The organism is Methylocystis borbori (assembly GCF_036576025.1).
Classification (GTDB): Bacteria; Pseudomonadota; Alphaproteobacteria; order Rhizobiales; family Beijerinckiaceae; genus Methylocystis; species Methylocystis borbori.
On the sequence record NZ_JAZHYN010000026.1, the window covers coordinates 1 to 49600 of the forward strand.

The window sequence follows — 49600 nt, forward strand, 5'->3', positions numbered from 1 at the left end:
CCTGCGCTCTCGATGGCGGCGGTTTCGTCGCGCGTTTCTTCGGCCGTTTCGGCCGTTTCGGCGGCGACGGGCGCAGGCTCCGGCTCGACCGTCGGCGCTTCGACGGCGGCCGCCTCCGGTTCGACCGGCGCTTCAGGGGCAGACTCGGGCGCTTCGGCCGCGGGCTCCGCGGCAGCCGCCGCTTCGTCCGCCGCTTTAGGCGTCAGCGGCTCGGTCGACGCCGCGGGAACGAGCGCGGCGGTGATCGCCGGACCCGGCCGCTGGGTCGAGGCGTAGCCGAGCGATTTCAGGATGGAGGAGAAAGCTTCGCCGGAACAGCCGGTGAGCGAGGTCATCGCCACGGTGACGACGAAACCATCCTCGTCGGCCGCGCCGGGCGGCGGCTCGCCGACGCTTGCGCCCGGACGATAGGCGATGGCCGGGCGAATTAGGTCGGCGAGGCGCTCCAAAATATCGACGCGCACCACGCGCTCGCCGCAGGCGCGAAATCCGGCCGCGCGATAGAATCCCTTGGGGATCGAGGCGTCGGCCGCGAAAGAGGTGCGGCCCGAAGCCGCAAGATGCGGGACTTCCTCAAGCCCTTTTACATTTTCGAGCCCGCCGTGATGCAGCGCCCAGAGCAGCGCGGCGAGCGAGCGCGGCGCGGGCTTGAGCAGCGCCGGCAGATAAATGTGATAGGCGCCAAAGCGCACGCCGAGCTTGCGCAACGCGCCGCGATCCTCTTGCGTAAAGCCCTTGACTTCCTTGGCGACGCGGGCGCGGTCCAGCACGCCCAATTCTTCGGCGAGCTGGTAGGCGACGCCGCGCGTCACGCCCTCCAGCCCCTCGCCCTTTTCGAGCTGTTCCAGCGGCCCCAGCAGCTTCTTGACATGCTGCGCGAGCCACAGATCGAGACGCTGCTTCACCTTGTCGAGCGCGGCGCCGGCGAGCTGCTCGTCGGCGAGGACGCGGGTCGTCGGCGCGAGCGCGCCGGCGCCGGCGGCGATCTTGCCGACCGGCTCGCCGAGCCAGCGGATGACGCCGTCATTGCCCAGCGCGAAAGCGTCGTCGACGGCGTCGAACACCCGCGTCGCGCGCGCCTCGAATTCTCCCGCAAGCGCCTTTTGCGCCGCCGCGTTCAGCGCCTTCGCCGCTTCGGCGGACGCGCGGGGGTCGGGCGTGAAGCGAAATCCCTGGAGGCTTCCGACATGCTGGCCTTCGACCAGCACGTCGCCGGCGGCGTTGATTTCAGCTTCAAGCATCGCATTCTCTCTCAGGCGGCGCATCAGCACGCTGGTGCGACGATCGACGAAACGCTGCGTCAGGCGGTCGTGCAGCGCGTCGGATATGCTGTCCTCTACCCGACGCGCGACGCTCTGCCAATGCTCGGCGTCGTCGAGCCAGCCGGCGCGGTTGGCGATGAAGCTGATCGTGCGCACTTGCGCGAGGCGGCTCGCCAGCGTCGCGATGTCGCCGTCGACGCGGTCGACCGCGGCGATATGCTGCGCCATCCAGTCGGCGGCGATCCTGCCACGGCGCGCGATGAAAGCGAAGACGTCGAGCGCAAGCTCCGCATGGGCGGCGGGCGACGTCTTGCGATAGTCGGGAATCTGGCAGGCGTCCCAGAGCCGCGCGACGTCGGCGGGCGTCTTGGCGTTGCGGCGCGCCGACTCGTCGCGGCTCGCGGCTTCGAGGGCCAATTGGTCTTCCGCGACCGGGGCGCGCATGAAATTCGCCTCTTCCGGCCCGCGCTCCAATGAGCGCATCAGATCCTCGATCGAGGAAAAATCGAGTTCGCTGTTGCGCCATTGCAGCCGCGCGACCGGATCGAAGCGATGATCTTCCAGCGCTTCGATCAGCTCTTCCTCGAAGGGCGGGCAGCGGCCGGTGGCGCTGAAGAAGCCGTCGCTCATATGGCGCCCGGCCCGCCCGGCGATCTGGCCGAATTCGGCCGGCGTCAGGCGCCGGTAGCGCCAGCCGTCGAATTTCCGGTCAGAGGCGAAGGCGACGTGATCGACGTCGAGATTGAGGCCCATGCCGATGGCGTCGGTCGCGACGATATAGTCCACGTCGCCGGCCTGATAGAGTTCGACCTGGGCGTTGCGCGTGCGCGGCGAGAGCGCGCCGAGCACCACCGCCGCGCCTCCCCGCTGGCGCTTAACCCATTCGGCGATGGCGTAAACTTCCTCGGCGGAAAAGGCGACGATGGCCGTGCGGGGCGGCAGGCGCGAAATTTTCTTGTCGCCGGCGAAGGAAAGTTTCGAAAGGCGCGGGCGCGAATGGATGGGCGCGCCGGGGAACAGCTCCGCGATCAACGGCGCCATGGTCCCCGCCCCGATGAGCAGCGTCTCCTGTCTTCCGCGCCAATGCAGCAGCCGATCGGTAAAGACATGGCCGCGGTCGAGATCGGCGGCGAGCTGGATTTCGTCTATGGCGACGAAATCCGCCTCGACGTCGCGCGGCATGGCTTCGACGGTCGCGACCCAATAGGCCGGCGCGCGGGGCTTGATCTTCTCCTCGCCGGTGATGAGCGCGACATTTTCCGCGCCGACGCGCTGGGCGACGCGGTTATAGACCTCGCGCGCGAGCAGACGCAGCGGCAAGCCGATGACGCCGGAGGAAAAGGACAGCATCCGCTCGATGGCGTGATGGGTCTTTCCTGTATTGGTAGGGCCGAGCGACGCCGCGACCCCTGCGTCCGAACGCCTCGTGCGGACGGCGGCGCGGCGCGCCGGGAGGGACGGCGCGACTGTCATTTTCTTCTTTGCGGTCCTCGAGCGCTTCCCTGATCCCATGGATCATGTGATCGACAGGAATCGCTAAAAATCAAAATGTTGGAGCTGTCTCCCGTGGAACAAGGCCTGCAACTTTTTTTGGAACTTGCCCTCGTTCCATTGGGGCGGGAACGCGCGGCGCGCTCGCTGCGCCCGGCGCCCCTCCATCGTCTCATATCGAAACTTCGCGCCGGCCGCGACTTTACCTTCCGAACAGCTTGCGAACGAATCGCGCCCGAATCGCTGACTCGCGCGGAATCACGCTCTGTTCCATCAATATATAGGTGTTTATCGGATCGCTTGGCCAGAAGTTGGGTTTTTGACGCCGCGCGACGCGCCTTCAGGCGCCGCGTCGGCGAATCAAAAACGGACTCGAAACAGGGCCGCTGTCAACGGGTCGGCAAGGCGCTTATTGTTAAGCTTTGGGACCGACCGGGAACGCAACCGGCACGAATCGCTGATGCGCCCAGGTTAGCGATGCGTTCTTCAGCTTTCCGGGGCCGCGCCGCGCCCGCGCGGCGGCCGCCCTGCGAGGAGAAGCGGCGGCGAAAGCGCGCGAGCGTTAACGCGGCTTTCGCTTCTGGCGCGGATTGAAACGGGGAGCGGCGCGCCGCGAAACGGCAGTGGGGAGGTCTGCGACGGCTCCGGGCGCGACACATACGACAAAGAGGGTTAACGCAGGGCGGGATTCCCCGCGACGTGAAGACGCAGTTTCGTGGCGACGCGCATTGGGAAAGTTCTTCTTCGACGATATTCGCGTCGGTCAACGCGACGCGCGTCGGAACGGGATCATCGCTCGAGAGGGAATTTGGCTGGAGCGGGTGAAGGGAATCGAACCCTCGTATTCAGCTTGGAAGGCTGCTGCTCTACCATTGAGCTACACCCGCGCGCTCCGATTTCTATGCCAACCCGCGCGCCGCTTTGCAATGGGCGCGAAGCCGCCGCATTTCCTATTTGACAGCGGCGCGGGACCCCACTAACCGGAGCGCCCACAGTCTTTCATTTGGCGGGCGTTCCCACGCTGCTTTTTTCGAGGACCAACCGTGGCCAAACCCGAACTCGGCGCCAAACGCCAATGCCAGTCCTGCGGGACGAAATTCTACGATTTAAACAAGGATCCGATCGCCTGCCCCAAATGCGGCGCGATTTATCAGGTCGCCGCAGTGTCGCGCGCGGCGGGGCGCGTCGTCGAAGCGGAAGACACTGAAATCGAGAAGGAGAATCCCGATACTGTGTCGCTCGAGGAGGTCGAAGAGACGGAAAGCGTCGCTGAATCGATCGACGTCGAGGACGATGTCGAGATCGAAGCGGACGACGCCGACGACACTTTCCTCGAAGAAGAGGAAGGCGACGACGACGATGTTTCGGGCCTGATCGACGGCGACATCGAAAGCGACGAGGAAACCTGAAGCGCCTCGCGGCTCCGCCCAAATGCGGCCCGATCTCATGGAAAAGCCCGCCGCTGACCGATCAGCGGCGGGCTTTCTGCTTTACGGGAAAGCGCCCCGTCCGCCTTTATTTTGCGCGACGGCGGCGCTGTTGGCCGAGCCCCATCTGCTTGGCGAGATTGGAGCGCGCCTTGGCGTAATTGGGCGCGACCATCGGATAGTCGGCCGGCAGGCCCCATTTCTCGCGATAGTCTTCCGGCGAAAGGCCGTATTGCGTGCGCAAATGACGCTTGAGGGATTTGAATTTCTTCCCGTCCTCAAGGCAGACAATGAAATCGTTCGTCACCGAGCGCTTGACCGCAATGGCGGGCTTGGGCGGTTCGGAAGGCGCCGGGGCCACCCCCGAGCCGACGCGCAGCAGCGCGTTGTAGACTTCATTGATCAGGCTAGGCAACTCGCCCGCGGGCACCGAATTATTGCTCACATAAGCGGAGACGATATCGGCCGCGAGTTCGATATTGTTGGCTGCGTTCATAGGATTTGCTCACCACTTTCCGTTGAGATCAAAAGACAACCGACGCGTCCTTGCGCGAAAGCCCCGCAAGGGGGGCGCCCCCAATTCAATGCCTGCCCGAGCATGAGAATCATCAATGTGACGTTACTTGTGGATGACGTAACAGAATATTGAGGCTACAGCAAGAAATATTATCTAGTATTGCTTGATCCGAATTTTTAATAGTTGATCGTGGCGCTTCTTGGCCTTTCCGACCAAGATCACACATGTTTTCCTTTTTTTGACTGTTGTTCCCGGCTAGAAGCGCCGATTCGCGCTGCGACGGAGAGCCGCCATGACCGATTTCAGGGCCATTCGGATCGACAAGGACGACGGCGGCGCCCGCGCCGCCTATGTCGAAATGCGCGAGGCCGAACTCATGGAAGGCGACGTCGATCTCGACGTCGCTTTCTCGGCGATCAATTATAAGGACGGCCTCGCCGTCACCGGCAAAGCGCCTGTCGTGCGCCGCTTTCCGATGATTCCAGGGATCGATCTCGCCGGGCGCGTGACGCGCTCCGCCCACGCCGATTTCGCGCCGGGCGATCTTGTCGTCGCAACCGGCTGCGGGGTCGGCGAAGCGCATTTCGGCGGCTTCGCGCAAAAGGCGCGGCTTTCCGGCGATTGGCTTGTAAAACTACCGCCGGCGCTGACGCCCGCCCGCGCGATGGCGATCGGCACGGCGGGCGTGACGGCGATGTTCTGCCTGCTCGCGCTGGAGCGCCACGGCCTCACGCCCCGGGACGGCGACGCCGTCGTGACCGGCGCTTCCGGCGGCGTCGGCTCTTTTGCCGTGGCGCTTCTCGCCAGGGCCGGCTGGCGCATCGCCGCCGTCACCGGCCATCCGGCGGAAGCGGACTATCTGAAGCGCCTCGGCGCGGCGGACATTCTCGCGCGCGATGAATTTTCGGCGCCGGGCAGGCTTTTGCAAACGCAAAGATTCGCCGCGGGGGTCGACACCGTCGGCGGCGCGACGCTCGTCAATATCCTGGCGCAGACGCGCTTCGACGGCGCCATCGCCGCCTGCGGCAATGTCGCGGGTATGGAGTTCGCGGGGAGCGTCGCGCCTTTCATTCTGCGCGGCGTGTCGCTGCTCGGCGTCGAAAGCGTGCGTCCGCGCATGGCGCTGCGCCGCGCCGCCTGGGCGCGCCTCGCGCAGGACCTCGACGGCGACGCCATCGACGCCATGAGCGAGATCGTCTCCTTCGACCAGGCGCTCGAACGCGCCCGGGCGATCGTGACGGATAAAATCCGCGGCCGCGTCGTGATCGACCTGGGGCTGCGGCTTTAGGCCGCCGGCGCGAAGCGGCGGGTCCATGCCATATGAAGGAGCGTATCCTCGAACGCGGGGGCGCCATTCTCGACAAGGGGGCGCGTCTCGGGTCTAATGCGCCGACGATAAGCGCGCTCATGCGTCGGGATTCATGAGCGTCCCGGGGGCGGCTTTTGCGCGGTCTAGGGGGCAGATCGTTTAATAACAGAAATCCGCTCGCTCCCCGATCGGGACGAACAAGGGCAAAGGCGCATGAGTTCGGCTTTCACCAAGGAACAGGACGACGACAATCCGCGCGAAGATTTGCCCGACCGGCCGATCAGCCCGCATCGCAATCTGGTGACGCCCGAGGGCCTCCAGCAGATCGAGGCGGAACTCGCGCGCCTGCATGCGGAAATCGACCGGGCGACGGCGCAGGAGGACAAGCATGCGCTGGCGCTCGCGCAGCGCGATCTGCGCTATTGGATGGCGCGCCGCGCCAGCGCCGAGGTCATTCATCCAATCGCCGACCATTCGCACGTGCGCTTTGGCCATCATGTCGTCGTCGAACTCGACGACGGCGAGCGCCGCCGCTTCAAGCTCGTCGGCGAGGACGAGGCCGATCCCGCGAAAGGGCTCATTCCCTATGTCGCGCCGCTCGCCGTGGCGCTGATGGGAAAATCGGTGGGCGATAAGGCGGAGGTCATCCATCACAGCGCGCGGATCGTCGAGATCGCCTGACGCGGGATCGCCCAAAGCGCGCGTTTCCTATTGCGGGCCCCTCTTAGGGGCCATGGCGGTTTCGGGCGAAAACGCTTAAATTGCGCTCAGCTCCATGACCGATCTGTTTCAAGCCGCAAAGCTCGAAGAGGACGCCCCGCGCCCGCTCGCGGACCGGTTGCGTCCGACCCGACTCGACGAGATCGCCGGCCAGGATCATCTCCTCGGGGCGGACGGCGCGCTGACGCGGCTCATTCGCGCCGGCGCGCTCGGCTCGCTGGTCTTCTGGGGGCCGCCGGGCACCGGCAAGACCACGGTCGCGCGGCTGCTCGCGCATGAAACCAATCTCGTCTTCGTGCAGATTTCAGCGATCTTTTCCGGCGTCGCCGATTTGAAGAAGGTGTTCGAAGCGGCGCGCGCGCGCCGCGCGGCGGGCCAAGGCACGCTGCTCTTCGTCGATGAGATTCACCGCTTCAATCGCGCCCAGCAGGATTCCTTCCTCCCCGTCATGGAGGACGGCACGGTAACGCTCATCGGCGCGACGACCGAAAATCCCTCCTTCGAGCTCAACGCCGCGCTGCTGTCGCGAGCGCGGGTGATGACCTTCAAAGCGCTCGACGAAGCGGCGCTCGAAAAGCTCCTGGCGCGCGCCGAACAGGCCGAGGGCCGGCCGCTGCCGCTCGACGCCGACGCGCGCGCCGCGCTCATCGCCATGTCCGACGGCGACGGACGCGCGGCGCTGACGCTTGCGGAAGAAATCTGGCGCGCCGCCAAGCCCGGCGAAACATTCGACCGCGCCGGACTCGTCGAGGTGACGCAGCGCCGCGCGCCGATCTACGACAAAGCGCAGGAGGGCCATTACAATCTCATCAGCGCGCTGCATAAGAGCGTGCGCGGCTCGGACCCGGATGCGGCGCTCTATTATCTCGCGCGCATGCTCGTCGCCGGCGAAGACCCATTGTTTCTCGCGCGGCGCATCGTGCGCATGGCGGTCGAGGACATCGGCCTCGCCGATCCGCAGGCGCTCGTCGTCGCCAACGCCGCCAAGGACGCCTATGATTTTCTGGGCAGCCCGGAGGGCGAACTCGCGCTGGCGCAAGCCCTGATCTATGTCGCCACCGCGCCCAAATCCAACGCCGCCTATGTCGCCTTCCAGAGGGCGCGGCGGCTCGCCGTGGACAAGGGCTCGCTCATGCCGCCCAAGATCATCCTCAACGCGCCGACGAAAATGATGCGCGAGGAAGGCTATGGCGAGGGCTATGAATATGACCACGACGCGCCCGAAGCTTTCTCCGGCCAAAATTACTGGCCGGATTCGTTGAAAGCGCAAAAACTCTACCGCCCCGTCGAGCGCGGTTTCGAGCGCGAAATCGCTAAGCGACTGGATTATTGGGAGCGGCTGCGCAAGGAGCGCCGGGATTCATAGAATTTCTTGCGTCGCAACATAAAATCCTGAGACTTTTTCGGCTGTTGCCGAATTGTCACGCCTGTCTATAAAAGCGCCCGCCAGCGCCTAAAACGGCGGCGTTTCGATTGACCCTCGCGATGATTAGAACGTAATCCTTCATCCTATCGGCGCGATGTCGCAGGCGCGACGATCCAGCTTTTAAAGGATCGTGGAGCGACGCAGGCCGCAGGAATTGGATTTTTAAAAAGAGGGCGTCACCCATGACCAAATTGCCTCTCGCCGCTGGCTTCGCCTTGGCGCTCGCCGGATCCGCGTTCGCCGCCGACCTTCCCAGCTATAAGGCTCCTCCGCCGCCTCCGCCTCCGCCGCCCTTCACCTGGACCGGCCTCTATGGCGGCGTGAACGTCGGCTACGGCTTCAACGCCGGCGGGTCGACGGTCGGTTCGCAGATCTTCCGCAACGGCACCGCCGTTCCCACCGCCTTTCAAATCGGCGGTCCGTCTTGGTGGCTGGACAACAATATCCATGGCGTGACCGGCGGCGGCCAGGCCGGCTACAATTATCAGTTCAACCCGTGGTTCGTCGTGGGCGCCGAGTTCGATATCCAGGCCTCCGACATCCACGGCAACGTCAGCGGCGTCAGCGGCTTCCCGGCGGCGGGCGGCTTCAACCCCTATGTCGGCACGATCAACTCCGCCCAGCACGTCGATTGGTGGGGCACGGTTCGCGGCCGCCTCGGCGTGACCCTCCCCTCCTGGTCGAATCTGATGGTCTACGGCACCGGCGGTTTCGCCTATGGCGCCGTCAACAACACTTACGGCTATGGGGCCTTCGTGCCGCCGATCGGCACGCCCGGCGCCGCAGTCGCCAATGGCGTCTACGACAACACCAAGACGGGTTGGACCGCGGGCGGCGGCGTCGAGTGGACGCCTCTCTCCTTCCCGTCCTGGTCGCTCAAGGCCGAATATCTCTATGTCGACCTTGGCTCCAGCACGGTTGCGGCGCTCGGCGTCGGCGTGCCGACTGGCTTTGTCGCGGCCGCCGCCAATCGCACGCAGACCCGCTTCCAGGTGGTCCGCGCCGGCGTCAACTGGCACTTCAATCCTTTCGCGACGGCGCCGGTTCTGGCGAAATACTGAAACCCGACGCCCGAAGACGCGACGCGAAAGCCCGGCTCCCGCAGCCGGGCTTTTTCTTTGGCCGCGGCGGCTTTCCGCGTCGCCGCGCCGTTCAGGCGCATGACCGCGCGGCGATGACATCGGCGCAAGTTCTTAAAAAAGTCGACGGACTTTTTCGATCAGAACTTGCGCCAGCTTATTAATTTGGCGCGATTTCTTATCGATCGGACGATTCCGTCCGATCGGAAAGCGCGCTAGAAAGGGAATCAATGGCGGGCGCGCCTTTGTCCCCATCTTCGGCGCGCCCGCCATTGGCTCGAGCGGCGCGCGGGTGATAGGCCTTCCTGACCGCTCGTCACGGAGCCGATTCACGCCGATCATGATCCGCAAAAGGTTCGCCCTCATCCTCGTCATCGTCGCGAGCCTTGCGGTCGGGGCGACTCTCCCCGCCGTCTTCGAGTCGATGCGCGGCCGTTTTGCGCCTACGGAGAAGGAAGGCGACGGGGCGCCCGCCTCGGACGCGCTCGTCAAGCTGACGCAAGAGCAGATCGACGCCGAGAAGATCGAGACCGCGACGGTCGGACCCGGCGTCATCGCCCGCCGCATCACGGCGCCCGCCGCCGTCAAGCCCGACCCCGACCGGATCGGCCGCGTCGCGGCGAAAGTCGCCGGCGTCGTCGCGGAGTTGCGCAAACGGCTTGGAGACAAGGTCGCGCGCGACGAAGTCGTCGCCGTGATCGACTCCCGCGAAGTCGCCGACGCCAAGAGCGAATATCTCGCGGCGATGGTGAACTACGATCTCCAGAGCGCCCTCTTTCAACGGGAAAAGGGGCTGTTCGAGAAAAAGATCACCGCCGAGCAGCTTTTCCTGAAGGCGAAGACGACCTTCGCCGAAGCGAAATTGAAGCTCGATCTCGCGCGCCAGAAGCTCGCCGCGCTCGATATGAGCGAAGAGGAGATCGCCGCCCTGCCGTCGCAGCCGATCGCCGCGCTGCGCCGCAAGGAGATTCATTCGCCCCTCGCCGGCCGCGTCATCGAGCGTCTCGTCAGCGTCGGCCAGCCCGTGGGCGGAGAAGGCCAGGCGAAGGAGCTCTATGTGATCTCCGACCTGTCCGTCGTCGAACTGGAGATCGCCGTCCCCGCCGCCGATCTCGGCCTGTTGCGCGACGGACAGGCGGTGAAGGTTCAAAACGCCGAAGGGCAAGTATTCGAAGGCAAGATTTCTTACGTCAACGCCATGATCACCCGCGAGACGCGTTCAGGGAATGTGCTGGCGACTTTCGCCAATCCCGATTTTACGCTGCGCCCGGGAAGCCTCGTCGAGGCCGAAATCAGCCTGAAGGAAACGCCGGCGCGCATCAGGATTCCCCGCGCCGCGACGATGATCATCGAGGGAAAGCCCGTCGTCTTCGTTCGCACGCCGGACGGCTTCGTGAAGCGCGAGGTGACGCTGGGCGGGGTCGACGACGCTTTCGTCGAGGTCGTCTCGGGTCTTAGCCCGGGAGAAACGATCGCCGTCTCCAATGTCTTCCTGCTCAAGGCGGAGCTTGGAAGACTCAGCATTCCGGCCGAATGATGCATAGGGCGCGCTACGAAATAGCGGGATGCGGCTTTTCGCGTAACGCGCGCTCTCAACTTTTGGAGTCGATCACATTATCCGCATTTGGGCGATTCCGCCCGGATGCGGCGTGATCGAGCGGCGGACGGCGTTCATGATCAAGAATCTCATCGATTTCTCGGTCCGCGCCCGCTGGCTTGTCGTCCTGTTGACGGCGCTCGTCGCCGCCGTCGGCGTCTGGTCGCTGATGCGTCTGCCGATCGACGCCGTGCCGGACATCACCAACAATCAAGTGCAGATCAACGCTCTCGGGCCCGCCTTCTCCGTTTTCGAAATGGAAAAGCAGGTCGCCTATCCGATCGAAAGCGCCATCGCCGGCATTCCGGGACTCGAATACACCCGCTCGCTGTCGCGCAACGGCTTCGCCCAAGTGACGGCGGTATTCGCCGACAAGGTCGATATTTATTTCGCGCGCCAACAGGTGGCGGAGCGGCTGATGCGCGCCAAGGAGTATTTTCCGCCGGGCGTCGACACCTTCCTCGGGCCGGTCGCCACGGGTCTGTCGGAAATTTACATGTGGTCGGTCTCATATGCGCCCCGTCGGGGCGGCGAGCCGACGGTCGACGGCGAACCCGGGTGGCAGAGCAATGGCGACTATCTGACGCCGGAAGGCCATAGGCTGCGCACGGCGCTTGAAAGGACGGCCTATCTGCGCACGGTGCAGGACTGGATCATAAAGCCGCAATTGCGCACCGTGCCCGGCGTCGCCGGCGTCGACTCGCTGGGCGGCTATGTGAAGGAATATCACGTCCAGCCGGACCCCGCGAAAATCTTCGCGCTCGGCCTCTCCTTCGCCGATCTCGCCGACTTGATCGCGCGCAATAATATCAGCCGCGGCGCGGGATATGTGGAGCGCAACGGCGAGGGCCTCGTCGTGCGCAGCTCCGGGCGACTCGAGTCGATCGAGGACATCGCCAAAGTCGTCGTGACGACGCGCGGCGGCACGCCGGTGCGGGTCGAGGACATCGCCGACGTCGGCGTCGGCCGGGAATTGCGCGTCGGCAGCGCCAGCATGAACGGCGAAGAGGTTGTGATCGGCACGGCGCTCATGCTGATCGGCGCGAACAGCCGCGAAGTCTCGCGCGCGGTCGACGCCAAAATGGCGGAAGTCCGCAAGGCGCTGCCGCCGGGCGTCGACGTGCGCACGATCTTGGACCGCACGCTGCTCGTCAACGCCACGATCAAGACCGTCGCCGCCAATCTCCTCGAAGGCGCCGCGCTCGTCGTTCTCGTGCTTTTCTTCATGCTCAACAATTTCCGCGCCGCGCTCGTGACGGCGGCGGTCATACCTTTGACGATGCTTCTGCTGGGCATCGGCATGTATGTCGGCAAGATCAGCGCCAATCTGATGAGTCTCGGCGCGCTCGATTTCGGCCTGATCGCCGACGGCGCCGTCATCGTCACGGAAAACTGCCTGCGCCGTCTCGGCGAGCGGCAGAACGCCCTCGGCCGCACCCTTACGCTCGAAGAACGCCTGAAGACCGTCGTCGATTCCGCCGTCGAGATGCGACGCCCGACAGTCTACGGACAAATGATCATCATTCTCGTCTATGTGCCGATCCTCACCTTTTCGGGCGTCGAGGGGAAGATGTTTCACCCGATGGCGATCACCGTCATTCTGGCGCTCGTCTCGGAATTCATCCTGTCGCTCACCTTTTTCCCCGCGGCGATCGCGATCTTCCTTTCCGGCTCCGTGCGCGAGTCCGACAATGAGATCATGCTGGCGCTCAAACGCTTCTACGAGCCCATGCTGAAATGGGCGATCGCCTCGCCCATAAAGCCGATCGCGATGGGCGTCGGCGCCTTCGCCTTCGCCGCGCTCCTTTACATGACCCTGGGAGAGGAGTTCGTTCCGACGCTCGACGAGAAAAACATCGCCATGCAGGCGAACCGCATCCCGAGCGCGTCGCTCACCCAGGCGCAGCAGATGCAATTCGAAATCGAAAGGGCGCTGCGCAGTTTTCCCGAAGTCGACTACGTCTTCTCGAAGACCGGCACGGCCGAGATCGCCACCGATCCCATGCCGCCCAATTTGACCGATACTTTCATCATGCTGAAGCCGCAGGACAAATGGCCGGACCCCAAGCTTCCGAAAGCGGAGCTTATCGAGAAGATGAAGGCGAAACTGTCGCTCCTGCCCGGCAACGCCTATGAGTTCAGCCAGCCGATCCAATTGCGCTTCAACGAATTGCTCGCCGGGGTGCGCGGCGACATCGCCGTCAAAGTATTCGGCGAGGATTTCAACGTGACGCTGAAAGCCGCCAACCAGATCGCCGGCATCCTCAACTCCGTGCCGGGCGCGACGGACGTAAAGGTGGAGCAGGTCGTCGGCCTGCCGCAGCTCGACATATCCGTCGACAAGGGCGCGATCGCGCGTTTCGGACTCAGCGTCGGCGCCGTGCAGGACGTGATCGGCGCGGCGATCGGCGGCCAGAAGGCGGGCGTCGTGTTCGAGGGCGATCGCCGCTTTCCCATCGTCGTGCGCCTGCAGGACAATTTGCGCGAGGACGCGCAGGCGCTCGAAACCATTCCCGTCGCCCTGCCGACGCGGGCGTCGGAGGCGACGTCGGTCGTTCTGCTCAAACAGGTGGCTAAATTCTCCATCGTCGAAGGGCAGAACCAGATTTCGCGCGAGAACGGCAATCGACGCGTCGTCGTCAGCGCCAATGTGCGCGGACGCGACATCGTCTCCGTCGTCAATGAGGCGCGCGCGAAAATCGAGGCGAAGGTCGCTCTGCCGCCGGGCTATTGGATCGTCTGGGGCGGCCAGTTCGAAAATCTCGCCGCCGCGCGCGAGCGCCTCATGATCGTCGTCCCGCTCTGTTTCTTCCTCATCTTCCTGCTGCTCTATTCGGCGCTCGGCTCGCCGCGCGACGCGGCGCTCGTCTTCACCGCCGTGCCGCTCGCGCTCTCGGGCGGCGTCGCGGCGTTATGGCTGCGCGGCATGCCCATGTCGGTCTCCGCCGCCGTGGGCTTCATCGCGCTCTCCGGCGTCGCCGTCCTCAATGGTCTCGTCATGCGCTCCTACATGCATCAACTCATGGCGAGCGGCGTGCCGGAGAGTCAGGCGATCTTCCAGGGCGCGATGACGCGGCTGCGGCCCGTGGTGATGACGGCGCTCGTCGCCTCGCTCGGCTTTTTGCCCATGGCGCTCGCGACATCGACGGGCGCCGAAGTGCAAAGGCCGATCGCGACCGTCGTCATCGGCGGCCTTATCAGCGCCACGCTTCTGACGCTGGTGATCCTGCCCGCGCTTTACACATTGTTGGGCGGCGCGCGCGATCGCGAAATCGCGAAATCAAGCGGGGGCTGAAGAGGTGAGTCGGCGCCGCATCCTCCTGCTCCTGGTTTGCCTTGTCGCCAACGCCGAGGCGGCGCGCGGCGAAACCATGACGGGCGCGATGCGCCGCGCCTATGCGGCCAATCCGACCCTCAACGCCGGTCGCGCGAAGTTGCGGGCGATCGACGAATTCGTCCCGCAAGCGCAAGCCGGCTTGCGGCCGCGCGTTTCGGCCGACGGCTATATCGGCGCGCAGCGGAATCGCCTGATTACCCAGCAGCGCGACGTTTATCTCGACGACCCCACCAGGGACGACCGTTCGAAGAGCATTCAAAACGGCGGCAGCATGCCGCGCGCCGGGGTCCTGTCCGTCGAGCAACCGATCTTCGACGGCTTCAAGACGCAAAATCAGACGCGCGCGGCGGAATCGGGCGTCTTCGCCGGGCGCGAGCGGCTGCGCCTCACCGAGCAGCGCGTGCTCTTCGACGCCGTGTCGGCCTATATGAGCGTGTTGCGCGACACGGCGGTGCTGAAATTGCAGGAGAACAATATCGCCGTTCTCGCTGAGCAATTACGCCAGACGCGCGAACGCTATCTTGCCGGACAGATCACGCTCACCGACATCGCTCAGGCGGAAGCGCGGCTCGCCGGCGGCAAATCGCTCGCAAGCGCGGCGCGCGCCGCGCTCGACGCGAGCATCGGCGTCTATCGCCAGACGATCGGCGTCGAGCCGACGAAGCTCGCGCCCGGCGCGCCGGTCGACAGGCTCCTGCCGAAAACGCGCGAGGAGGCCGAGCGCATCGCGCTCGGCGAACATCCCTTCATCCTCGCCGCGCTGCATGACGCCGACGCCGCCGACCTCGACATCAAGGCGCTCGAAGCCGAATTCCTGCCGAAATTCTCCATCGTCGGCGATATTTTCTCGCAGACGGATTACACCGGCATCGGCAATCGCAACATCGGCGCGATGGTGGGAGGACGCCTGAACGTGCCGATCTATGAAGGCGGCATGACGTCCTCGCGCGTGCGCCAGGCGAAGGAGACGGCCGGGCAGCGGCGGTTCGACGCCGATGTCGCGCGCGCGGAAGTCCAGGCGCTGGTGCGCGCCTATTGGGGCGCGCTGCAGGCGGCGAAAACGCAGATCGCCGCCGCGCAAACGCAGATCGCCGCGGCGGAGCGCGCGCTTTACGGCGTGCGCGAAGAGGCGAAAGCCGGCTTGCGCACGACGCTCGACATTCTCAATGCGCAGCAGGAGCTGCTCAATGCGCGCATTGGCCTCATTGCGGCGCAGCGCGAACGCGTCGTCGCCTCCTACGCCATGCTCGCCGCCATGGGCCGCCTGTCGACGGCCTCGCTCGGTCTCGACGAGGCCGTCTACGATCCCGCGCTGCACTTCGAGCAGGTCAAGGATTCTTGGGGCGGCCCGACGACGCCCGATGGCCGATAGGCTTTTCCGCCATGCGATCGATGCGCAAGACCTGCCCGGCGGCCGATGCTATAAGAAGCGCAATGAAGAAGACGCGCGCTCGAAAGCGCGACCGTCTCAAATCATATGAGAGGAGAGGACATCATGCGAGGCGCGACCATCAGGGTTCTTGTCGTAACGGCGGCTGCGACGCTTTTCGCCGCGGGATCGGCGCAGGCCTATTGTTTGTTCCGTTGCGATCCGACCGAGGACCACGCCCGGCAGATTTTAGAAAATCTCTTAAAGCAGCGTTTCGACAAGCCGGGGAAGATTGTCGAATTCAAACAGACGATGAGCGAGCGTCTCGAGATGCACGCCACCGGCGAAAAGGGCTATGAGATTTTCTTCAATGCGCGGGTCGAATTTCCCGAGGGCGCCAATCTCGAGTGCAAGCCCGACGCCGCCGGCGCCGTTCCCGAAGGGTGCTCGCCCAGCAAGCATTATGTGACGGCTCCGCGCAGCTCCGATCCCAAAGGCAAACAATATATCGCGCCCGGGTCGACGGTTCTGTTCGACGAAGAATACCGCTTCTACGAAGACCCGAAAGGCTGGAAGGGTCCGGACGGCAACGTCTATTCCCAGTAACGCGATCCAGCGTTATTGCGGCCGTTGCGCCAAGCGCGCGTCGGGAATGACGCGCTAGGGCGAAGGGATCAACCGGGTCCTCATCGCGCAAAAATTAGGGGCGCGCATGGAGTGCGCGCCCGTGTGATCGGCCCTGCCTGAGGGAAGGCTTGGCGTTTTATTCCTTGGTGTTCTGCGGGCAACCGCAGGCGGCGTCACAGGCCTTCTTATTGGCGAGGACTTCAACCTGGTTGGCGCCGTAATTCATCTTGCGGGCGAGGTACTCGTCATCGCACTTTTCCGCGCATTTCGCCTGCTTGTCTTCGTCCGCCTTATGGACGTCGCAGTCCGCGAAAGCCGGGCTAACCATGCCGACGACGAGAGCCGCCGCCGTCACAATAGCGAATTTCCTCATTTGGCGTTTCCTTTAGTTGCCCATGCCGGGCGATTGGACTTCGCTTGCGCTCGACCCCTCCCGCCTAAAACAGCAACGGCCTCACTAAACGCGACAAGCGCGCCGGACGATGTCGTATGTGGCCCCCAGTGTCAATTGCGTGTCAATAACCTTTTCGCGGCGCCAAACCTTTGCTTTGCGCGGCGCCCTTGCGGAAAGAGCCTCATGATTATGCAGGCTTGCCTTAACAAAAGGCCTGAAGCGCCGAAAGCGGGCGCGACTTTTACGCCCCTTGACGGCGACGCTTGCGCGTCTTCACGCAGCGCCGCCAAACGAAAGGGCGCGCAATGAATGCGCGCCCCTGCAAATTTAAGAGCAAGACCGCTTGAGACGGCATCGCACGGCGGCCCCGCCTCAAACGCGAATTTTGCTTTGTCTTTTTAAATTGGAGCGAGAGTCGCGTTCTGGATCGCAAGCGCGGAGCGTTTCCATCGAGAACGATCTCGCTTAAAGGCCCTTCGAGTTCTCGGGGCAGCCGCACGCCGCGTCGCAAGCCTTCTTGGCGGATTTGACTTTCCCCATGTCGGCCGTCCAGCCTTGCTGGTCCTTAAGATAGGCGTCTTCGCACTTGCTGGCGCAAACCGCTTGATCGTCATCCTTATGCGTATCGCAGCTGATGCGCGTCGCCTGGCTCGGCGCGCGCACGCCAACGGATCCATCCAACGCATAAGACGGCGCGGTCGTCGCCATGAAAAAGCCAGCGACGATCGCCAGAGCATATTTATTCATTTGTGCGTTTCCTCTTCTTCGCGTCCTAAGTTTATTGTTTTTGTCTTCGCGCCGTCCCGAACGCCCATAGCCTTCAATGGCTGCGACTCGGAATCCAGCCCGAAGCGTTTTACGCTGTCGGAGGAATCTTTAGGAGTCAATCGCTTTTCTTTAGCCTTCAAGGGGCAAGTTGTCGCAATACATAGGGGAGGATGCCGCCGTTTTTGAAGTATTCCAGTTCGTCTAACGTATCGATCCGCACGAGCAATGGCGCGGTCTTCGCCGAGCCGTCGCGAAAGACGATGGATGCGACGAGCGTCTGGCGCGGCGCAAGTCCGTCGCGCAATCCGTGGATGGTGACGACCTCGTCTCCAACGAGTCCAAGCGTCTCCCAACCCGTTCCTTCCGCGAAGGTGAGCGGCAGCACGCCCATGCCGACGAGATTGGAGCGATGGATGCGCTCGAAGCTCTTGGCGATCACCGCGCGCACGCCGAGAAGCGCCGCGCCTTTCGCCGCCCAGTCGCGCGACGAGCCATTGCCATATTCGGCGCCGGCGAAAACGACGAGGGGCGCGCCCTCGCGCCCATAGCGCATCGCGGCGTCATAGATCGACAGCGTCTCGCCGCCGGGATAATGCTTCGTCAGTCCGCCTTCGGGAACGACGCCCTCGGCGTCCCTCATCATGTAATTCTTGATGCGGATATTGGCGAAGGTCCCGCGCATCATCACTTCGTGATTGCCGCGCCGCGTGCCGTATTGATTGAAGTCGGCCTGCGCGACGCCGTGATCGAGCAGCCATTTGCCCGCAGGCGAGGCCGCCTTGATGGAGCCGGCCGGCGAAATATGATCGGTCGTGATCTTGTCGCCAAAGAGCGCGAGCACGCGCGCGCCGACGATGTCGTCGATAGGCTTCGGCGCTTTCGTGAGCCCGACGAAATAGGGCGGATCGCGCACATAGGTCGACTGGGCGTCCCAATTATAGGTCTCGCCGCCCGGCGCCTCGACCGCGCGCCAATGTTCGTCGCCCGCAAACACATTGGCGTAGGTCTCGCGAAAGAGAATGCGCGTGACATAGTTGCGAATGAAGGTCCCGATCTCTTCGTTCGAGGGCCAGATGTCGCGCAGATAGACGGGCGCGCCCGCGCTATCATGCCCGAGCGGCTCGCTCGCAAGATCGATCGCCACCGTGCCGGCGAGCGCGAAGGCGACGACGAGCGGCGGCGAGGCGAGATAATTGGCCTGCACGTCGGGATTGACGCGCCCCTCGAAATTGCGGTTGCCGGAGAGCACGGAGGCCGCGACGAGATCATGCGCGTTGATCGTTTTCGAAACCGCCGCGGGCAGAGGACCGGAATTGCCGATGCAGGTGGTGCAGCCAAAGCCGACGAGATTGAAGCCCAGATCGTCGAGCGATTTTTGCAATCCGGATTTGGCGAGATATTGCGCGACGACCTGACTGCCGGGCGCGAGCGAGGTTTTCACCCAGGGTTTGACCTTGAGGCCGCGCGCCAGCGCATTGCGCGCGAGCAGCGCCGCGCCGATCAGGACGCTGGGGTTCGAGGTGTTGGTGCAAGAGGTGATCGCGGCGATGACGACGTCGCCATGGCCGAGATCGTAAGTCTCGCCCTCGACCTTATGGCGCGGCCCGAGCCCGCCCTCTTTCTTATATTCGCCAGCGAGCGCGCTTGCGAACGCCGCGCCCACATCGCCGAGCGGCACGCGCCCTTCGGGACGCTTCGGCCCAGCGACCGAAGGCGTCACTTCGCCAAGATCGAGCGCCAGCGTGTCGGTGAATTCGGGATCGGGAGAATCCGCTTCGCGCAGCAAACCCTGGGCGCGCGCATAGGATTCGATCAACGCGATACGATCCTCCGTGCGGCCCGAGGTATTGAGATAGGCGAGCGTCTCCTTGTCGATCGGGAAGAAGCCGCAGGTCGCGCCATATTCGGGCGCCATATTGGCGATGGTGGCGCGGTCGGCGAGACTCATATGATTGAGGCCCTCGCCGTAGAATTCGACGAATTTTCCGACGACGCCCTTCTTGCGCAACATTTGCGTCACGGTCAGCACGAGGTCCGTCGCCGTCACGCCCTCCTTTGGCGCGCCGGTGAGCTTGAAGCCGATCACCTCCGGCGCCAGCATCGACAAGGGCTGGCCGAGCATCGCCGCTTCCGCCTCGATGCCGCCGACGCCCCAGCCCAGAACCGAGAGGCCGTTGATCATGGTGGTGTGCGAATCCGTGCCGACGACCGTATCGGGATAGGCGACCTCGAGAGTCTTGCCGCCGATGCGCTCCATGCGCGTCCAAACGGTTTGCGCCAGATATTCGAGATTGACCTGATGGCAGATGCCGGTGCCAGGCGGCACGACGCGAAAATTGTCGAAGGCCGACTGGCCCCATTTCAGGAAGCGGTAGCGCTCGCCATTGCGCTGATATTCGAGTTCGACATTGCGCGCGAACGCCTGCGGCGTGCCGAAACTGTCGACGATGACCGAATGGTCGATGACGAGATCGACCGGCACGAGCGGATTGATCTTTTGAGCGGTCCCGCCAAGCGCGACGACGGCGTCGCGCATCGCCGCAAGATCGACGACCGCCGGCACGCCGGTGAAATCCTGCATCAGCAGGCGCGCCGGACGGAACACGATTTCCCGTTCGGTCTTGCCTTTCTCGACGAGCCATTTGGCGAAGGTCTCGATCGTCTCCTTGGTGACCGAGCGTCCGTCCTCGTTGCGCAGCAGATTTTCGAGAACGACCTTGAGCGAATAGGGCAGGCGCGAGACGCCCGCGAGCCCGTTCGCCTCCGCCGCCTTCAAGGAGAAATAGCTGTAAGTCCGGTCCCCTACGACAAGCTCTTGGCGGGCGGAGAAACTGTCGAGAGAAGCCATGGAGACATCCTTGCGGCGAGAGGGGCGCGGTCTGGAAGCTTTCTAGAAAATTCCGCCGCTGAGACAAATAGAAAAGACGCGCCAAATGGCGAGCGCGCTGGAGCATGTTCGTGAATCGATGATTGACGCATAGGCTCCGGCATTATGATTGGCGCGATTTCCTATCGATCGGACAGCTCCCTCTGAGCGCTAGCGCGACGCTCGGTGCGCAGGGGCCGCTCCTCCATCCGGGCCATAAAGAAGAAGGCGAGGCCGACGCAGAGGGCGAGGGCGAAAAAGACATAGCGAAAGCTCGCCGCGAGCGAAGCGGCGTCGACGCCCGGCTTCAAATCCGCCAATAGCTCCGCCCTTCCGCCGCCGAGCGCGAGCGCCGCGAAAAGCGCGACCATGGCCGAAGCCCAAAGCTGGCGAAAGAACTGCATGGACGCCGTCGCCGTGCCGAGATCGCGGGCGTCGACGGCGTTCTGCACCGAGACGGTCGCGACCGGCAGCATGGCGCCGACGCCGAAGGTGACCACGGTGAGAAGCGCATTGAGGGCGAGAAGCGAACGCGCCCCGTCTTCCCCCATCATAAGGGCGGCGCCGAGGGCGGCGAGCGTCGCAAATCCAAGCGAAACGAGCGGCGCGAGCTTGTAATGTTTGAGATAGGGCATGAGTCGCCCCGCAAGCGTCGCGCCGGCGACCGTGCCGACCATCAACGGAATGAGCGCGAGCCCCGAGTCCCGCGCGTTCATGCCGGCGCAGGCCTCGTAATAGATCGGCATGACGACGGAAAGGCCAACGAAGGCGCCGAGCCCCATCGAGCTTGCCAGAATGGCGTTGCGCACGATCGCCAGCCCGAAAATGCGCGGGGGAATCAAAGGCTCGGCGGCGCGCGCCGTGCGCCAGGCGAAGAGCGCCCAGGCGAGGCAGGCGGCGCCGATGAGCCCGAGAATCGGCGCCGAGCGCCAGGGATAGCGCACCCCGCCCCAGCCGAGCGCCAGCACCGTTAGGCCGGAGGCGAAAATAAGCGCTGCGGCGCTCAGATAATCGACGCGATGCGGATGGCGGCGCTCCGGCAGCCGCTTGAGCCTGGCGTTGACGATGACGAACGCCGCAAGCCCGAGCGGGAGATTGATCCAGAAAATCAACCTCCAGCTCCAATATTGCGCAAAAAGCCCGCCGAGCGCCGGTCCGGCGATGCTCGAAACGACGAAAACCGCGGCGAAATAGGATTGGTAGCGGCCGCGCTCGCGCGGCGAGACGAGATCGGCGACGACCGTCTGGGCGAGCGCGATCAATCCCCCGCCGCCGAGGCCCTGAACGGCGCGCGAGATCGCCAGCGCCGTCATGCTGGGCGCGAGGGCGCAGGCGACGGAGCCCACGACGAAGGTCGCGACGCCGATCAGAATGACGCGGCGACGCCCATGGACGTCGGCGAATTTGCCATAGAGCGGCGTCACCACCGTCGCGGCGACGAGATAGGCGGTGACGATCCAGGGCAGGTCCCCGGCGTCGCCGAGCTCCGCCGCGATCGTCGGCAAGGCGGCGACGACGATCGTCTGGTCGAGCGCCGACAGCAGCATGGCGAGGCCGAGGCCGACCATCACCTGCCGAAGCTCGGCGGGACTGTATTGCTGACTGTCTTGAAGCGGCATCTGGACGGCGGTTATCCGGAAGATGGCGCTTAACTACCGCGTCGCGGCGCTCGGGGAAACCTTATTGTGCGGCGCAAATAACGCGCAGCAGGGCGGCGGCGTCCTCAATATCGCCGAGCGCCGGATCGCTCAGGCTCAAGGGACGCTCGCGGGCGAGACGGCGCAGCGCCGCCTCTGGAGCGACGGCGCGAGGGGCGATCCCGCGCCTTTTGGCGATGGCGCGGCGCTCGGCCTGCAGCGCCCGCAGCAGCCGAGCCTCCTCGATGGTAAGCGCGGGCTCCTGAGTTTCCGGAGGCGGCGGCGCTTCGACTGGCGCGGCGGCGACGCCGGCGTCGACCCCTTCTTCCCGCTCATGAGCGGGGCCGTCTCGCGCAACATGGGCGAAAGAGGCTCCCAGCGCCGCCCGCCAGCCAAGCGTCAAGGCGCCGAGACGGCCGGGCCAGGCCAGCGGCCCGCCCCGGCAATGGTCGCATTTTCCGCAAGGGGCGCTGTCCTCGCCGAATTCCCCCAGCAGGCGCTTGAACCGACAGCCGGAAGTCGCGGCGAGCCGCGCCATCGCCCTGCGGCGGGCGTAATCGCCCTCCGCCGCCTCGTCGGCGAGCGCCGCCCCGGGCGCGCGCCAGCGCAGTGCGAGTTCGGCCGGAGAGAACAGCGTCAGCGCCCGCGCCGGCAGTCCGTCGCGGCCGGCGCGGCCGATCTCCTGATAATAGCCCTCGACCGAAGTCGGGAGATCCGCATGGACGATGAAGCGCACATTGGGCTTGTCGACGCCCATGCCGAAGGCGATGGTTGCGACCATGACGACGCCGTCCCGCGCGAAGAACGCGTCCTGATGGGCGGCGCGCGTCCCGCTATCGAGGCCGGCGTGATAGGCGAGCGCGTCGAGGCCAAGCCGGGCAAGCTCGCGCGCGAGCCGGTCCGCCCCGTTCCGCGAATTGCAATAGACGACCCCGCTTTCCCCGGCCCTTCCGGCGAAATCCATGATCTGCCGCAGGCCCGGGCGCTTTCGCGCGAAAGCGAGCGAAAGATTGGGGCGCGCGAAGGAGCGCAGAAAAACGAGCGGCGTCCGCGAGAAGAGCGTGCGGGCGATGTCCTCGCGCGTGCGCGGGCCCGCCGTCGCGGTGACGGCGAGCGTCGGCGGCGCGCCGAGCGCGCGGGCGATCTCGCCGAGCGCGCGATAGTCGGGGCGAAACTCATGGCCCCAATGCGAGACGCAATGGGCTTCGTCGACGGCGAAGAGTTTTACGCGGCTCTTGCGCAGCCATTGCTGCGTTTCCTCCTGCGCGAGACGCTCCGGGGCGGCGTAAAGGAGCCGCGCGCGGCCGGAGCGAACCGCCTCGAGCGCGGCGCCGGCTTCCGCGTCGTCCTGCATGGAATGGAGCGCGACCGCGGGTACCCCCTTGTCGGCAAGCCCGCGAAGCTGGTCGCGCATCAGCGCGATAAGGGGCGACGCGACCACGACGAGGCCCGGGCCGGCCGCCGCCGGCAGCTGGTAGAGGAGGGATTTCCCGGAGCCCGTCGGCATGACGGCGATGGCGTCGCGCCCGGCGAGCAGGGCTTCCACGACCTCCTCCTGCCCCGGCAGGAAATCCGCAAAGCCGAATTTGCCGCGCAGCAAGTCCCGCGCGGAAACGGCGTGACTCAAGGCGGGTTCTCGGCCCGCCCTCACGGCGCATCTTTCCGAAGCAGCGCCGCGAGGATTTCCCCCCGCTCTTCCTCCAGCGTCCCCTCATGCGGCGCGCGCCCGGCGCGCCGATACCAATAGCGGGCGTTGGAAAGGTCGCCCTCTACGCGATGGAGATAGGCGTGGACCCACATGGCGTCGGGCTGGGGGCTGTCGTTGACGAGCCTGTGCGCCGTCTCCCAATCGCCCTTGGCGTCATGCCAAAGGGCGAGAAGCGGCGCCGGCAGATCGGGCGGCGCGTCTAAGGCGAGCGCGGCGCGGAAGGCTTCGGGCGTCATGCGTCAATGACTTTTTCAAAATAGCGCGCGGATTGGCCAGCCTTTATCATCCTGCGTGTCAGGCGAGACGGCCGTCAACCCTCGACGGCCGCTTTCCCAGCCCAACATTGCGAGCGATGAGCCTGCGCCCTATCTTAACGGCCGGGAGTTGGCCATGAATGACGACAAACGCGAGATCGAGATCATCCCGCCGGGCGAGGACGATCATTATTCGTCGTCTTCCTCGTCGCGCATCTGGATTTCCCGGGGCGGCGGCGAGGTGAAATTCATCAAGCTCGGGCCGTTCGGCACGCTGGTCGCGGGGCTTGCGGCGCTAGCGCTGCTCGGGCTCGGGTTCTTTCTCCTTTCGGGCCTGTTCCTCATCCTGCTGCCCATCGCCGCGCTCTTGGGCGTCGGGGCCTGGCTCTCCGGCCTGATCGGCGGCGGCTCGACGAAGCGGCTGAAGTAGTCGGCGACTAGAGCAAGTTCCGAAAAAGTTGGGCAGTGTCCTAATTTGAAGAGGGTGGTGAGTCTTCTCCCTCTTCTTCATCCCGCTCCGCTACCTCATCGCCAGGAAATGGCGACCTTGAGATCAGAACCCATTTATTTGACTTGCCGCCAAGAGAATGCCGCGCCCCAATCTCTAGTAGCAGTCGCGCCGTAGTTTTCTCATCAGAGGCGATAGCGCGAGCGAGATATGTTATCGAGACAAACTTTCGATTGGGAAGGCTGAGTATTTTTCTCAATCGCTCTCGACGAATGTCATGTTTCATTTCTATGCGCCGGATGCGTCGAAAATCTGAAAACCAACTCGTGAAGGGACCGGCGCAAGCGCCGATAAGCGCGCCTAAAACTGCAGCCACTCCGCTATCCATTTTGGCAGCCCTCTAGTTAGGAAATTTATTTTAGATAGCTTATGTTCAGCAACGATTGCCGCCCTCACAGCAATCAGGGCCTTCAATTACCAAAGGTTGACAGACTTTTTCCAGCAGAACTTGCTCCACCTTATTAATTTGGCGCGATTTCTTATCGATCGGACAATTCGTCCGATCGGAAGGCGCTCTAACGCCGAAACAGCCTTTCGTCCAAGGGAAAACGTATCGTTCCAGTAATCTTCATCGTCGCCGCCTCTGGGTGACGCGGATTGATGAGATAGTTCGACGTATGCGGCGCGAGCGCGGAAGGAACGCGCAATAGGAACGACCGACCGGAAGCGAGCCATTCGTCGCCGATTTTTCGGGTCGCAGCGAGATCGTCGCGCCAATGCTCAGGCAATGAGGCGTCTTCCACCGTTTCGATCGACGCCTTCTCGGCGCCGCCGATCTCGATAAGCTGATAATCGTCCGGCGCGTCTTCGAGATCGAGATGAGCAAGAATTTCGAGCAGGGCGCCGGCCGGCGTCTCGGCGGCGTAAAGGATCGGTCTGCCCGCATTATGCCACCGGCCGGGAGCCAGCAGGCCTCCGACGCCGTCAAGGCTCGCGAAGTTAGAAATGCGCCAGAGGCTCATTGGCGCGGATCATACCCAGTCTTTTAAATTATAACCCCAAACGGCCACAGCGATGATGAGAAAGGCCAAAGCGATTAATCCGCGCCATCCCACAATCTTCAAATAACAGCCTTTGCCGAAGGTGAAGACAAACTCCAAATCTGGTGTGTCAGACATGTTGGCCTCTCTGTTTCTTTCCACCGACGTCAAATCTTTAGGCGTGGAGATTCGAGGCTTACCCAGATATGAGGATTGTAGGAATCTCGGAAAACAGAGATTCCTACAGAAACCCCCATTTTGCATGAGAGAATTGGGGTCAGATGAAAATGCCGTGCGCGATCTGGACAAGAAGCTCCTGGACCTGCTGCGCCCCGGTCTCCGTTTGCAGGAGTTTCATCGGCGTCTGGTTCGAAAGAGCCGGCGTCGGTTTGCGGAGCCACCGATCGGCCTTTTCGGGCGCGCCAAATGTGCGCAGCGCCTGCAGGCGGATGCGCGCAAGACGCAGGGCCCTGTCGATTTCAACGGTCGTCAGCGCCTGTTTTTGAGCGGCGCGTCGCACAAGCGTACGCCTGGGAGCGACAACGTCTTCGATTTCCTCGCGTGTGAAATCCTTAAGCAGCCTAGGCAATTCATACGCCATGATCTGCGGCGCGGCGCGCCCCGCGAGCGGATAGACGCCAAGCGCCGCGGTCAGATCGTCGATCGCTGACTGAATTTCCACGGCGGGCGTTTTCCCGCGGTCTGCGACGCTTGAAGGATGATACGGGCCAGCCATCTTCAGACAATCTTGCTCCAATTTTTGACAATATGGCGCAAATCCCCGCGACATTCCACTTTTTCAGCTTTGCCGCCCCGCCGCCGCTTGTTAAAGAGCGGCGATGAGCTTTCGCCCCGTCACTCGAATTACCGGCCCGGCCCGCGCTCGCAGCTAAATTAGCTCGCGCGGGGTCCGGGTTTTGGCGCCGTTGGCGCTTTCCTTCCAAATCCTCTAATCAGCGCGGAGACCCGCCGGCCCCAGGCCGCGCGCCGCCCGATCCCGGTTTTCGAGCCAATGAACGATGACAGCCCCAAGGGGCCGGATTATTCCAAGAGCCTCTATCTGCCGGTCACGGATTTTCCCATGCGCGCCGGCCTTCCCCAGCGCGAGCCGGAAATCCTGAAACGCTGGGAGGAGATCGGCCTTACCGAAAAAATGCGGCAGGTCGCCAAGGGCCGCCCGAAATTCACGCTGCATGACGGGCCGCCCTACGCCAACGGCAATATCCATATCGGCCATGCGCTCAATAAAATCCTGAAGGACCTCGTGACGCGCAGCCAGCGCATGGCGGGCAAGGACTGCGTCTATACGCCCGGCTGGGACTGCCACGGCCTGCCGATCGAATGGAAGATTGAGGAGGAAAACTATCGCGCCAAGGGCAAGGAGAAGCCGGATTTCGCCCATCCCGAGGCGATGATCGCCTTTCGGCGCGAATGCCGCGCCTATGCCGAACATTGGCTCTCCGTGCAGCGCGAGGAGTTCAAGCGCTTAGGGGTCGCCGGCGAATGGGACCATCCCTATGCGACCATGGCCTATTCCGCCGAGGCGACCATCGCGCGCGAGATCATGAAATTCGCCGCCAACGGTCTGCTCTATCGCGGCTCGAAGCCCGTCATGTGGAGCGTCGTCGAAAAGACCGCGCTCGCCGAAGCCGAGGTCGAATATGAAGACCATGTGAGCGATCAGGTGTGGGTCGCCTTTCCGATCCCGCGCGGCGCCGAGGGCGATCTCGCCCTCGCCCGGGTGGTGATCTGGACCACGACGCCCTGGACGCTCCCCGGCAACCGCGCGATCTCCTTCTCCTCGAAGATCGCTTACGGGCTCTATCGCGTCACAGAGGCCGCTTCCGACAATTGGGCCTTTCCCGGCGCGCTCTTCGTGCTCGCCGACAAGCTCGCGGGCGACGTCTTCAAAGCCGCCAAGATCGAAGCCTATGAGCGCCTCCACGACGTGCCGGCCGCGACGCTCGAAGGGCTCGTCTGCGCCCATCCGCTTGCGCATCTTGGCTACGACTTCGACGTGCCGCTCTTCGACGGCGAGCATGTCACCGACGACGCCGGCACGGGCTTCGTGCATACGGCGCCGGGCCACGGCCGCGAAGATTTCGACATATGGATGGCGAACGGCCGCGACCTGCAGGCGCGCGGGATCGACACGCGCATCCCCTATACGGTGGACGAGGACGGTTTCTATACGAAGGAGGCGCCGGGCTTTGCCGGCAAGCGCGTCATCACCGACAAGGGCGAAAAGGGCGACGCCAATGACGCCGTGATGGCGGCGCTCATCCAGGCGGGCAATCTCATCGCGCGCGGCAAGCTGAAGCATCAATATCCGCATAGCTGGCGCTCGAAGAAGCCGGTGATCTTCCGCAACACGCCGCAATGGTTCATCGCGATGGATAAAGCCATCGCGATGGACAAGCTCTCTCAGTCGAACCCTCATCCTGAGGAGGCGCGCAGCGCCGTCTCGAAGGACGAGGGTTCGGCGGCCGCATCCTTCGAGACGCGTGCTTCGCACGCTCCTCAGGATGAGGTTCGGGGAAATCGATCGACGCTCCGCGAGATCGCGCTCGAAGAGATCGCGCGCACGCAATGGACGCCGGCCGCGGGCGAGAACCGCATTCGCGGCATGATTCAAAATCGTCCCGACTGGGTCGTCTCGCGCCAGCGCGCCTGGGGCGTGCCCATCGCCATCTTCGTCAAAAAGGGGACGCATGACATACTCGTCGATGCGCGCGTCAACGCCCGCATCGTCGAGGCTTTCGAAAAGGAAGGCGCCGACGCCTGGTACGAGGCGAACGCCGCCGAGCGTTTCCTCTCGCCCGACTACAAGGCGGAAGATTACGAGAAAATCTCCGACGTGCTCGACGTGTGGTTCGATTCCGGCTCGACCCACGCCTTCGTGCTCGACGATCCGATCCATTTTCCCGCGCTTGCGGGAATCCGCCGCAAACGTGATGGCGGACGCGACGAGATCATGTATCTCGAAGGCTCCGACCAGCATCGCGGCTGGTTTCATTCCTCGCTGCTCGAAAGCTGCGGCACGCGGGCGCGCGCGCCTTACGACGCGGTGCTGACGCATGGCTTCGTCCTCGACGAGAAGGGACGAAAAATGTCGAAGTCGCTCGGCAATGTCGTCGCGCCGCAGAAGGTGATCGCCGATTCCGGGGCCGACATATTGCGTCTCTGGGTCGCGGCGTCCGACTACGCCGACGATCTGCGCGTCGGCCCCGAAATCCTGAAAACCTTCGTCGATCTCTATCGCAAATTGCGCAACACGCTGCGCTGGATGATCGGCGCGCTCGCGCATTACGAGCCGGTCGACGCGGCGGCGCTCGATGAGGCGGGCGAACTCGAACGCTTCATGCTGCATCGCCTGCATGAGATGGACGAGGCGATCCGCACTTCATACGCGGCTTACGACTATAAGCGCGTGGTCGCGCTGATTACGCCTTTCATGACCAGTGATCTTTCGGCCTTTTATTTCGACATACGCAAGGACGCGCTCTATTGCGATCCGCCGTCGAGCGGCAAGCGCAAAGCGGCGCTCGCGACGATCGAGCAGATTTTTCGCTGCGTGACGACCTGGCTCGCGCCCATTCTCGTCTTCACGGCGGAGGAAGCCTGGCTCGCGCGCTACAAGGACGCCCAATCCGTCCATGTCGAGACTTTCCCCGACGTGCCCTCGCACTGGTATGACGAGGCGCTGGCGAAGAAATGGACCGGCGTGCGCGCGGTCCGCGCCGTCGTCACTGGCGCGCTCGAAATCGAACGCGCGCAAAAGCGCATCGGCTCCTCGCTCGAAGCTGCGCCGACGGTTTTCATTTCCGACGGCAAGCTGCGCATCAATCTCGACGGCGTCGATTTCGCGGAAATCTGCATCGTCTCCGACATTCGCATCGAAACAGGCGAAGGTCCCGCGGAAGCCTTTCGTCTTTCCGACGTTCCCGGCGTCGCCGTCGTTCCCAGCCGCGCGACGGGCGTCAAATGCGCGCGCTCGTGGAAATATTTCGATCCCGCGACGGCTGAGGCCGATCACCCCGACGTGACGCCGCGCGACGCGCAGGCGCTGCGCGAGCTTGCCGCGCTCGGGCGCTGGAGCGCCGGCGGGTGAGCGTCGCGGATATGTCGCGAATTTCCTTCGTGGATAGGGTAACGCCGGAAGATGATGCTCCCGGACTAAACCCCTCGCCCCTCTCCTTACCTCTCCCCGCATGCGGGGAGAGGGAGCTGAAACGCAGCTCTCTTATTGGCCAAATCCAGCGAGACAAAATCTTTTTGCGAAACGCCGGCCGCCTCCTCTCCCCGCTAGCGGGGAGAGGTGAGACGAGGGGCGCGGGGGTTGAGGCGCGCGCGCCGCGAAAGGACCGCGCCCCTTGAACGTCCTTCTCGCCTTTCTCGCCAATACGATCGCCAATTTCATCATCGGGCTGATGGTGGCGAAATTCCTCGGTCCAGAGGAATTCGGGCGTTTCGCGCTCGCCTTCTCCATCGCCGTCGTCGTGCAGACGGCGCTCTATGACTGGCTGCGGCTCTCCGCGACGCGCTTCTACTCGCAGCGCACCCGCGACAGGGAGCCGGCGGTGCGCTCGACGCTCGACGCCGCCTTCATCGGCGTCACGCTCTTCCTTGCCTTCGCGACCGCGCTTTATGCCCTGATCGGGCCGCCGCTCGATTTCCAAAGCGGCCTTATTCTGCTGGCGCTGGCGACGGCGGTGGCGAATGGACTCTTCGACTATTGCACGGCGCTGGTGCGCGCGCGCTTTCACGACAGCGCCTATGTGCGGCTCATGCTCGCCAAAAACGCTTTGGCGCTCGCCTTCATCGGCGGGGGGGCGTTTTTCTTCCATGCGGCGGCGGTGGCGCTCGCCGGCGGCGTCGCAAGCCTCTTCGGCACCGTGTTTCTCGGCCGCGGCGCGCTGCTCGATCCAGGCGCCGACATTCGCGCCGCCTCGCGCGCGAACGCCCGCGATCTCGCCGGCTATAGCGCCCCGATCGTCACGGCGCATCTGCTCTATCAGGCGATGCCGCTCGCGGCGCGCTCCATCGTCGCGAGCGTCTTCGGCTTCGCGGAAACGGGGCAATTCGCGCTCGCATACGATCTCGGCCTGCGCGCCGTGCAGGCTTTGGGCTCCGCGCTCGACGTGCTGCTGTTCCAGATCGCCGTGGCGACGCATGAGCGCGACGGCGCCGACCGCGCCAAGGAGCAGGTCGCGCGCAATATGGGCGTCGTCGTCGCCTTTCTGCTGCCGGCCTGCGCCGGCCTCTGGTTCGTGATGCCCTCCATCGAGCAGCTCATTGTTCCGGCGCAATATCGCGGCCCCTTCGGCCATTATCTCCGCTTGCTGCTGCCGGGCCTTTTCGCCATGGGCGTGCTCCTCTTCGGCGTCAATCCGGTGTTCCAGATCGACAAGAAGACGACGCCCCTGATCGTCGCCGCACTCGCCGCCGTGGGCTTCGGCCTCGCCCTGCTCTTCCTTCTGCCCTGGGGCGAGGACGCCTCCAATCTCGCCATCGCGCAGGGCGGCGCCTATCTCGCCGCGCTCGCGACGACGATCTATTTCGCGCTCCGCGCCCAGCCAGTTTGGCCCTCGTTCTGGGACATGTTCGCCGCGTTGGTCGCGACCGGCGTCATGTCGATCGCGCTCGTCCCGCTCAGCGACATGACGCCAGGCTTTATCGCGCTCGCCATCCAGATCCTCGTCGGCGCGGCGGTCTATGGCGCGCTGACTTTCGCTTTCGACATTGCGGGTCTGCGCACATTGGGCGCCGCTTGGCTGAGTCTCTGTCTTTCGCGCCGATGAGTCGCGCCGCGCGGCGTTCTGACGAAAACGCCCGGCGTTTCTGTCGGAACAATCTCGCTCTATGTTAAGTTCTGGGCGGAAAGGAGCGCGTCAATGGTGATGCCAATTTATGACGACGCGCCGCTGCGCTATCTGCGCCGGCCGCTCGTGAACTGGACGTTGATCGCCCTTAATGTGATCGTCTTCCTCGCCGTGCAAAGCGAACTCTTCGGCGATCCGCTCACCATCATCCGCGGTTTCGCGATCATTCCCCGCGTGCTCTTCGGCGAAGCTCAGCTTGCCGATTACATCGTCGGGCCGCCCGCGCCGCTGACCCTCGTCACGGCGCTCTTCTTTCATTCGTCGCTTCTGCATATCGGCTCCAACATGCTCTTTCTTTACGTCTTCGGCGACAATGTCGAAGACGCGATGGGCTCGCTGCATTATCTTTTATTCTATCTCTCCTGCGGAATCGCTTCGGGCGTGTTCTATATCTACGCTACGCCGCATTCGATCATCCCGCTCGTCGGCTCCTCCGGGGCGATTTCGGGAGTCTGCGCGGCCTTTCTGCTGCTCTATCCGCGCGTGACGGTCACCGGCGTTTTTCCGCCGCTTTCGCTGGCGCTCGCGCCGATCTGGCTCGGCGCCCTTTTCGCCAGCGGCGTCCCGCGCCGGACGCTTCTCGGGCTGCGCGCGCCGCTCTTTTCCTTCGTGGCCTCGGGCTGGCTCTTCGTCGGCGTCTGGATATTGATGCAGTTCATCGCCGCCTTTATGGGGGAGGGCGGCGGCGTGGCCTGGATGGCGCATGTCGGGGGCATTCTCGCCGGGCTCGTGCTGACGCCGCTTTTCAAGCGCCGCAAACACAGGCTTTTCGACCGCGGCCCGTCGCTCCCGACCCCCTCCAATCCCCCCGACGGCGGGGACAAGGCGCCATGACCCCCCGCGAGGCGCGGCTCGTTTGACTCGGACGCGCGCCGCCGCTACCAGACCGCGCAATGGTTTCAGCCAAGATTGGGGCGCCTGCGGCGCTCCGCAAAAATCGTCTCGCCGAGGGGTGGAGAAGGACGCGCGATGAAGATACTCGTGCCCGTCAAACGGGTCGTCGATTATAACGTCAAGATCAGGGTCAAGCCGGACGGCTCCGGCGTCGATCTCGCCAATGTGAAAATGTCGATGAATCCCTTCGACGAGATCGCCGTCGAAGAGGCGCTGCGCATCAAGGAGGCCGGCAAGGCGACGGAAGTCGTCGTCGTCTCCATCGGGCCCGCCAAGGCGGACGAGACCCTGCGCACCGGCCTCGCCATGGGCGCCGATCGCGGCATTCTGGTCAAGACCGACGAGACAGTGGAGCCGCTGGCCGTCGCCAAAATCCTCGCCAAGATCGTCGCGGAGGAGCAGCCTCAGCTCGTCGTTCTCGGCAAGCAGGCGATCGACGACGATTCGAACCAGACGGGCCAGATGCTCGCGGCGCTGCTCGGCTGGGGCCAGGGCACTTTCGCCTCCAAGGTCGAGATCAGCGACGGCGCGGTCGACGTGACGCGAGAAATCGACGGCGGCCTGCAGACCGTCAGTCTGAAACTGCCGGCGGTGGTGACGACGGATTTGCGTCTCAACACGCCGCGCTACGCCTCGCTCCCCAACATCATTAAGGCGAAGAAGAAAGAGGTCGCGGTAAAGACGCCGGCCGACTACGGCGTCGATATTTCGCCGCGCCTTGAGGTGCTGAAGACGGCGGAGCCGGCGAAGCGCAAGGCCGGCGTCAAGGTCGGCTCGGTCGCCGAGCTCGTCGGCAAGCTGAAAGAAGCGGGAGTGATTTGAAGATGACGATTCTGCTTCTCGCCGAAACCGCCAATGGCGCGCTTGCGCCCGCGACCGCCAAGGCGTTGACCGCCGCCAAGGAGATCGGCGGGCCCATCCATATTCTCGTCGTCGGGCCGGGCCTCAAGAGCGCGGCCCACGCCGCCGCGACGCTTTCCGGCGTCGACAAGGTTCTTTACGCGGACGACGCCGCGCTCGACCATGTGCTGGCGGAATCGGTCGCGGCGCTCATCGTCTCGCTCGCCGGCGGCTATGACGTCATCATCGCGCCCTCGACCTCGGCGACGAAAAACGCGCTGCCGCGCGTCGCGGCGCTGCTCGACGTGGCGCAGGTCTCCGACATCATCAAGGTCGTTTCGCCCGACACATTCGAGCGGCCGATCTACGCCGGCAACGCCGTGCAGACCGTGCGCGCCAAGGATGCGAAGAAAGTCATCACCGTCCGCACCACGGCCTTCGCCGCCGCGCCGGAAGGGGGATCCGCGCCCGTCGAGACGATCGGCGCCGCTGCCGATCCGCGCGTCTCCGCCTTCAAGAGCGAAGAGCTTGCGAAATCGGAGCGGCCGGAGCTGACTTCCGCGCGCGTCATCATATCGGGCGGCCGCGCGCTCGGCTCGGCCGAGAATTTTCATAAAGTGCTCGACCCCGTGGCGACCAAGCTCAACGCCGCGATTGGCGCTTCGCGCGCTGCGGTCGACGCCGGCTATGCGCCCAATGATCTTCAGGTCGGCCAGACCGGAAAGGCGGTCGCGCCCGATCTCTATATCGCCGCCGGCATCTCCGGCGCGATCCAGCATCTCGCGGGCATGAAGGATTCGAAAGTCATCGTCGCGATCAATAAGGACGAGGAGGCGCCGATCTTCCAGGTCGCCGATTACGGCCTGGTCGCCGATCTCTTCCAAGCGCTGCCGGAGTTCGAAGCCGAGCTTGCGAAACTGGGACGCTGAACAGCCATAACAACGCGGGCGCGTTTTGGCGCAAATGCGCCGCGTTTCCGCGTTTTTTCGCATTTTTAATTGTTTTCTTTCCAACCCTACGCAAGTTATATTGCACTGCGGCGACGCTCTTCGCAGCGCGGCGCGCCGCTTTGCCTTATTAGACGCTGGCTGCTTGCTGATGGTGGTCGAGACATGGGCGGTGAAATACGCAAGATCGGCGTGATCGGCGCGGGCCAAATGGGCAAGGGCATTGCGCATGTCGCCGCTCTATCGGGCTTCGACGTCGCGGTGAATGACGTTTCGCAAGAGCGGATCGACGCCGCGATCGCCGACATTGGCGCCCAGATGAGCCGCGCCGTCGAGCGCGGCCTTGTTCCTACGGATGCGGTCGAACCGGCGCTCGCGCGCATTTCGGCCGCGCCCAAGATCGCCGATTTCGTCGATTCCGACCTCGTCATCGAGGCCGCGACCGAAGTCGAGGACGTAAAGCGCAAGATTCTCACGGAACTCGCGCAGGCGACAAAGCCCGACATCATCATCGCCTCCAACACTTCGTCGATCTCGATCACGCGGCTCGCCGCCGTCACCGGCCGCCCCGAACGCTTCATCGGCATTCACTTCATGAATCCCGTGCCGCGCATGCAGCTCGTCGAGCTCATTCGCGGCATTGCGACCGACGACGCGACCTTCGAGACGGCGAAGGCCTTCATCGCCAAGCTCGGCAAGACCGTCACCGTCTCCGAGGACTTTCCCGCCTTCATCGTCAATCGCATTCTGCTGCCGATGATCAATGAGGCGATCTACACGCTTTACGAAGGCGTGGGTTCGGTGGAGGCGATCGATACGGCGATGAAGCTCGGCGCCAATCATCCGATGGGGCCGCTGCAGCTCGCCGATTTCATCGGTCTCGACACCTGTCTGTCGGTCATGCAGGTGCTGCATGAGGGCTTAGCGGATTCGAAATACCGGCCTTGCCCGCTGCTGGTGAAATATGTCGAGGCCGGCTGGCTCGGCAAGAAGACGCAGCGCGGCTTTTACGACTATCGCAGCGGCGCGCCGGTGCCCACGCGGTAAAAGAACCGCGTCGCGGCGCCGCTGTCGTCGGCGCCGCGATAAGTCCGCGCGCTAATGGCCGTCCGGGCTCGCGCCGCGCGCCGCCTCGAAGAGGAACCAGGTCCGCTTCTCGGTTTCGTCGACATAGACTTCGAGCAGCGACGCCGTCGCGATATCCTCATTGTCCTCGCACAACTTATGCGCGCCGCGCATGGCTTCCGCCATGCCCTTATTGTCCTCGAGCAATTCGCACAGCATGTCGTAGGGCGCGACGAAATCCGCGTTATTGTCCTTTATCCGCGCAAGCTGCGAAATATGGCCGATCGAGCGCAGCGTCGGCTGACCGAGCTTGCGCACGCGTTCGGCCAAAGGATCGACGCTGGCGTAAATCTGCGTCGCCTGTTCGTCGAGCAGCAGATGATAGTCGCGGAAATGCGGGCCGCTCATATGCCAGTGGAAATTCTTGGTCTTGAGATAAAGCGCCAGGGCGTCGGCGACGAGCTTGTTGATCTCCTCGGCGATTTTCAGCGTCGACTGTTTTTCGAGGTCCGTCGGGGTATCCAGCGCGGAACGCTGGGTGTCGGCGCTCGCTGGCGTTCTCGTTTTCGACATTTGTAGCCTCCTTCGATCAGCTTTTCGGGCTCAAGCTCGGGTGAGCTGCTCATTAGCTAGATCGCGGACGCCGCGCGGCCAGATCAAAAAAGCGGCGCGGCGCGCTTTCCGATCGAACGGAATCATTTGATCGACGGCAATCGCGCGGGATAAGTCGGCCGGAGCAAGTTGACGGATGTCAGCGCGCGCGAGGCGGCGAACGGGTCGGCGCGGCAAGTAAGTCCGGCCGCCGCGCTTTTGTGAGCGCCAGCGCCTCCTCACGGCGCCATTTGGCGATCTTCGCATGGTCGCCGGAGAGAAGGATCTGCGGTATCTCTCGCCCTTCGAATTCGCGCGGGCGCGTATAATGCGGATATTCGAGCAGGCCCGTCTCGAAGCTCTCCTCGACGCCCGAGGCTTCTTCGCCCATCACGCCGGGGAGAAGCCGCACACAGGCGTCAAGGAGCGCGAGCGCCGCGATCTCGCCGCCAGAGAGCACATAATCGCCGATCGAAATTTCTTCGAGACCTCGCGCCGCGACGATGCGCTCGTCGACGCCCTCGAAACGCGCGCAGAGAATGATCGCGCCCGGCCCTTCCGTGAATTCGCGCACGCGCGCCTGGGTCAGCGCGCGCCCGCGCGGCGTCATCAAGAGGCGCGGGCGGGGATCATCAACAGGCGCCGCCGCGTCCAGCGCCGCCGCGAGCACGTCGGCGCGCATCACCATGCCGGGGCCGCCGCCCGCGGGCGTATCGTCGACGGCGCGATGGCGTCCGAGCCCCTGTTCGCGGATTTGTTTCGCCTCAAGCGCCCAGACGCCGCGCGAGAGCGCGTCCCCGGCAAGCGACAGGCCGAGCGGCCCCGGAAACATTTCGGGAAAAAGGGTCAGAACCGTCGCGCGCCACATACGCCTGTTATGGCATGACGCGTCGAATCGTCGCTAGCCCGCCTCGTCTTCTTCAACTTCGGCCGGCGGGGCGATGAGAACGCGGCCAGCGGGAAGGTCGATCGTCGGCACGACTGCCTTGGTGAAGGGAAACATCAGCGTCTCGCCGCCCGCTTCGGGCGCGACCTCGAGAATATCGCCCGCGCCGAAATTCCTCACCGCGACGATAGGACCGATGAGCGTCCCGTCGCGCATCTCGGCGCGCAGGCCGATGAGATCGGCGAGATAGAATTCGTCTTCTTCGGGCGCCGGAAGTTTTTCGCGCGGGAGGTAGAGCTCGACGCCCGTCAGCGCCTCGGCGCCAGGGCGATCCGTCACGCCCTCGACGCGGGCGACGAGCATGTCCTTGCCCTGCGGGCGGACCGAGAGCAGCCGGAACGCCCGCGCGCCGCTCTCGTCCGTGAGCGGGCCGTAGGATACGATCGCCAGCGGATCGGCGGTGAAGCTTTGCAGCCTGATTTCGCCGCGCACGCCATGCGCCGCGCCAAAGCGCCCAAGGAGGACGAGTTTCTTTTCCCTGGCGCACTCCATCATTCGATTTCCTCATCCTGAGGAGCGAGCGCAGCTCGCGTCTCGAAGGACGAGGAAATCGCATCGGGCGCCGCCGCCCTCGCGCTTCGAGACGGCTCCTGCGGAGCCTCCTCAGCATGAGGGCGAATGCAAGCGCCGCGCATTCCTTACGCCGCCGGAGCTTCCGCAGCGCCAGCGGCTTCGGCCGCCGCGGCGGCGCGCTCCTGCGCCTTCTTCTTCGGCTGCGCCTTTTGCGGATTGTTGCGCGCCTCGCGCTTGCCGACGCCGACGCTCTCGAGGAGCCGCGCGACCCGATCCGTCGGCAGCGCGCCCTTGGCGATCCAGGCCTGCGCCTTCTCGGCGTCGAGCACGAGGCGGTCGGCGGCGTCCTTTTCCTTCAGCGGATCGAAATAGCCGATCTTCTCAATGTAGCGGCCGTCGCGCGGCGAGCGCGAATCGGCGATAACGACGCGATAGAAGGGGCGCTTCTTGGCGCCGCCGCGAGCGAGACGAATTTTAAGCGACATATCGGTTTTCCTGTTTCGTTTGTGTCTCGGCAGTCGGCAATAGGCAGTCGGGAGGTCGAGAAACCGACTGCCGACTGCCCATCGCCGACTGCCCTATTTCTTCTTCCCGAAGGGGTTGAACCCGCCGAGCATTCCCGATCCCAGGCCGGGCAGACCCGGCTTTTTCGCCAAAAGCTCCGCGGGCGGCGCGGCGGGAAGTCCGCCGCCGCCGGACGGCTGCGGCCCGCCGAGCTTTTCCTGAAGTTTTTGAAGCTCCTCCTGCGACGGCATTTGCATGCCGGGGCCGAGCCCCATCATTTGCGCCGCCTTGCCCATCATCCCGCCGCGCTTGCCGGCGCCGAAGGATTTCATCAGATCGGCCATCTGCCGATGCTGCTTCAAGAGCTTGTTGATCTCCTCGACCTTGACGCCGGAGCCCGCGGCGATGCGCTTCTTGCGCGAAGCTTTTAGCAGGTCAGGATTGCGCCGCTCCTTGGGCGTCATCGACAGGATGATGGCGCGCTGGCGCTTCACCAATTTGTCGTCGAAGCCGGAAGAGGCGATCTGGTCCTTCATCTTGGCGACGCCGGGAAGGAGCCCCATGATGCCGCCAAGGCCGCCGATCTTCTCGACCTGAGCGAGCTGATCGCAAAGGTCCTGCAGATCGAACTTGCCCTTGGCCATCCGCTCGGCGGCCTTGCGGGCCTGTTCGGCGTCAATCGCCTGAGCGGCTTTTTCCACCAGCGCGACGATGTCGCCCATGCCGAGAATGCGATTGGCGATGCGCGTCGGCGAGAATTCGTCGAGCGCGTCCATCTTCTCGCCGACGCCGATGAGCTTGATCGGCTTGCCGGTGACGTAACGCATGGAGAGGGCCGCGCCGCCGCGTCCATCGCCGTCCATACGCGTCAATACGATGCCGGTGAGGCCCACCCGCTCGTCGAAGTTCCGCGCGAGATTGACCGCGTCCTGGCCGGTGAGGGCGTCCGCCACGAGCAGGATTTCATGGGGCTTGGAGGCGGCTTTGATCTCCGCCATCTCCTCCATGAGCGGCTCGTCTATATGCGTGCGGCCGGCGGTGTCGAGCAGCACCACATCATAGCCTTGAAGGCGCGCCGCCTCCATTGCGCGCTTGGCGATCTGGATCGGCGTCTGGCCGGCGACGATCGGCAGCGTGTCGACCTCTACCTGGCGGCCGAGCACGGCGAGCTGCTCCTGCGCGGCGGGCCGCTTCACGTCGAGCGAGGCCATCAGCGCGCGCTTGCCGTGGCGCTCCTTGAGCCTTTTGGCGATCTTGGCCGTCGTCGTGGTTTTGCCCGCGCCCTGGAGGCCGACCATCATGATGGCGACCGGCGGCGCGGCGGCGAGGTCGATCGGCTGCGCGTCCTGGCCGAGCGTCTCGATCAGCACGTCATTGACGATTTTGACGACCATCTGGCCGGGCGTGACCGATTTGATCACGCCGGCGCCGACCGCCCGGTCGCGGACCTTGTCGGAGAAGGAGCGCGCCACATCGAGCGCGACATCCGCTTCGAGCAGCGCCCGGCGGATTTCGCGCAGCGCCTCATTGACGTCGGCTTCGGAAAGCGCGCCGCGGCGGGTCAGTTTGTCGAAAATGCCGGAGAGCTTGTCGGAAAGGCTCTCGAACATGGGCGGCTCCAAAGCAAAACGCGCCCGGGGGCGCATCGCGCTGCCGGACGTTGGCCCCTCGCCTCCCGGGCGAATAGGCTTGAACTAGGGTTATCTCTGACGAGATGACGCGCCGGTGATAAGCGCGCCCGCCGGAAGTGTCAAGGAAAGCGGGCGGCCACGCCAGTCGTGCAATTCTCTCTTTAGAAAACTTAAGTGGTCACTTGACTTTTTGCGATCCACCGCCTTACTTAAGTGAGTGGTTGAGTATCAAAACGAGCTGGACAGGGCCTTTCATGCCCTTGCCGACGCGACGCGACGGGGGATTCTCGACCGCCTCTCAAAGGGGCCGGCCTCCGTCAGCGAACTCGCCAAGCCTTACGAGTCGTCGCTCGCGGCGATCCAGCAGCATGTTCAGGTGCTCGAAGCGAGCGGCCTCATCGTCACAAAAAAACGCGGACGCACCCGGGAATGCCGCATTTCGAGCGACGCGGTTCTGCGCGTCGAACGCTGGCTGAGCGAACGCCGCCAATTGTGGGAATACCGCTTCGATCAAATCGAAAGACTGATCGAAGGCGAGGAAAAACCCGAAGAGCTTCTCCCTTCCACGGCCAAGAAAGGCGAAAGATGACTGCCCTTCCCTCATTTCATGGAACATTTTCACTAAAGCACATATGGGCGGCGACGCCTCAGCGCATTTTCAGCGCCTGGGCTGATCCGGCCTTCAAGGCGCAATGGTTCCGCGGCCCGCCCGAACTATGGACCGAGGTGCGCCGATCGATGGATTTTCGCGTTGGCGGCGTCGAAGTGGCCGAAGGCGTTTTCGAAGAGAACGCCATGACGACGCTCTTCGAGGCGCGCTATCACGTCATCGAGCCGGACCGTCGCCTTGTCTTCGTCTATGACCTCCGCCTTGCCGATGAGCTGCATTCCGTCACCTTGTCGAGCCTCGACCTTACGCCGGATGGCGAGCGGACCCGCGTCTCCTACACCGAGCAGATCGTGTTCATGGACGGGAGGGACGGCGTCGAAATGCGCCGCGGCGGAACCGAATGGCATTTCGAAACGATCGAAAAGCTTCTCAAGTAGAACGGAATTTCGCGCCTGTTCCGAACCAGATCGCATTGGCATCCTTTACGTCCGGTCGGGCTCATGAATCTCTATAAGTTCTTCCAATTCCTCGATGCAGCGACGCACGCGCTTTTTCGATTTTTTCGTGGTGTCTTTGCCGTCCGAAGAAGTGTGCATATTGGTCGGCGGCTCGAAAAGAGCGAGCTGTCTTTCGAGATCAGCCTTCATGGTCTTCCAATTGGCGATAAGTTCTTCCATTTTCATTCTCCCGCTTTGCGCTTGACCATAGCACGGGAGATTTATCGGGCGGAAAGTATCTCCCGCGCTTTCGCCGTATCCTCATGCATGCGCGCGATCAGGGCGTCGATATTGTCGAATTTTTCTTCGCCGCGGAGGAAGCCGTAGAAGGCGACCTCGACTTCCTTGCCGTAAAGATCGCCGTCGAAATCGAAGACGAAGACTTCCAGGAGCGGCGCGCCATTGTCGAAGGTCGGGCGACGGCCGAAGCTCGCGACGCCCGCAAGCGTCGCGCCGTCGATCTCGATCGTCACCGCATAGACGCCGTGGCGCAGGCGGTTCGCGGGGTCCAGCGCGATATTCGCCGTCGGAAAGCCAAGCAGCCGACCGCGCTTGTCGCCATGGATCACCAAACCGCGCACGAAATAGGGATGGCCGAGGAGTCTTCGCGCCAGCGCCGCGTCGCCGCGCTCCAGGGCTTCGCGCGTCGCGGTGGAGGAGACGGCCTCCAAACTGCCCTCTTCGTCCTTGGTGATGCGGTCGACGATCTCGACGATCATGCCGAGCCGCGCGCCTTCGGAAACGAGAAATTCCGGCCCGCCTTCGCGCCCGGCGCCGAAGCGGAAATCATAGCCGGCGACGACGGCGGCGAGGCCAAGGCGCTTGTGCAGAATGTCTTCCGTGAAGACCCGCGCTGGGCTTTGCGCAAATTCCTTGTCGAAGGTGAGCACGATCATGCCGTCGAGCCCGAGGCGTGCCGCCTGCGCCGCCTTGGCGTCCGGCGGAGTGAGGCGGAAAATCACCGACCGGCCGGCGAAGACGTCGGCGGGATGGGGCTCGAAGGTCAGGAGAACGCAAGGGCGGGCGAGTTTTCTCGCGAGCGCCTGGGCGCGGGCGATCACGCCGCGATGGCCGCGATGCAGCCCGTCGAAATTGCCGAGCGCGGCGACGGCGCCCTCTAAGCCCGGCGGCGGCGCTTGCGGATCGTGCGCAACGGTGAAGGGGCGGGACAAGGCGCGGACCCGCGCGTTAGGCCGAAGCCGGCTTCTCCACCGCCGGCGCGGGCGGCGCCGGGCGCGCGGCCTGCTCGCGGCTCGGCACCATCACGCAGGCCTCGCCGTCGAGCACGACTTTGCCGTCGACGAGACATTCGCATTTCAGCTTGGCGCGTCTGCCTTTCTCGATCAGTTCGACGACCTCGACGACGACGGTGATGACGTCGCCGATCTTCACCGGCGCGCGAAAGTTCAGGGTTTGCGAAAGATAGACGGCGCCCGGGCCCGGCAGATACATGCCGATGACGGTCGAGATCAACGAGGCCGTATAGAGGCCATGCACGATGCGCTCGCCAAAGCGCGTCTTCGACGCGAAATGATCGGAAAGATGAATCGGATTGCGGTCGCCGGAGAGATCGGCGAAAGCGATCACATCGTCGTCCATTACCGCCTTCATCAGCGTTTCGCGCATGCCAACGCTCAGATCCTCGAAATAATAGATTTTGAACGGCGTCGACATGGGAGTCACCGGAGGTTTCATTGGATTGGGCCGCGGGAATGCTTGCCGCTCACCCTCTTTTACCAGAAAAGCTCGGGAGCCAAAGCTTTCGGACGCGCGCCCGCCAATTCGAAGAGCCGCGCGAGCGCCGTCGCGTCGAGATCGCCGCCTGCGGGGTGAAGCTCGTCGCGATGCACGCCATGGAGGATGAACAAAAGATCGAGGCCGGCGCGGCCGGCGCCGGCGAGATCGGTGAAGGCGCCGTCGCCGATCGCAAGAATGCGGGATTTCTCGATTTTGCCCCCGCGGATACGTTCGAGCCGCTCCAGCGCGGCGTCGTAGATCGGCGGTTGCGGCTTGCCGAAGGTGACGACCTTGCCTCCCATCGCGGCGTAGCGTTCCGCCAAGGCGCCGGCGCAATAATAAATATCGTCTCCGACGCCGACGAGGATATCGGGATTGGCGCAAAGCATCGTCAGTCCACGGTCTTTCAGCGCCGCGAGCCGCGCGTCGTAATCGGAAGGCTTTTCCTTTTTCTCATTGTCGAGACCGGTGCAGACGACGTAATCGGCGGCCTCCGGGTCGACGCGCTCGACCGGCGCGCCGAGGCGGCGCGCGGCCTCGCGGAACAGCCCCTCGTCGAAGGCCGGCCCGAGATGATAAATTTTCTGCCCCTTGCGGGCGATGATTTCGCGCAGCGCGAGTTCGCCCGCCGAGACGAGATCGTCGAAACTCTCCTGCGGGGCGCCGAGCTTAAGAAGCTGGCGGCGGACTTCGTCGTCGGGCCGCGAGGCGTTGGTGATGACGACGACGGCGCCGCCCTTGTCGCGAAATCGCCGCAACGCGTCGGCGGCCCCGGGGAAATGCCGCTTGCCGTCGATCAGCACGCCCCAGCCGTCGCAGAGGATCGCCTCATAGCGATCGGCGATCTCGCGAAGGCCCTCGATGAAGGGGATGCCGAGCGCGTCGGCCGCGCCTTGCGGCGTCAAAACCGCGGCTCGCCGAAGGCGGCGGCGTAAGCCCCGTCGCCTACGGGATTGAACACGCCGCTCGCTTCGTCGAGCTCGAAAAGCCGACCGTCCATGATGCGGAACAACAGGCCATGCAGCCGCAAATGGCGATGATGTTCGAGCACCTGAACCATGGGGAACGTGCGCAGATTGACGAGCGTCTGTTTGACCGCCTCGAATTCGAGCCGCTCGACATAGCTTCTGTCGTCGGGATCGGGGGGAAGGCCCAGGCGCTCCGCCGCCGGCCCGAGCATTTTGATCCAGTCGCCGACGAAATCGCTGTGGCTGAGGCGCGGCGCATGGGGATCGGCGGCGATTTCCGCATAGGCCTGGACGCCGCCGCACTGGCCATGGCCGAGCACGACGATGTCGGTGACCTTGAGCGCCATGACAGCGTATTCGAGCGCCGCCGAAGCGCCGTGATAATGGTCGTCGGGCTCGTAGGGCGGCAGGAGCGCGGCGACATTGCGCAGGACGAACAGCTCGCCGGGGCCGGCGTTGAAGACGGCTTCCGGCGCGACGCGCGAGTCGCAGCAGCTGATGATCATCGTTTGGGGCGTTTGGCCCTGGGCGGATAATTCCTCGAAACGGCGGCGATCGGCGAGGAACCGCCCGCTGATGAAAGCCTCGTAGCCTTCGAGAAGCCGGGGCGGCAAGCCCGCGCCTGGAGGGGATGCCTCTGCGGCCATGAGTCGTAAGCTCCTTCGCCCGCGTCAGGAAGACGCGCGCGATTTTTTGGAAATGGGCGCCCCGGTTGGCGGACCCGGCGCTTATTGTGTAGATCACGCGGCAAGGTCAAGGGCGGTCGGGGGGCGGACCTCCGCGAGAGGGAGCGGTTTGGATGATTTCTCGACTGAAGCGCAGCGTGCTGGCGATGCCGGGCTCGAACGCCCGGGCGCTGGAGAAGGGCAAGACGCTCGCCGCCGACGTCCTGATGATCGAACTCGAGGACGGCGTCGCCCCCTCCGCCAAGGCGACGGCGCGCGAACAGGCCGCGGCGGCGATTCGAGAGGGCGGCTATGGCGCGCGCCAGTTCGTCGTGCGGATCAACGCCCGCGGGACGGAATGGTATAAGCCCGATATCGCTGCGATCGCGCCGACGGGGCCGGACGCCATCGTGCTGCCCAAGGTCAATTCGCGCGACGAGATTCTCAGGGCCGCCGCCGATCTCGTCGCCGCCGGCGCGCCGCATAAGACGCGGCTCTGGGCGATGATCGAAACGCCGCGCGCGGTCTTCGATATCGAGAAGATCGCGAGCGCCGCCGACGACCGGGCGGCGCGCCTCGAAGTCCTCGTCCTCGGGCCGAACGACATCGCCAAATCGACGCGCGCGCGGCTGACGCCCGGACGGCCGGCGCTCGCCGCCTGGCTGTCGGCGGGCGTGCTCGCCGCGCGCGTCCACGGCATCGAGATCATCGACGGCATTTACAACGACTTCAACGACCTTGAAGGGCTGCGGCGCGAGGCGGAACAGGGGCGCGACTTCGGCTTCGACGGCAAGATGCTCATTCATCCGAACCAGATCGCGCCGGTGAATGAAATCTTCGCGCCGAGCGCCGAGGAGATCGACTTCGCGCGCCGGATCATCGCCATTTTCGACGAGCCGGAAAACGCCGACAAGGGCGTCGTGCAGATCGACGGCAAAATGGTCGAGCGCCTGCATCTCGACATTGCGCGGCGCACATTGCAGCTTGTCGAAGCGACGGGCTGAAGCGTCGCCGGTTTTGCGGGCGTCGAAGCTTCAACTATATAGAAGGCGGGACAGCTGGGGGTTACGCCATGGTCTCGCCAAGCGAGGAAGAAGAAAAGCCCATCGAAACGCCGCAGGCGCCAAGCGAAACGGCCGAATCGCCTCTAGAGCCGCCCCCTGAGCCGCCAGCGAAGCGCAAAGGCTCGCCCGCCGTCGGGCTGCTCTCGGCGCTGCTCCTTCTCGCAATCGTCGCCGGCGCTGGCGGCTATGCGGCGATCGCCTTCAAGGACAAAGACGCGCGACTGAAGCTCGTCGCCGACGCCATCGAACCCTATTTCGCGCAAGGCGAGGCGGGCGTCGCCGGTCTCAAGGACAAGATCTCAGCGCTGCTTGGCGAGTCGAAGCCGCCAGCAAAAAGCATCGAAGCGGCGCGCGAAACGAGAGCGCCCGTCAGCGAGCTCAAGCGCGCCGAGATCGCGCCCGAGACGCCGCGCGCTCCCGCCCCGGCGATCGAGGAAAAACAGGTCCACGCGCTAGAGGCGCGCCTCGACGCCGTTGAAGAATCGGCGCGAAAGGCGCGCGCCGCCGCCGAAGCCGCCGAGGCCGAAGCCAGATCCGCTCAAGCCGCCGCCGAGATGGCGCAAACGACCGCCAAGACGGCGGTAGAGACCGCCGCCGAGGCCGTCGCCAACGCGGCCAGGTCGGGCGAAGCGCCGAAGCCCGCCGAGGAAGGCGCGTTCTCGACGAAAGACCTGCTGGCCGCGCTCGAAGGCCGCATCGACGAACTCGGGGACGAGATCAAGGCGCTGCGCGAGCGGCTCGATTCGCCCAAGAACGAAACGCGCGCCGCCCCCGAAACATGGGCGGCGGCTCCGCCCCCGGCGGCGGCGCCCGATTCCTTCGCGGCGATCGCCGTCGTCGCGACAAAGCTGCAACACGAATTGGAGATGGGGCGGCCCTTCGTCCATGAGATGGCGGCCCTGGAAAAGCTCGGCGCCGATCCGACGGCGCTCGCCGCGCTCGCGCCTTTCGCGGAGAAAGGCGCGCCGACCGCCGCGCATCTGCGCGCCGAATTCGCGCCCGCCGCGAAGAAAATTCGGGCGCTCGAATCCGAGCCGCCTCCAAGCGACCTCAGCGAACGCCTGCTGAAAGGCGCGAGCAAGCTCGTGCGCGTGCATCCTTCTGGGCAGGCGCCGGCGCAGACGACGGACGAAAAGGTCGCAAAGATCGACGCGGACCTCGCGCATGGCGATCTGCTCGCGGCGCATGCGGCCTTCGTCGCCTTGCCGGAAGCCGCGCAAAGCGAAGCCAAAGAGTTCGGCGAGGCGCTGCAGGCGCGCGTCGCGGCGGCGCGCGCCGTCGAGGATCTGCTGCACGGCGCCGTCGCCGGCCTGGGCGGCGCAAAGAAATAAGCGGGACAAATCGCCATGCTGTTTCTCTTCCTCTTCATCGTCGTCCTGGCGGCGCTCGCCATTGGCCTCGGATGGCTGATCGAACAGCCCGGTTCGCTGACGCTCGATGTCGGCGGCTGGCAGTTCGAAGCCTCGATTCCCGTCGCCGTCGCCGGACTGCTGGCGACAATCGCCGCCATCATCGTGCTCTGGGCGATCGCCACGGCGCTGGTGCGTCTGCCGGGGCGCTGGAGCGGCGGCTCGCGCCTGCGGCGGCGCGACAAGGGCTTTGAAGCGGTGTCGCAGGGCCTGATCGCGGTCGGCTCGGGCGATGTGGCGCGCGCGCGCAAGGCGGCGGTCGTCGCCGAACGGCTGCTGCCGAGCGAACCCCTGACGCAGGTGCTCAAGGCGCAGGCGGCGCAGCTCGCGGGCGACCGGCGTCTTGCGGAAGAAACTTTCCACAAGATGACGCTGAAGCACGACACGAAGCTTCTCGGCCTCCGCGGCCTGCACATAGAGGCGAAACGGCGCGAGGACGCCGAGGCGGCGCAGCATTTCGCCCAAGAGGCGCATGACATTGCGCCGCTGCCCTGGGCGGGCGCCGCCATGCTCGAACATCACGCGGCGCAGGGCGATTGGGCGAAGGCGCGCGAAGCGATCGAAGCCGGCCTCGTCGCCAAGGCGATCGACGCGCAGGAGGCGCAGAATCTGCGCGCGGTCGTCGAAACTGCGCTCGCCATGGAGAAGGAGCGCGACCATCCGCAGGACGCGCTGCATCTCGCCCGCCAGGCGCTGAAGCGGCGGCCCGGATTCTGGCCCGCCGCCGTCACGACCGCGCGCGTATTGATCCGTCACGGCGACCGCAAGCGCGCCTTGAAGCTCATCGAGACCTTATGGACGACGAAGCCGCATCCCGACCTCGCCGCCGTCTATCTCGAAGCGCTGTCGAGCGAGCCCAATAGCGCCAAGCTGGCGCGGGTGGAGAAGCTCGCCAAAACGGCGCCCGATGCGCCCGAGAGCCGCCATTTTGTCGCGGAAATCGCGCTGTCGACGCGCGATTTCGCCAAGGCGCGCGCCGCGCTCGCGCCGCTCGTCGCGGAAGGACGGCATCCGACGGCGCATACCTGCTTGCTGATGGCGGAAATCGAGGACGCGGAACATGGGCCGTCCGGGCCCGTGCGCGAATGGCTCGCGCGGGCGAGCCGCGCCCCGCGCGATCCCGTCTGGATCGCCGACGGCGTCGTCGCCAAGACCTGGCTGCCGATCTCGCCCGTGACCGGAAAGCTCGACGCTTTCGAATGGCGCGCGCCGCCGGATTCCGCACATTACTACCTGACGGAAGAAGGCAAGCCCAATATTCCCGCGGCCTTCCTGACGCGCCCAGCGGCTGAGCCGATCGCGCTGCCGGCGACGGAGGCTTAAGGCGACGTCAGCGGGCGCGGCGGATGCGCACGTAAAGCGCGCCCTCGCCGCCGTGATGACGCGCCGCCGATCCGAAGCCGGAGACGACGTCGCGCAGAGCCGCAGCCTCCAGCCACAAGGGCACGACCCGGCGCAGCACGCCGCCCTCGTCGCGCGTCGCGCCTTTGCCGGTCACGACGATGGCGATGCGCGCCCCATCCGCCTGGGCGCGGCGCAGAAAAGAATTGAGCGCGCGCTGCGCCTCCGCCTGCCGCATTCCGTGAAGATCGATCTTGGCGTCGACATCGAGGCGCCCGCGTTTCAATTTGACGCGGGTGCGGCGGTCGATGTCGAGGACGGGCGGCGCGGGCTTCGGCGCCCGCGCGGGCGTAGCAGGGATGGTCGGAGCCGGAGCGGCGGGCGGGGGGACCGGCTCCCCCGGCGGCGCAGGGCTGGCGACGGGCTTTTTCGGGCGGGTTCGGGAAGGGCGAACGTCGGCCGTCGCCTTCGCCCATAAGTCGGCTTCGCCGCGGGAGAGGCGGCGCGCGTGACGACGCGGATTGTCTTCGCTCACGCGCCCCCTCCGTCATCGACCGGCGCCAACACGGCCATTTGCGCCTTGTGGCGCACGCGGCCCGCGAGCCGGCCCGCCGTCTCTCCCGCGCCGAAGAAAAGATCGGCCCGCGCCGGTCCGACGATCGCCGATCCCGTATCCTGCGCGATCATCAAGCGCCGAAACTCCGTCTCCGCCTCGTCCTCCCAAGGCAAACGCGCCGCGATCCAGAACGGCAGGCCGTAAGCCCAGATCGAGCGATCGACCGCGATCGACCGAAAGGGCGAGAGCGGCGCGCCCTGCCCGCCGATGGGCCCGAGGCGCCGCGCCTCCGACCCGTCAATATGGAAGAATACATAAGATCGGTTTTCCTGCATCAGCCGCCGGCCGGGCGCGCCGGGACCAAGGCCGAGGCCGCGCAACGTCGCCTTCAACGCGTCGAGCGACATATCCGCCGCCGCCGCCAGCTGGCGCTCGATCATCAGCCGTCCGACGGACGTATAGGGCCAGCCATTGCGCCCGTCATAGGTCAGCGCCAACGTCTCTCCGCCCGGCAGACGCAGCCGCGCCGAGCCCTGCACCTGAATGAGGAAGAGTTCGACCGGATCGCGAAGATAGGCGAGGGGATAGGCGCCTTGCGCCGCGCCTTCCTCCTCGATGGCGCGCCGGTCGGGATAGGGGACAAGCGCGCCGTCGGGGAGCCGCTTCGCGCTGGTGAGAATTTCGCCCGAAGGCGTTTCGAGCGGGGCGTCGTTCAGGGTGACGAGATCGGGCGGGCGCGACAGCGCCGGCGTCTCGAAGCCGGGCTCGGGCGCGAGCCGCGCCTCGACCTCGACTTCGTAATAGGCGGTGAGGAAGCCTTCGCGCCGGATAAAGTGTGGGCGAAACCAGCGGCGAAAGAAGGCCTCGGGATTGTCGGCGCCCTCGAGCGCGACGCGAGCCGCCGCGATCAGCGCGGGCGATGGCGCCTGCGCGGGCCGTTGCTCGCTCGCCCGCGCGACGATGATTTCGGCGGAGCGGCGGAAGGCGGCGAAGGCGGCGGAAAGATCATCGCGCCCGAACCCCGCCAGCGCCTCGAAATCCGCCTTTTCCAACATGCCGACATCGCCAAAAGCATTTCATACTCCGAAGCGACGGGGCGCTTCGGCGCGGAAATTCCGCTCAGTCTTCGGCCTGAGTCGCGACGAGCTTCCAATTGGGGTTGGCGGCTTTCGGGTCGCGGGCGAAGGTCCAACGCTCCACGACCTTGCGCGTCTGCCCGCCGTCGATGGTCTCTCCCGCGCGGTCGCGGCGCACATTCATCAGCCGCGTCGCGAAGCGCACGGTGACCTCATTGCGGCCGCCGACGGCGCGGGCGGCGTCGACCGTCGCGGAATCCATGGCGACGACGGCGGTCTCCATGGTTTCGCCGGCTTCCTCGCGGCGCGCGATCTCCGCCGCGAAGCCGTCGAATACTTCCTTCGAGAGCAGCGGCGCCAGCGTGTCGCGATCCCCTTTCGCGAAAGCGACAACGATCATCTCATAAGCGCGGCGCGCGCCGTCGAGAAAGGTTTTGCCGTCAAAGCTCGGATCGGCGGCGGCGATGGCGTCGAGGCCGCTCCAGGCCGCGGCGACGCCTTTCTCGGCGACGCCGTCCCAGCGCTCCGCGCCGCTAAGGCGCGATTGCGCCTCCGTCAAAGGCGCGGCGCCCGGCAGCGGCGCGACGG

Annotated in this window: 46 protein-coding genes and 1 tRNA gene; 21 read left to right on the forward strand and 26 right to left on the reverse strand. The window is 64.8% G+C overall.

Features of this window, described 5'->3' with window-relative positions:
• Together V3H18_RS09955 and V3H18_RS09960 are read right to left on the reverse strand one after the other, a co-directional pair.
• On the reverse strand, positions 1-2735 hold a 2735-nt coding region (locus V3H18_RS09955; protein ID WP_332081876.1), incomplete at its 3' end, for a helicase-related protein.
• Between the two features lie 831 nt (positions 2736-3566).
• Positions 3567-3640: transfer RNA gene (locus V3H18_RS09960), tRNA-Gly, on the reverse strand.
• A 156-nt stretch (positions 3641-3796) separates the two neighbouring features.
• Between V3H18_RS09960 and V3H18_RS09965 the strand changes: the two genes are divergently transcribed.
• Positions 3797-4162: a TIGR02300 family protein gene (locus V3H18_RS09965; protein ID WP_332081877.1), complete on the forward strand. Its 366-nt coding sequence runs from the start codon at positions 3797-3799 to the stop codon at positions 4160-4162.
• A 106-nt stretch (positions 4163-4268) separates the two neighbouring features.
• Here the strand turns inward: V3H18_RS09965 and V3H18_RS09970 are convergent, their stop codons facing one another.
• Entirely contained in the window at positions 4269-4676 is a 408-nt protein-coding gene (locus V3H18_RS09970; RefSeq protein ID WP_332081878.1) for a MucR family transcriptional regulator, read from the reverse strand.
• Positions 4677-4989: 313 nt separating this feature from the next.
• On the opposite strand from V3H18_RS09970, the gene acuI reads away from it, so the two are divergent.
• The 4 genes from acuI (at position 4990) to V3H18_RS09990 (ending at position 9213) form a co-directional block, all read left to right on the forward strand.
• Positions 4990-5985, forward strand: a complete 996-nt coding sequence (gene acuI, locus V3H18_RS09975; protein ID WP_332081879.1) for an acrylyl-CoA reductase (NADPH) — start codon at positions 4990-4992, stop codon at positions 5983-5985.
• A gap of 234 nt (positions 5986-6219) precedes the next feature.
• Positions 6220-6687 (forward strand): transcription elongation factor GreA, encoded by a 468-nt coding sequence (gene greA, locus V3H18_RS09980; RefSeq protein WP_332081880.1) that lies wholly within the window; start codon positions 6220-6222, stop codon positions 6685-6687.
• A 94-nt stretch (positions 6688-6781) separates the two neighbouring features.
• Positions 6782-8092: a replication-associated recombination protein A gene (locus V3H18_RS09985; protein WP_332081882.1), complete on the forward strand. Its 1311-nt coding sequence runs from the start codon at positions 6782-6784 to the stop codon at positions 8090-8092.
• Positions 8093-8334: 242 nt separating this feature from the next.
• Complete coding sequence (locus tag V3H18_RS09990) at positions 8335-9213, forward strand: outer membrane protein (protein WP_332081883.1); 879 nt, start codon at positions 8335-8337, stop codon at positions 9211-9213.
• Positions 9214-9345: 132 nt separating this feature from the next.
• Here V3H18_RS09990 and V3H18_RS09995 read toward each other — a convergent pair whose 3' ends face one another.
• Complete coding sequence (locus V3H18_RS09995; protein ID WP_332081885.1) at positions 9346-9582, reverse strand: hypothetical protein; 237 nt, start codon at positions 9580-9582, stop codon at positions 9346-9348.
• Here V3H18_RS09995 and V3H18_RS10000 point away from each other — a divergent pair.
• The 4 genes from V3H18_RS10000 to V3H18_RS10015 all read left to right on the forward strand — a co-directional run bounded on the left by V3H18_RS10000 (position 9572) and on the right by V3H18_RS10015 (position 16140).
• Complete coding sequence (locus V3H18_RS10000) at positions 9572-10768, forward strand: efflux RND transporter periplasmic adaptor subunit (protein WP_332081886.1); 1197 nt, start codon at positions 9572-9574, stop codon at positions 10766-10768. The genes V3H18_RS09995 and V3H18_RS10000 overlap by 11 nt on opposite strands.
• A 136-nt stretch (positions 10769-10904) precedes the next feature.
• The gene (locus tag V3H18_RS10005) at positions 10905-14123 is read left to right on the forward strand and encodes an efflux RND transporter permease subunit (protein ID WP_332081887.1); all 3219 of its coding nucleotides are present in this window, start codon (positions 10905-10907) and stop codon (positions 14121-14123) included.
• A 4-nt stretch (positions 14124-14127) separates the two neighbouring features.
• Entirely contained in the window at positions 14128-15537 is a 1410-nt protein-coding gene (locus V3H18_RS10010; RefSeq protein WP_332081888.1) for a TolC family outer membrane protein, read from the forward strand.
• A 123-nt stretch (positions 15538-15660) separates the two neighbouring features.
• A complete protein-coding gene (locus V3H18_RS10015; protein WP_332081889.1) occupies positions 15661-16140 on the forward strand; it encodes a hypothetical protein in 480 nt (159 codons plus the stop codon).
• A 157-nt stretch (positions 16141-16297) separates the two neighbouring features.
• Here the strand turns inward: V3H18_RS10015 and V3H18_RS10020 are convergent, their stop codons facing one another.
• The 6 genes from V3H18_RS10020 to V3H18_RS10045 form a co-directional block, all read right to left on the reverse strand.
• The gene (locus V3H18_RS10020) at positions 16298-16534 is read right to left on the reverse strand and encodes a hypothetical protein (protein ID WP_332081890.1); all 237 of its coding nucleotides are present in this window, start codon (positions 16532-16534) and stop codon (positions 16298-16300) included.
• Positions 16535-17020: 486 nt separating this feature from the next.
• Entirely contained in the window at positions 17021-17302 is a 282-nt protein-coding gene (locus V3H18_RS10025; RefSeq protein WP_332081891.1) for a hypothetical protein, read from the reverse strand.
• Positions 17303-17459: 157 nt separating this feature from the next.
• Complete coding sequence (gene acnA / locus V3H18_RS10030) at positions 17460-20171, reverse strand: aconitate hydratase AcnA (RefSeq protein ID WP_332081892.1); 2712 nt, start codon at positions 20169-20171, stop codon at positions 17460-17462.
• Positions 20172-20332: 161 nt separating this feature from the next.
• A complete protein-coding gene (locus tag V3H18_RS10035; RefSeq protein ID WP_332081893.1) occupies positions 20333-21808 on the reverse strand; it encodes an MDR family MFS transporter in 1476 nt (491 codons plus the stop codon).
• Between the two features lie 61 nt (positions 21809-21869).
• The gene (locus V3H18_RS10040) at positions 21870-23453 is read right to left on the reverse strand and encodes a RecQ family ATP-dependent DNA helicase (protein ID WP_332081894.1); all 1584 of its coding nucleotides are present in this window, start codon (positions 23451-23453) and stop codon (positions 21870-21872) included.
• A gap of 20 nt (positions 23454-23473) precedes the next feature.
• Positions 23474-23770, reverse strand: coding sequence for a hypothetical protein (locus V3H18_RS10045; RefSeq protein ID WP_332081895.1), 297 nt, complete (start codon positions 23768-23770; stop codon positions 23474-23476).
• Positions 23771-23924: 154 nt separating this feature from the next.
• Between V3H18_RS10045 and V3H18_RS10050 the strand changes: the two genes are divergently transcribed.
• Positions 23925-24218 carry a hypothetical protein gene (locus tag V3H18_RS10050; RefSeq protein WP_332081896.1) on the forward strand — a complete coding sequence of 98 codons (294 nt, stop codon included), beginning with the start codon at positions 23925-23927 and terminating at the stop codon, positions 24216-24218.
• A 593-nt stretch (positions 24219-24811) separates the two neighbouring features.
• On the opposite strand, the gene V3H18_RS10055 is transcribed toward V3H18_RS10050, so the two are convergent.
• From V3H18_RS10055 to parS, 3 genes are all read right to left on the reverse strand, one after another.
• The gene (locus V3H18_RS10055; RefSeq protein ID WP_332081897.1) at positions 24812-25258 is read right to left on the reverse strand and encodes an RES family NAD+ phosphorylase; all 447 of its coding nucleotides are present in this window, start codon (positions 25256-25258) and stop codon (positions 24812-24814) included.
• 9 nt (positions 25259-25267) lie between these two features.
• Positions 25268-25414 (reverse strand): hypothetical protein, encoded by a 147-nt coding sequence (locus V3H18_RS10060; RefSeq protein WP_332081898.1) that lies wholly within the window; start codon positions 25412-25414, stop codon positions 25268-25270.
• Between the two features lie 139 nt (positions 25415-25553).
• Positions 25554-25958 carry a type II RES/Xre toxin-antitoxin system antitoxin gene (parS, locus tag V3H18_RS10065; RefSeq protein ID WP_332081899.1) on the reverse strand — a complete coding sequence of 135 codons (405 nt, stop codon included), beginning with the start codon at positions 25956-25958 and terminating at the stop codon, positions 25554-25556.
• 330 nt (positions 25959-26288) lie between these two features.
• On the opposite strand from parS, the gene ileS reads away from it, so the two are divergent.
• The 6 genes from ileS to V3H18_RS10095 all read left to right on the forward strand — a co-directional run bounded on the left by ileS (position 26289) and on the right by V3H18_RS10095 (position 34886).
• Complete coding sequence (ileS, locus tag V3H18_RS10070; protein ID WP_332081900.1) at positions 26289-29387, forward strand: isoleucine--tRNA ligase; 3099 nt, start codon at positions 26289-26291, stop codon at positions 29385-29387.
• A 262-nt stretch (positions 29388-29649) separates the two neighbouring features.
• Entirely contained in the window at positions 29650-31077 is a 1428-nt protein-coding gene (locus V3H18_RS10075; protein ID WP_332081901.1) for a lipopolysaccharide biosynthesis protein, read from the forward strand.
• Positions 31078-31170: 93 nt separating this feature from the next.
• Entirely contained in the window at positions 31171-31992 is an 822-nt protein-coding gene (locus V3H18_RS10080) for a rhomboid family intramembrane serine protease (RefSeq protein ID WP_332081902.1), read from the forward strand.
• A gap of 135 nt (positions 31993-32127) precedes the next feature.
• Positions 32128-32874, forward strand: coding sequence for an electron transfer flavoprotein subunit beta/FixA family protein (locus tag V3H18_RS10085; protein ID WP_332081903.1), 747 nt, complete (start codon positions 32128-32130; stop codon positions 32872-32874).
• A gap of 2 nt (positions 32875-32876) precedes the next feature.
• Positions 32877-33821: an electron transfer flavoprotein subunit alpha/FixB family protein gene (locus tag V3H18_RS10090; RefSeq protein ID WP_332081904.1), complete on the forward strand. Its 945-nt coding sequence runs from the start codon at positions 32877-32879 to the stop codon at positions 33819-33821.
• Between the two features lie 183 nt (positions 33822-34004).
• Positions 34005-34886, forward strand: a complete 882-nt coding sequence (locus V3H18_RS10095) for a 3-hydroxybutyryl-CoA dehydrogenase (protein WP_332081905.1) — start codon at positions 34005-34007, stop codon at positions 34884-34886.
• A gap of 51 nt (positions 34887-34937) precedes the next feature.
• On the opposite strand, the gene V3H18_RS10100 is transcribed toward V3H18_RS10095, so the two are convergent.
• The 5 genes from V3H18_RS10100 to ffh all read right to left on the reverse strand — a co-directional run bounded on the left by V3H18_RS10100 (position 34938) and on the right by ffh (position 39068).
• Positions 34938-35477: a Dps family protein gene (locus V3H18_RS10100; protein WP_332081906.1), complete on the reverse strand. Its 540-nt coding sequence runs from the start codon at positions 35475-35477 to the stop codon at positions 34938-34940.
• A gap of 178 nt (positions 35478-35655) precedes the next feature.
• Positions 35656-36363, reverse strand: coding sequence for a tRNA (guanosine(37)-N1)-methyltransferase TrmD (gene trmD, locus V3H18_RS10105; RefSeq protein WP_332081907.1), 708 nt, complete (start codon positions 36361-36363; stop codon positions 35656-35658).
• A 33-nt stretch (positions 36364-36396) separates the two neighbouring features.
• Positions 36397-36936: a ribosome maturation factor RimM gene (gene rimM, locus V3H18_RS10110; RefSeq protein WP_332081908.1), complete on the reverse strand. Its 540-nt coding sequence runs from the start codon at positions 36934-36936 to the stop codon at positions 36397-36399.
• Positions 36937-37079: 143 nt separating this feature from the next.
• Entirely contained in the window at positions 37080-37439 is a 360-nt protein-coding gene (gene rpsP, locus V3H18_RS10115; RefSeq protein WP_332081909.1) for a 30S ribosomal protein S16, read from the reverse strand.
• Between the two features lie 93 nt (positions 37440-37532).
• Positions 37533-39068: a signal recognition particle protein gene (ffh, locus tag V3H18_RS10120; RefSeq protein WP_332081910.1), complete on the reverse strand. Its 1536-nt coding sequence runs from the start codon at positions 39066-39068 to the stop codon at positions 37533-37535.
• Positions 39069-39306: 238 nt separating this feature from the next.
• Between ffh and V3H18_RS10125 the strand changes: the two genes are divergently transcribed.
• On the forward strand, positions 39307-39678 hold the full coding sequence (locus V3H18_RS10125; RefSeq protein WP_332081911.1) for an ArsR/SmtB family transcription factor: 372 nt from the start codon (positions 39307-39309) through the stop codon (positions 39676-39678).
• Complete coding sequence (locus V3H18_RS10130; protein ID WP_332081912.1) at positions 39675-40136, forward strand: SRPBCC family protein; 462 nt, start codon at positions 39675-39677, stop codon at positions 40134-40136. Before V3H18_RS10125 ends, V3H18_RS10130 begins: the two co-directional genes overlap by 4 nt.
• Before the next feature lie 45 nt (positions 40137-40181).
• On the opposite strand, the gene V3H18_RS10135 is transcribed toward V3H18_RS10130, so the two are convergent.
• The 5 genes from V3H18_RS10135 to V3H18_RS10155 are packed head-to-tail and all read right to left on the reverse strand — an operon-like array spanning position 40182 to position 43548.
• Positions 40182-40376 carry a hypothetical protein gene (locus tag V3H18_RS10135; protein WP_332081913.1) on the reverse strand — a complete coding sequence of 65 codons (195 nt, stop codon included), beginning with the start codon at positions 40374-40376 and terminating at the stop codon, positions 40182-40184.
• A gap of 41 nt (positions 40377-40417) precedes the next feature.
• Positions 40418-41368, reverse strand: coding sequence for a bifunctional riboflavin kinase/FAD synthetase (locus V3H18_RS10140; protein WP_332081914.1), 951 nt, complete (start codon positions 41366-41368; stop codon positions 40418-40420).
• Between the two features lie 16 nt (positions 41369-41384).
• Positions 41385-41870: a MaoC family dehydratase gene (locus V3H18_RS10145; RefSeq protein WP_332081923.1), complete on the reverse strand. Its 486-nt coding sequence runs from the start codon at positions 41868-41870 to the stop codon at positions 41385-41387.
• 59 nt (positions 41871-41929) lie between these two features.
• Complete coding sequence (locus V3H18_RS10150) at positions 41930-42838, reverse strand: TIGR01459 family HAD-type hydrolase (protein ID WP_332081915.1); 909 nt, start codon at positions 42836-42838, stop codon at positions 41930-41932.
• Positions 42835-43548 carry a carbonic anhydrase gene (locus V3H18_RS10155; RefSeq protein ID WP_332081916.1) on the reverse strand — a complete coding sequence of 238 codons (714 nt, stop codon included), beginning with the start codon at positions 43546-43548 and terminating at the stop codon, positions 42835-42837. The genes V3H18_RS10150 and V3H18_RS10155 overlap by 4 nt, the downstream gene beginning before the upstream one ends.
• A gap of 152 nt (positions 43549-43700) precedes the next feature.
• Between V3H18_RS10155 and V3H18_RS10160 the strand changes: the two genes are divergently transcribed.
• From V3H18_RS10160 to V3H18_RS10170, 3 genes are all read left to right on the forward strand, one after another.
• The gene (locus tag V3H18_RS10160) at positions 43701-44570 is read left to right on the forward strand and encodes an HpcH/HpaI aldolase/citrate lyase family protein (RefSeq protein WP_332081917.1); all 870 of its coding nucleotides are present in this window, start codon (positions 43701-43703) and stop codon (positions 44568-44570) included.
• Between the two features lie 68 nt (positions 44571-44638).
• Positions 44639-45961 carry a COG4223 family protein gene (locus V3H18_RS10165; protein WP_332081918.1) on the forward strand — a complete coding sequence of 441 codons (1323 nt, stop codon included), beginning with the start codon at positions 44639-44641 and terminating at the stop codon, positions 45959-45961.
• 15 nt (positions 45962-45976) lie between these two features.
• Positions 45977-47362, forward strand: coding sequence for a heme biosynthesis protein HemY (locus V3H18_RS10170; protein WP_332081919.1), 1386 nt, complete (start codon positions 45977-45979; stop codon positions 47360-47362).
• A gap of 7 nt (positions 47363-47369) precedes the next feature.
• Here V3H18_RS10170 and V3H18_RS10175 read toward each other — a convergent pair whose 3' ends face one another.
• From V3H18_RS10175 to V3H18_RS10185, 3 genes are all read right to left on the reverse strand, one after another.
• Positions 47370-47915, reverse strand: coding sequence for a Smr/MutS family protein (locus V3H18_RS10175; RefSeq protein ID WP_332081920.1), 546 nt, complete (start codon positions 47913-47915; stop codon positions 47370-47372).
• A complete protein-coding gene (gene mltA, locus V3H18_RS10180; RefSeq protein ID WP_332081921.1) occupies positions 47912-48991 on the reverse strand; it encodes a murein transglycosylase A in 1080 nt (359 codons plus the stop codon). Before mltA ends, V3H18_RS10175 begins: the two co-directional genes overlap by 4 nt.
• Positions 48992-49055: 64 nt before the next feature.
• On the reverse strand, positions 49056-49600 hold a 545-nt coding region (locus V3H18_RS10185), incomplete at its 5' end, for a Tim44/TimA family putative adaptor protein (RefSeq protein WP_332081922.1).

Coding starts and splice junctions, on each gene's coding strand:
- V3H18_RS09970 (WP_332081878.1), bottom strand. CDS start 4,676: ATGAACGCAGCCAACAATATCGAACTCGCGGCCGATATCGTCTCCGCT.
- acuI (WP_332081879.1), top strand. CDS start 4,990: ATGACCGATTTCAGGGCCATTCGGATCGACAAGGACGACGGCGGCGCC.
- greA (WP_332081880.1), top strand. CDS start 6,220: ATGAGTTCGGCTTTCACCAAGGAACAGGACGACGACAATCCGCGCGAA.
- V3H18_RS09985 (WP_332081882.1), top strand. CDS start 6,782: ATGACCGATCTGTTTCAAGCCGCAAAGCTCGAAGAGGACGCCCCGCGC.
- V3H18_RS09990 (WP_332081883.1), top strand. CDS start 8,335: ATGACCAAATTGCCTCTCGCCGCTGGCTTCGCCTTGGCGCTCGCCGGA.
- V3H18_RS10000 (WP_332081886.1), top strand. CDS start 9,572: ATGATCCGCAAAAGGTTCGCCCTCATCCTCGTCATCGTCGCGAGCCTT.
- V3H18_RS10005 (WP_332081887.1), top strand. CDS start 10,905: ATGATCAAGAATCTCATCGATTTCTCGGTCCGCGCCCGCTGGCTTGTC.
- V3H18_RS10015 (WP_332081889.1), top strand. CDS start 15,661: ATGCGAGGCGCGACCATCAGGGTTCTTGTCGTAACGGCGGCTGCGACG.
- V3H18_RS10020 (WP_332081890.1), bottom strand. CDS start 16,534: ATGAGGAAATTCGCTATTGTGACGGCGGCGGCTCTCGTCGTCGGCATG.
- V3H18_RS10025 (WP_332081891.1), bottom strand. CDS start 17,302: ATGAATAAATATGCTCTGGCGATCGTCGCTGGCTTTTTCATGGCGACG.
- acnA (WP_332081892.1), bottom strand. CDS start 20,171: ATGGCTTCTCTCGACAGTTTCTCCGCCCGCCAAGAGCTTGTCGTAGGG.
- V3H18_RS10035 (WP_332081893.1), bottom strand. CDS start 21,808: ATGCCGCTTCAAGACAGTCAGCAATACAGTCCCGCCGAGCTTCGGCAG.
- V3H18_RS10045 (WP_332081895.1), bottom strand. CDS start 23,770: ATGACGCCCGAAGCCTTCCGCGCCGCGCTCGCCTTAGACGCGCCGCCC.
- V3H18_RS10050 (WP_332081896.1), top strand. CDS start 23,925: ATGAATGACGACAAACGCGAGATCGAGATCATCCCGCCGGGCGAGGAC.
- V3H18_RS10055 (WP_332081897.1), bottom strand. CDS start 25,258: ATGAGCCTCTGGCGCATTTCTAACTTCGCGAGCCTTGACGGCGTCGGA.
- V3H18_RS10060 (WP_332081898.1), bottom strand. CDS start 25,414: ATGTCTGACACACCAGATTTGGAGTTTGTCTTCACCTTCGGCAAAGGC.
- ileS (WP_332081900.1), top strand. CDS start 26,289: ATGAACGATGACAGCCCCAAGGGGCCGGATTATTCCAAGAGCCTCTAT.
- V3H18_RS10080 (WP_332081902.1), top strand. CDS start 31,171: ATGGTGATGCCAATTTATGACGACGCGCCGCTGCGCTATCTGCGCCGG.
- V3H18_RS10085 (WP_332081903.1), top strand. CDS start 32,128: ATGAAGATACTCGTGCCCGTCAAACGGGTCGTCGATTATAACGTCAAG.
- V3H18_RS10090 (WP_332081904.1), top strand. CDS start 32,877: ATGACGATTCTGCTTCTCGCCGAAACCGCCAATGGCGCGCTTGCGCCC.
- V3H18_RS10095 (WP_332081905.1), top strand. CDS start 34,005: ATGGGCGGTGAAATACGCAAGATCGGCGTGATCGGCGCGGGCCAAATG.
- V3H18_RS10100 (WP_332081906.1), bottom strand. CDS start 35,477: ATGTCGAAAACGAGAACGCCAGCGAGCGCCGACACCCAGCGTTCCGCG.
- trmD (WP_332081907.1), bottom strand. CDS start 36,363: ATGTGGCGCGCGACGGTTCTGACCCTTTTTCCCGAAATGTTTCCGGGG.
- rimM (WP_332081908.1), bottom strand. CDS start 36,936: ATGATGGAGTGCGCCAGGGAAAAGAAACTCGTCCTCCTTGGGCGCTTT.
- rpsP (WP_332081909.1), bottom strand. CDS start 37,439: ATGTCGCTTAAAATTCGTCTCGCTCGCGGCGGCGCCAAGAAGCGCCCC.
- ffh (WP_332081910.1), bottom strand. CDS start 39,068: ATGTTCGAGAGCCTTTCCGACAAGCTCTCCGGCATTTTCGACAAACTG.
- V3H18_RS10130 (WP_332081912.1), top strand. CDS start 39,675: ATGACTGCCCTTCCCTCATTTCATGGAACATTTTCACTAAAGCACATA.
- V3H18_RS10135 (WP_332081913.1), bottom strand. CDS start 40,376: ATGGAAGAACTTATCGCCAATTGGAAGACCATGAAGGCTGATCTCGAA.
- V3H18_RS10145 (WP_332081923.1), bottom strand. CDS start 41,870: ATGTCGACGCCGTTCAAAATCTATTATTTCGAGGATCTGAGCGTTGGC.
- V3H18_RS10155 (WP_332081916.1), bottom strand. CDS start 43,548: ATGGCCGCAGAGGCATCCCCTCCAGGCGCGGGCTTGCCGCCCCGGCTT.
- V3H18_RS10160 (WP_332081917.1), top strand. CDS start 43,701: ATGATTTCTCGACTGAAGCGCAGCGTGCTGGCGATGCCGGGCTCGAAC.
- V3H18_RS10165 (WP_332081918.1), top strand. CDS start 44,639: ATGGTCTCGCCAAGCGAGGAAGAAGAAAAGCCCATCGAAACGCCGCAG.
- V3H18_RS10170 (WP_332081919.1), top strand. CDS start 45,977: ATGCTGTTTCTCTTCCTCTTCATCGTCGTCCTGGCGGCGCTCGCCATT.
- mltA (WP_332081921.1), bottom strand. CDS start 48,991: ATGTTGGAAAAGGCGGATTTCGAGGCGCTGGCGGGGTTCGGGCGCGAT.